The organism is Cedecea colo (assembly GCF_011808225.1).
Lineage (GTDB): Bacteria > Pseudomonadota > Gammaproteobacteria > Enterobacterales > Enterobacteriaceae > Dryocola > Dryocola colo.
The window spans coordinates 57,672-115,342 of sequence record NZ_SOYS01000010.1 but is presented as its reverse complement, the minus strand read 5'-3'; the positions used below and the strand labels follow the sequence as shown (position 1 = coordinate 115,342).

The following is a 57,671-nucleotide window of genomic DNA, read 5'->3' as shown; positions in this document are numbered from 1 at the left end:
TGCACGGCGGCGTAGTCACTCCGCAGCACGATGTCGCGAACTATGTGGATTTACTGGTAGGCGTGGTGCCCATCGTTAACCTTGAGTGGATTCAAAAACTGGTGCGCGACACAGGCGAACGCGGCCACTCCCGCGAAGCGGTCATGGATTCCGTCGTCAGATCGATGGATGACTATATCAATTACATCACACCGCAGTTCTCACGCACCCATATCAACTTCCAGCGCGTTCCGACGGTAGATACTTCGAATCCGTTTGCGGCGCGCGGCATTCCGTCTCTGGATGAAAGCTTCGTGGTGATTCACTTCCGCGGCCTGGATGACATCGATTTTCCTTATCTGCTGGCCATGTTGCAGGGCTCTTTCATTTCCCACATCAATACATTGGTAGTGCCAGGCGGGAAAATGGGGCTGGCAATGGAGTTGATTATGACGCCGCTGGTGCAACGGCTGGCGGAAGGCAGAAAAGTCGTTTAGGGCGACAATCCGCCGTCATTAGGTGGCGGCAAAGAAGGAAAAAGCGTGGTTTTTCCTTCTTTGGCATCGAGCTGCTGAAAATCAATAAATTAATTTTCCCGTTAATTTTACCAAAGATGTATTTCAGCGCTTCGCAAGCCATGAGGTTTGTCATCAGGCTAAGGGCGACAATCCGCCGCCCTTAGCCTGTTAAGCTTCGATAACTTCATAGCTGTGCGTGATATTTGCGGCTTTCTCAAGCATCAGCGCAACCGAACAATATTTCTCGGCGGACAGATCTACGGCGCGGGACACGGCATTGTCCTTCAGGTCTTTGCCGGTCACGATGAAATGCAGGTTGATATGGGTAAACAGACGCGGCGCTTCTTCGCGACGTTCAGACGTCAGTTTCACCTCGCAATCCGTCACGTCGTGGCGGCCTTTTTGCAAAATAGACACCACGTCGATGGCGCTACAACCTCCCGCAGCCATCAGTACCATCTCCATCGGGCTGGGTGCTTTATCACCTGAATTCCCGTCCATCAGAACCTGGTGACCTGAAGCCGATTCACCCAGGAACGTTAACCCCTCAACCCATTTAACTCGTGCCTGCATTTTGCTTACTCCTATTGAAGAAATTTCCTTTCAGAGTACGCGGATGCGGCAAAACTGGCAACGGAAGGCGACCTGCGTCATGCTGAAACGAGACAATAGGAGACACCTGTCAAAAGCTATGCTAAAACAATCCGGATGCAACATTCGATACATTGATGTGATGGATGTCTGCAGAGGACATCACTAATTACAGGCGGCAAGCTTGACTTGCAGGCCATTTCCCCCGAGTGGGATATATTCTAACGATTGCAACGCCGGGCAGGAGGTTTTGCATCCCGCCTTTGGTAGCCAGTTTATAACAGAGGATAACCGCGCATGGTGCTTGGCAAACCGCAAACAGACCCGACCCTCGAATGGTTCTTGTCCCATTGCCACATTCATAAGTATCCATCGAAAAGCACGCTGATCCACCAGGGTGAAAAAGCAGAGACGCTGTATTACATCGTCAAAGGCTCTGTGGCAGTGCTGATCAAAGATGAAGAGGGCAAGGAAATGATCCTCTCCTATCTGAATCAGGGCGATTTTATCGGTGAATTAGGCCTGTTTGAAGAAGGTCAGGAGCGCAGCGCCTGGGTTCGTGCGAAAACGGCGTGCGAAGTGGCTGAAATTTCTTATAAAAAATTCCGCCAGCTTATCCAGGTCAACCCGGACATTCTGATGCGTCTGTCTTCCCAGATGGCGCGTCGCCTGCAGGTCACGTCAGAAAAAGTAGGTAACCTTGCCTTCCTCGACGTCACCGGCCGCATTGCTCAGACGCTGCTGAATCTGGCAAAACAGCCTGACGCCATGACCCACCCGGATGGTATGCAGATTAAAATTACCCGCCAGGAAATCGGTCAGATTGTTGGCTGCTCCCGCGAAACAGTAGGCCGTATCCTGAAAATGCTGGAAGATCAAAACTTGATTTCAGCTCACGGTAAAACGATCGTCGTTTACGGCACTCGTTAATCTCCGTCCACAAAATGGCGTGTCGCTTCGGTAACACGCCTTTTTTATCTCTACACTTCCTTCGCCAGCGCTAAATAATTTGCGTTGCAGCCAGGCGGCAAGGGAGTGACAAAATCTGCGTAAGCCGTTTCGAACGCTGCACACAGCGGCCCCTGGAAGGGGGAATAATCCCCAGCAGCTTACTTAAATAAGTGTCCGGGATAAGTAAACGCAGCCAACATCCCTTGCAGCTTGAAGTATGATGAATCTATGTGGCGCCGACTGATTTATCACCCTGAGGTTAACTATGCACTGCGGCAAACGCTGGTGCTGTGTCTTCCCGTGGCGGTAGGTCTGATGCTGGGCAGCCTGCAAAATGGCCTGCTTTTCTCATTAGTGCCTGCATGCTGCAATATTGCCGGTCTGGATACACCCCATAAACGCTTCTTCCGGCGGTTGATTATCGGCGGTAGCCTGTTTGCACTCAGCAGCCTGATTATGCAGCTTTTGCTGCTTTATACTTCGGTTCCCCTTCCCGTCATTTTACTGGCGATGGCGCTGCTGCTGGGCGTCACCGCGGAGATTAGCGCGCTTCATGCCCGGCTGCTGCCCGCCTCGCTAATTGCAGCAATTTTCACGCTCAGCATGGCCGGGAATATGCCCATCTGGAAACCAATGCTGCTGTATGTTTGCGGCACCATCTGGTACGGAGGGTTTAACTGGTTCTGGTACTGGCTATGGCGCGAACAGCCGCTGCGTGAGTCGTTAAGCCTGCTCTACCGCCAGCTTGCAGACTATTGCGAAGCCAAATATGGCTTATTAACCCAGCACACGGATCCGGAAAAAGCGCTGCCGCCCCTGCTCGCCCGGCAGCAAAAAGCCGTCGACCTGATCACCGTTTGTTATCAACAGCTGCACATGCTGGCGGCTAACCAGCAGAACGGTTATAAACGCCTGCTGCGCGTCTTCCAGATTGCCCTCGATCTTCAGGAGCACATCTCGGTTAGCCTGCACCAGCCGGAAGAGGTGCAAAAGCTCGTGGAACAGAGCCATGCCGAAGCCGTCATTCGCTGGAATGCGCAAACTATCGCAGCACGGTTACGCGTGCTGGCCGACGACATTCTGTATCACCGCTACCCGCGGCGTTTTGTGATGGATAAGCAAATCGAAGCGCTGGAGAAAATTGCGCGCCAGCACCCCGACAATCCCGTCGGACAATTCTGCCACTATCACTTCAGCCGCATCGCGCGCGTCCTGCGAACCCAGCGTCCTCTCTATGTGCGCGACCTGATGGAAGATCGCCAGCGCCGTCTGCCGCTGTGGGATGCGCTTAAAAGCTATCTGTCATTTAAATCTGCCGCGCTGCGTAACTCAGCCCGGCTCGGCGTTATGCTGACCATTGCCAGCCTGCTCGGCGCCTCTTTGCATCTGCCTAAGCCCTACTGGATCCTGATGACCGTCATGTTTGTGACGCAAAACGGCTACGGTGCGACACGGGTGCGTATCCTGCACCGTTCGGCTGGCACCATGGCCGGGCTGGCGATCGCCGGTTTCACCCTGCACTTCCATTTTCCACAATATATCGCCTTAACCGCGATGCTTATCATCACGCTGGTGAGCTATCTCTTTATTCGCAAAAGCTACGGCTGGGCAACCATTGGTTTTACCGTCACCGCTGTTTATACCCTGCAATTGATTACGCTGAGCGCCGAGCAATATATCGTGCCCCGCCTGATAGATACCCTGCTCGGCTGTCTGATTGCCTTTGGCGGCATGGTCTGGCTATGGCCGCAGTGGCAAAGCGGCCTGCTGCGCCAGAATGCCCACGACGCGCTGGAAAACGACCAGAATGCTATCCGCTTGATATTGAGCTCTAACCCTGAACCCACGCCGCTGGCTTATCAGCGCATGAAGGTAAATCAGGCCCACAATGCGCTGTTTAACTCTCTCAATCAGGCGATGCTGGAGCCGGGATTTAATTCGCATTATCTGGAAGACATGAAACTGTGGGTGACCCATAGCCAGTTTATCGTTGAACATATCAATGCGATGACCACGCTGGCGCGAGAGCACAACATGCTCACGCCGGATCTGGCGCAGCGTTATTTGCAGGCCTGTGAAATCGCCCTGCAACGATGCCAGCAGAGACTTGAATATGACGGGGCCGGGGAGACGAAAAACGCAACCATTCTGGATGCTGAAGCGCTGCCCACCGGGCCATTAAGCACCATGGAGCAGCATTTACAGCGGGTACTTGGGCACCTCAACATCCTGCATACCATTTCGTCAGTAGCATGGCGTCAGCGCCCGCATCATGGCATCTGGCTGAACCGCCGTCTGGGACGGCCGTAGGGTGCATAAACGAAGCGCTATCCAGCAAAAAACGTTGGATGGCGCCGGCTTAGCCGTCTATAAAACCCCGGCTATCTTGCTGACGGCTTTCGCAAAGCGCTGCATACCCTCTTCGATGTCAGCATCGTCCACAATCAGCGAGGGCGCAAAGCGCATCACGTCCGGACCAGCGTTCAGCACCATCACCCCTTCATGCGCGGCGGCATACAGGAATTCACGCGCGCGTCCTTTATACTGTGGCTTCAATTCTGCGCCAATCAGCAAACCCATGCCGCGAATATCACTGAATACGTCAAACTGCTCACCGATCTGCTGCAAATGCTTCACAAGCAGCTGACGCTTCCTCGTTACGCCCTTCAGAACTTCCGGCGTATTGATGATATCGAACGCGGCGCCTGCTACAGCGCAGGCCAAAGGATTGCCGCCGTAGGTTGAGCCATGGGCGCCCACGTGGAACGCTGAAGCGATTTCCTGCGTTGTCAGCATCACGCTCACCGGGAAACCGCCGCCGAGCGCCTTGGCGCTGGTCAGAATATCCGGCGTCACGCCATAGTGCATATAGGCAAACAGCTCGCCGGTACGGCCCATGCCGGTCTGTACTTCATCGAACACCAATAGCGCATTATGCTCATCGCACAGTTCGCGCAGCCCTTGCAGGAATTCAGGCGTTGCGGCGGTAACTCCGCCCTCGCCCTGAATCGGCTCAACGACAATCGCGCAGGTGTGGTCATCAATGACGGCTTTGACCGCATGCAGATCGTTAAACGGCACATGAATAATATCGGCAGGCTTCGGGCCAAAGCCGTCAGAATACTTTGGCTGCCCGCCAACCGAAACGGTAAACAGCGAACGGCCGTGGAAAGCGTTATGGAAGGCGATAATTTTGGATTTGTACGGGCTATGGCGAGTGGAAGCGTAGTAGCGCGCCAGTTTGAACGCGGTTTCGTTCGCCTCGGTGCCGGAATTCATAAACAGCACGCGCTCGGCAAAAGTTGCATCAATCAGCTTGCGACCCAGACGCAGAGCGGGTTCGTTGGTAAATACGTTACTGGTATGCCACAGCGTTTCGCCCTGGGTTTTTAACGCTTCCACCAGCGCCGGATGGCAGTGGCCCAGCGCCGTCACCGCGATACCGCCGGCGAAATCAACGTACTCTTTGCCCTGCTGATCCCACACCCGGCTTCCCTTTCCCTTTACCGGAATAAACTCCGCTGGTGCATAAACCGGCAGAATAACTTCATCAAAAGTCGCGCGGGTAATTGCTGATTGTTCAGTTGTCATTGATTTCCCATCCAGTTTTATACAGAAGAGATTTGTGAAAATATAATCACAAAATATGCATAAAAAATCATTAACTGGCAATAAAAAATCAACGATTAAGGAAATTGGCCAGCAGCCGGTGTCCCTGCTCACTGAGAATACTTTCAGGATGGAACTGCACGCCTTCCAGTTCCAGCTCGCGGTGGCGGATGCCCATAATCTCGCGTTTACCGCTCCAGGCGGTGACGACAAAACTGTCCGGCAACGTCGCGGGGTCGATAATCAATGAATGGTAACGCGTTACGGTAAGGGGATTATTCAGGCCGCTGAATACGCCGCTGTTATCGTGGGAAACGGCTGAGGTTTTGCCGTGCATAACCTTTTGGGCACGGATAATCGTGGCACCAAACGCCTGCGCAATAGCCTGATGGCCCAGGCAAACCCCGAGGATGGGCAGTTGACCTGCAAAATGTTCAATGGCCGCAAGCGAGATCCCGGCCTCTGTTGGCGTACAGGGGCCGGGAGAAATCACGAGCTTCGCGGGTGCGAGGGCGGCAATTTCCGCAAGCGTGAGCTCATCGTTACGCTTTACCACCACTTCAGCGCCAAGCTCGCAAAAATACTGATACAGATTCCAGGTGAAAGAATCGTAATTGTCGATAAGCAGTAACATGGCGGCTCCGGTAGAATAAAGAACCGCGCTATTCTATTCGCTTTCTCGCGCCTCGCTCACCACTTTAGTAAAAATCGCCGTGAGCGGCTTAAGGTCGCCCAGGGCTCCCGCCTGGTTGGCGGCCTGCCAGACATCCTGTTCTGTTTTGCTCCAGTCCAGCGTATAGCCCGCATGGATGGCCAGCTGTTCGAAGAACACACGCTGCGCCCGGCCACTGCCGATACGGAACGGATGAAGCACGTTTATTTCACAGTAGTAGTATGCCAGCCGCTCGATAAATTCCGGCTTCTCAAGATCGGTCAGGTAGCGTTCATCCTCCAGCTCCTGCATCAAATCGTTGCCTTCGTTTTCGATATACTCAAAATGACAGAAACGCGTATCACCCTGATAGATATCTACTTTCCTCAGCTCACCGGCCCAGTCGAAAACGTCCTGGAAAAGCTGCTGATGAATAGAACACAGCCACGGCAGGCCCATGCGCATCGGGCCGAGTTCGATGGTGGCCGCCCGTAACGCGGTAAGTTCAGCCTCAGCTTCTTGCAGCCGTTGCGCCTCATGTATGTTAAGCCGGTTACGCAGGACATGAATACCAGACCAGAAATAGGGATCGCGCCCTTCGCCAAATTTATCGCTCATAGTGACCCCGCACTTCGCTAATGCGAGTCAGGGCTTCATCACGCGTGAGCGTAATCAGCGCAACTTCAACGCCTTCCAGCCGATTGCTGGCCTGAAATGAGCGGCTGCGCTGCTGCTGCCACAGACGGGATTTTTGCTTTTCGGTGAGTTTCTTGCCCATATCGCCTCCCTTAATGCATTGCTGTTTTGCCACAAGTATAAGCAGCATTCTGCACTGTTGCCGGGGAGTGGGCAGAGCGCGAGCCAAAACGACCCGCGCGCAGGGGTTTAAGGCAGGACCTTAGCAGAGAGGATAACTATCGGTTTTGAGGGAACATTCTGGTAAGGACCGACGTCATGCGACTGAACCTGCGAAATCTTGTCAGCCACGTCCATCCCTTTCACAACTTTACCAAATACCGCATAGCCGAAGTCGCGCTGGCCGTGATCGAGGAAAGCGTTGTCCGCAACGTTTATGAAGAACTGGCTGGTTGCGCTGTCTTTATCTGCGGTACGTGCCATAGAGATGGTGCCGCGAGCGTTACGCAGGCCGTTATCCGCTTCGTTTTTAATCGGCGGGTTCGGCTGCTTCTGATTCATATCCTCAGTAAAACCGCCGCCCTGAATCATAAAGCCCGGGATTACCCGATGAAAAGTGGTGTTGTTATAGAAACCGCTGTTGACGTAATCAACAAAGTTCTTCACCGATACGGGGGCTTTTTGGCTATTTAATTCAAGCTCAATATTACCGGCGGAAGTCGTCAGTAAAACGTGGGGATCGCCGCTTGCCGCCAGCGCAGCAGGAGAAATAGCCGAGATGGCGAATACAGCTGCAACAGCCGCCAGAGTCGATTTGAACATCAGGAATTCCTTACGAAGGCAGTGAATGAAGCAAGTTGCTAGAGTGTAAAGAGGCGGGGCACCGGGCGCCAGCCCTTTACGGTTTTTTACTTTCCCGCAAATCAATAGCTTGCATAAATGAATCGATTTTACAGATTTAAATATGTGAGCCAATTCATGAAATGAGCGGCAATTTACAAACATAATTACATTGAATGTTTAAATAGATCACGTTCATGGATAAAATTCACCCGCTCTCAGCGCCGTCAATGCGCTTTACACTTCTATTCACAGGCAAGATATGACTAACAGCAACCGTACCAAGCTGCTATGGATCAGCTTTTTCTCCTACGCCCTGACCGGTGCGTTGGTGATTGTCACCGGGATGGTGATGGGAAACATCGCAGAATACTTCCAGTTGCCCGTTTCCAGCATGAGTAATACCTTCACCTTCCTGAACGCCGGCATTCTGATCTCAATCTTCCTGAACGCCTGGCTGATGGAAATCGTGCCGCTGAAAACCCAGTTACGCTTTGGCTTCGGGCTAATGATCCTGGCCGTAGCCGGGCTGATTCTGGGCCATAATCTGACTATCTTCTCCGCTTCGATGTTTGTTCTGGGTCTGGTCAGCGGGATCACCATGTCGATTGGTACTTTCCTCATCACCCATATGTATGAAGGCCGTCAGCGCGGTTCACGCCTGCTGTTTACCGACTCTTTCTTCAGCATGGCGGGGATGATCTTCCCGATGATTGCCGCGATTCTTCTGGCGCGCAGCATCAACTGGTACTGGGTCTACGTCTGCATCGGTCTGGTGTACGTTGCTATTTTCCTGCTGACTCTGGGCTGTGAATTCCCGGCGCTGGGCAAACACGCGAAAAAAGATGACGCTCAACCGGTCGCGAAAGAAAAATGGGGCATCGGCGTGCTGTTTCTGTCTGTCGCGGCGCTGTGCTACATCCTCGGCCAGCTGGGCTTCATCTCGTGGGTTCCTGAATACGCCAAAAGCCTGGGCATGAACATTAACGACGCAGGCACGCTGGTGAGCGATTTCTGGATGTCGTACATGGTCGGCATGTGGATTTTCAGCTTCGTTCTGCGCTTCTTCGATCTGCAGCGCATACTGATGGTGCTGGCGGGTGCAGCAACGGTGCTGATGTACCTGTTCAACACCGGCGAACCCGCGCACCTGGCGTGGTTTATCCTGGCTCTGGGCTTCTTCTCCAGCGCGATTTATACCACCATCATTACGCTTGGTTCGCTGCAAACTAAAATCGCTTCGCCGAAGCTGGTTAACTTCGTCCTGACCTGCGGTACCATCGGCACCATGTTGACCTTCGTGGTTACCGGCCCGATTGTTGCCCACAGCGGCCCACATGCGGCGCTGCAAACCGCAAACGGACTGTACGCCGTGGTCTTTGTGATGTGTGTGATGCTCGGTCTGGTGACCAAACACCGCCAGCATAACGCAGCGGCTGCTACTCACTAAGTTTGCCGCCCTCTCTCCTGCCGGGGAGAGGGTTCTTCTTCGGTAACCCTTTACCGCATTTCAGCCGCAGGCGCTGAACCAATTCGAGTTTCATCTCCGTTGTAACGCTATTATTTTTACCTCACGCCCCGATCCGCCCAACGCCACCTTCTGGCGAAAAAGCAACCAATTCCACAACTTAGAAAAACATCCTCAAATCAACCACATACCCCTTAAGAGGTATACAAAGGCGTATTTGATTTATATCAATAATCGCCTTTGCTGAATCGTTAAGGTAGGCGGTAATAGAAAAGAAATTGAGGCAATTATGAGCAAAGTCAAAATCGCAATTATCGGTAATGGCATGGTCGGCCATCGCTTTATTGAGGACTTACTCGATAAAGCTCAGCCCGGCCAGTTCGACATTACCGTCTTCTGTGAAGAGCCGCGCAAAGCCTATGACCGCGTGCATCTCTCTTCCTATTTTTCTCACCATACCGCTGAAGAACTATCTTTGGTTCGCGAAGGCTTCTATGAGAAGCACGGCATTAATGTGCTGGTGGGCGAACGCGCCATCACTATTAACCGCCAGGAGAAAGTGATCCACTCTAATACCGGCCGTACCCTGTATTACGACAAACTGGTTATGGCGACAGGCTCCTACCCGTGGATCCCGCCGATTAAAGGTTCCGAAACGCAGGACTGCTTCGTCTACCGCACCATCGAAGATTTGAACGCCATCGAAGCCTGCGCACGTCGCAGCAAACGCGGCGCCGTTGTCGGCGGCGGCCTGCTGGGTCTGGAAGCGGCAGGCGCCCTGAAAAACCTTGGCGTGGAAACCCACGTTATCGAATTCGCGCCAATGCTGATGGCAGAACAGCTTGACCAGATGGGTGGCGAGCAGTTACGCAACAAAATCGAAAGCATGGGCGTGCGCGTGCACACCAGCAAAAATACCCTGGAGATTCTCCAGGAAGGGAAAGAAGCGCGTAAGACTATGCGTTTTGCTGACGGTAGCGAGCTTGAAATCGACTTTATCGTCTTCTCAACCGGTATCCGTCCACGCGATAAGCTGGCTACCCAGTGTGGGCTGGCCACAGCGCAGCGCGGCGGTATCGCCATCAACGACAGTTGCCAGACCTCTGACCCGGACATCTACGCAATCGGCGAATGCGCAAGCTGGCACAACCGCGTGTACGGCCTGGTTGCTCCGGGTTACAAAATGGCGCAGGTCACAGCCGATCATCTGCTGGGCAGCGAAAACGCCTTTGAAGGCGCGGACATGAGCGCCAAGCTAAAACTGCTGGGCGTGGACGTTGGCGGCATTGGCGATGCGCACGCCCGCACACCGAACGCCCGTAGCTACGTCTATCTGGATGAAAGCAAAGAAGTTTATAAACGCCTGGTGGTCAGCGAAGACAACAAAACCCTGCTGGGCGCGGTGCTGGTTGGCGACACCAGCGATTATGGCAACCTGCTGCAACTTGTGCTGAACGCCATTGAACTGCCGGAAAACCCTGATGCCCTGATCCTGCCCTCTCACGCGGGTAGCGGTAAACCATCCATTGGGGTAGACAAGCTGCCGGATACCGCGCAGATCTGTTCATGCTTTGATGTCACTAAAGGCGATCTGATTAGCGCCATCAACAAAGGTTGCCACACCGTTGCGGCGCTGAAAGCAGAAACCAAAGCCGGCACCGGCTGCGGCGGCTGTATTCCGCTGGTAACGCAGGTGCTGAACGCTGAACTGGCCAAACAGGGCATTGAAGTAAACAACAACCTGTGCGAGCACTTCGCTTTCTCCCGCCAGGAGCTGTATCACCTGATCCGCGTGGAAGGCATTAAAACCTTCGACGAACTGTTGACCAAATACGGTAAAGGCTACGGCTGCGAAGTCTGTAAGCCAACCGTAGGTTCTCTGCTGGCCTCCTGCTGGAACGATTACGTGCTCGAACCTCAGCACACCCCGCTCCAGGAAACCAACGATAATTTCCTTGGCAATATCCAGAAAGACGGCACCTACTCGGTAATCCCACGTTCTGCCGGCGGCGAAATTACGCCGGAGGGACTGATGGTCGTTGGTCGTATCGCACGTGAATATAACCTTTACACCAAAATTACCGGCTCTCAGCGTATCGGCCTGTTCGGCGCGCAGAAAGACGATTTGCCGGAAATCTGGCGTCAGTTGATTGAAGCAGGATTTGAAACCGGTCATGCCTATGCCAAGGCGTTGCGCATGGCGAAAACCTGCGTGGGTAGCACCTGGTGCCGTTACGGCGTGGGCGATAGCGTGGGCTTCGGCGTTGAGCTGGAAAATCGTTATAAAGGCATCCGTACCCCGCACAAAATGAAGTTTGGCGTTTCTGGCTGCACCCGTGAATGTGCAGAAGCGCAGGGCAAAGACGTGGGTATTATCGCCACCGAAAAAGGCTGGAACCTGTACGTATGCGGGAACGGCGGCATGAAACCACGTCATGCGGATCTGCTGGCTGCGGACCTGGACCACGACACCGTTATTAAATATCTCGACCGCTTCATGATGTTCTATATCCGTACCGCGGACAAACTGACCCGTACCGCGTCCTGGCTGGAAAACCTGGAAGGCGGTATCGATTATCTCAAAAAAGTCATCATCGAAGACAAACTGGGCCTGAATGCTCAGCTTGAAGCCGAGCTGACGCGTCTGCGCGAGAAAGTAATCTGCGAGTGGACCGAAACGGTGAACACGCCGGAAGCCCAGGTTCGCTTCAAACACTTTATCAACAGCCCGCAGCGTGACCCGAACGTGCAGGTGGTGCCGGAACGTCAGCAGCACCGTCCGGCCACGCCGTATGAGCGTATTCCAGTCACTATGGTAGAAGCGGAGGAAATCGTATGAGCCAGTGGACTACCGTTTGTCAGTTAAATGACATTCTGCCAGCAACCGGCGTTTGCGCCCTGCTGGGCGATCGGCAGATTGCGATTTTCCGCCCGCGTAACGACGAGCAGGTTTTCGCCATCAGCAACATCGATCCCTTTTTCCAGGCGAGCGTTCTGTCTCGCGGACTCATTGCCGAGCACCAGAACGAGCTGTGGGTTGCCAGCCCGCTGAAAAAACAGCGTTTCCGCCTGCGTGACGGGCTGTGCATGGAAGACGAAAGCCACTCCGTTGCACATTTTGCAGCACGCGTTCAGGACGGCATGGTTCAGATAAAAGCTTAATAAAAATCATTCTGACCGAAGCGTAGGGTGAACAAGCGTAGCGCCTTCCACCGCATCTTTTAAATGGCGGAGGCGCGCCGCTTATCCGCCCTACGACATTCAGGATCGGAAAGCACAGCTACCTGATTTACCTTTTCTTTATTATTTTTAATTCATTGGGATAACAAAAATGTTCACCGATACCATTAATAAGTGTGCGGCGAATGCCGCTCGTATTGCCCGGCTGTCGAAAAACAATCCGTTCGGTTTTTGGGTCAGCTCGGCGATGGCAGGGGCTTATGTCGGCCTTGGCATCATCCTTATCTTCACTCTCGGCAACCTGCTCGATCCTTCCGTTCGTCCATTGGTTATGGGTGCCACCTTTGGTATCGCCCTGACGCTGGTTATCATCGCTGGTTCCGAGCTGTTCACCGGCCACACTATGTTTCTGACCCTTGGCGTAAAAGCGGGGACTATCTCTCAGGGCCAAATGTGGGCTATTTTGCCGCAGACCTGGGCTGGCAACCTGCTGGGTTCCGTGTTTGTCGCGCTGCTGTATAGCTGGGGCGGCGGTAGCCTGCTGCCGGTTGATACCAGCATCGTCCACACCGTGGCGCTGGCTAAAACCACCGCGCCGGCAATGACGCTGTTCTTCAAGGGCGCGCTGTGTAACTGGCTGGTTTGCCTGGCGATCTGGATGGCGATTCGTACCGAAGGCGCGGCTAAATTCATCGCTATCTGGTGGTGTCTGCTGGCGTTTATCGCCTCCGGCTATGAACACTCCATTGCTAATATGACGCTGTTTGCGCTCTCCTGGTTTGGCCACCATAGCGATGCCTATACGCTGGCTGGAATTGGTCACAACCTGCTTTGGGTAACGCTCGGGAATACCCTCTCCGGCGTAGTATTCATGGGTCTGGGTTATTGGTATGCTACGCCAAAAGCCGAACGCCCACAGCCAGAGCGAATCGCTGCGCCTGAGACTGTACGCCAATAATTGAGGACTACCCGTGGATCACCTGCCCATATTTTGTCAATTACGAGATCGCGCCTGCCTGCTGGTTGGCGGCGGCGATGTCGCAGAGCGTAAAGCACGTTTATTAATGGAGGCAGGTGCCCGCATTACCGTGAATGCCCTGGACTTCACGCCGCAATTCAACGTGTGGGCGGAACAGGGCATGCTGACGCTTGAGCAGGGTGAGTTCTCTCCTTCACTGCTTGATGCCTGTTGGTTAGCCATTGCCGCGACCGATAACGACGAGGTGAATCAGCAGGTCAGCGATACGTGCGAATCACGCCGTATCTTCTGCAACGTGGTCGATGCCCCGAAGCAAGCCAGCTTTATCATGCCGTCAATTATCGACCGATCGCCGCTAATGGTTGCCGTCTCTTCCGGCGGTACTTCTCCGGTACTTGCGCGTCTGCTGCGGGAAAAACTTGAATCTATTCTGCCGCTGCATCTTGGCAAAATCGCCGGCTACGCAGGTACGCTGCGTGGGCGAGTAAAATCAAAGTTTGCCACTATGGGCGAACGCCGCCGCTTCTGGGAAAAGTTCTTCACCAACGACCGGCTGGCGCAGTATCTGGCAAACGAAGATCAAAAAGCTATCGACCAGGAAACCGAATCCATGTTTGCCACATCGCTGGATCACCGTGGTGAGGTGGTATTAGTAGGCGCGGGACCTGGGGATGCAGGATTGTTAACGCTCAAAGGGCTGCAACAGATCCAACAGGCTGACGTTGTGGTTTATGACCGTCTGGTCTCCGATGACATTATGAATCTCGTCCGGCGCGACGCGGACCGTGTATTTGTCGGTAAACGGGCAGGTTTCCACTGCGTGCCGCAGGAAGAGATTAACCAAATCCTGCTGCGCGAAGCTCAGAAAGGTAAGCGCGTGGTGCGTCTGAAAGGCGGCGATCCGTTTATTTTTGGCCGCGGCGGCGAAGAGCTGGAAACGCTATGTAACGGCGGCATCCCCTTCTCCGTGGTGCCAGGCATAACGGCTGCATCCGGCTGCTCCGCTTATTCGGGTATTCCGTTAACCCATCGCGATTACGCGCAAAGCGTGCGCCTGGTAACCGGACACCTGAAAACGGGAGGCGAGCTGGACTGGCATAATCTGGCCGCAGAAAAGCAGACGCTGGTATTTTATATGGGCCTGAATCAGGCCGTCGCCATTCAGGAAAATTTGATTAAGCACGGCATGCCGGCAGATATGCCGGTCGCGCTGGTGGAAAACGGCACCTCCGTAAAACAGCGGGTGGTCAGCGGCGAGCTGAGCAAACTTGGCGAGCTGGCAACGCAGGTAGAAAGCCCGGCGCTGATTATTGTCGGGCGCGTCGTGGCGCTGCGCGACAAGCTGAACTGGTTCTCCAACTACTAATAAAAAGGCCTGCGTGTAAATACACGCAGGTTTTAATCCTTCCCCGTCTTTTTAATTATGGTTTAATAATTATATTTATATCTACCGAAATATGTTTTGCAAATATAATATTCCTCACAGCGCCGTTATTTGCAAGTATAACTCCTATATATTTATCGCATGAATGAAAAACGCCAAAATACGCCCTCAAACTTATATATACTAAACTTGTCAAGGTCAGTGACATATTTTACAATCCCCTGGCTATAACTGCGAGGCAATGTAATTAATTTTAAGCATTTATTCACGGTTATATTTTATATCACAGCCATTAATTATGTCAGGGAATGTCATATGAAAAACCTCGTAAAAATCACCATGTTGTTTGCTGTAGTTGCCACGCTGTCTGCCTGCACTGGCCGTATTGAAAATCGCGACAAAACTTGCAGCTACGATTATTTGCTTCACCCTGCAATCTCTATCTCTAAAGTTATTGGCGGCTGCGGCCCTGCTGCTCCGCAAAAATAATTCGTCATAAAATGCAAAAATCGCCCTCTTTTACAGGGCGATTTTTATTTCGCTTAACGCTTCCGCCAGCTTCAATACCTGAAATTCACGTCCCGCGCTCATTTCCCCTTTCGCTTCACAAGCAATTAACCCTGGCGCAGGTTATTTTCTGGAAACATAAGGGAAATAGAACTATAAAAAAACCGCCAGGTTGAACTCACGCCGCAACGGGCAGTCGTTCCTGACGGCTTACAGGCATGGAGCAATTAAGGCTGGGCTACAAACCCAATCACTTCGTACACTTTCTTAAGCGTAGCGCCGGCATGAGCGCGGGCCTTTTCAGCGCCGTCCTTCATAATCTGGTGCAGGAAGGCTTCGTCATTGCGATAGCGGTTATAACGCTCCTGCAGTTCGGTCAGCATACCTGAAACGGCATCCGCTACGTCACCTTTCAGATGACCATACATTTTGCCTTCAAAGTGCTGCTCAAGCTCCGGGATAGTCTTGCCTGTTACGCCAGCCATGATATCCAGCAGGTTGGAAACCCCGGCTTTGTTTACCACGTCATAGCGCACAACAGGTGGCTCGTCGGAATCTGTTACCGCACGTTTAAGTTTCTTCACGACGGATTTCGGGTCTTCCAGCAGGCCGATAACGTTATTGCGGTTATCGTCAGATTTGGACATTTTCCGGGTCGGTTCCAGCAGGGACATTACGCGCGCGCCGGACGCAGGAATAAATGGCTCCGGCACTTTGAATACTTCTCCATACAGCGCGTTAAAGCGCGCAGCGATATCACGGCTCAGCTCCAGGTGCTGCTTCTGGTCTTCACCTACCGGCACCAGATTGGTCTGGTAGAGCAGAATATCGGCGGCCATCAATACCGGATAGTCGAACAAACCGGCGTTGATATTTTCAGCGTAGCGCGATGATTTGTCCTTGAACTGCGTCATGCGGCTCAGCTCACCAAAGTAGGTGTAGCAGTTCAGCACCCAGCTTAGCTGGGCATGTTCAGGTACATGGGACTGAACGAAAATAGTGCTTTTTTCCGGATCGATGCCGCAGGCAAGATAGAGCGCCAGCGTATCGAGCGTCGCTTTGCGCAGCGCGTTCGCATCCTGACGCACGGTGATGGCGTGCTGGTCAACGATGCAGTAAATGCAGTGGTAATCGTCTTGCATATGAACCCACTGACGCAGCGCACCCATGTAGTTACCGATGGTTAATTCACCTGAAGGCTGTGCGCCGCTAAAAACGATGGGTTTACTCATGTTCTGATTCCTGATTTTCTTTGCAAGGGAGCCCAAGAGCGGGCAATAAATCGCTGAATTTATCAAACACGACGTCCGGTTTGCTCAGTGCAATGGCTTCACCGTAGTTATAACCGTAGGTCATGCCCACGCAAGGGCAGCCCGCAGCCTGTGCGGCAAGAATATCATTGCGGGAATCTCCCACAAACAGCAACGCTTCTGCGCTCAGGTTCAGCTTTTCCATAACTTTGAATAGCGGCTCCGGATGCGGTTTTTTATTTTCCACATCATCGCCGCCGATAACCACCTGGAAATAGGCCGCGATGCCCAGTTTCTCAAGCAACGGCATTACAAACGGCGTTGGCTTATTGGTTACCAGACCCATTGGCAGACCGTTTTCTGCCAGTACTGCCAGCGTGCTGGTGACGCCCGGGAACAGGAAGCTGCCTTCGTCGACCGTCTGCGCATAGAAATTATCAAACAGTTTACGCGCCATCAGACGCCGTTCGAACTGCGGCTCCTGGCCTTTTAACGCCCACGTCAGCGCGCGCTGAACCAGCACATCGGCACCGTTGCCAATCCATTTTTCAACGTTCTCTTCACCGGCTGCCGGCAGCTCAAGCGCGTACAGCGTCCGATCCATCGCCTGACTTAAGCCCAGCGCCGTATCCACCAGCGTGCCGTCCAGATCAAAGGCGACACCGCGAATTTTTTGTAATTTATTCATGATTTACCTTTGCCAGCTCGTCGCGCATGCGATCGATGACCACTTTATAATCTGGTTGACTGAAGATGGCCGAGCCGGCAACAAACATGTCCGCGCCCGCCGCCGCAACCTGAGCAATATTATCGACTTTCACGCCGCCATCGACTTCAAGACGAATATCGTAACCGGAGGCATCAATGCGCTCGCGCACCTGACGCAGTTTTTCCAGCGTATGCGGGATGAAAGACTGCCCGCCGAAGCCCGGGTTTACAGACATCAGCAAAATTACGTCCAGTTTATCCATCACGTGATCCAGCCAGCTAAGCGATGTTGCCGGGTTAAACACCAGGCCTGCTTTACAGCCGTGCTCTTTAATCAGCTGCAGGGAACGATCAACGTGCTCAGAGGCTTCCGGATGGAAGGTGATGATACTGGCGCCCGCTTCGGCGAAGTCCGGAATAATGCGATCGACAGGTTTGACCATCAGATGCACGTCAATCGGTGCGGTGATGCCATAATCACGCAGCGATTTCAGCACCATCGGTCCAATGGTTAAATTTGGAACATAGTGGTTATCCATAACATCGAAATGGACGACGTCGCTACCTGCAGCTAACACCCTGGCCGTGTCTTCGCCCAGGCGGGCAAAATCGGCAGACAGGATTGAGGGGGCAATCAAATACTGTTTCATCCGCTTCTCCAATACAGACTGATGACAAACCTCATGCGCTTGCGAGACGAAAATTTCTCACCAGAAGAATAAAATGGAAAATCAACGCCGTGATTTTCAGCTACTCACCATAAAGAAGAAAAATCACATTTTTTGCTTCTTTATCAGCAAGTTCAACTGCACTTCATGTTTGCGACGAACGACATGCCTCAGGCACGCCGTAGAGCGCCAGCAGCTCGTCCACCTTGTTACGCGTTCCGCCATTACTGCTGATGCTGCGTCTTACCTGCAGCTTATGCAGCTTCGCCTGCTGATACCACAGCTTGGTCAGCTCCGTATCATGATTAGAAATCAGCACCGGAACGCCATTTCTTTGCAGGTTTTCGGCCAGTTCTGCCAGATGCTGCTGCTGTATCATACTAAAGCTATCGGTATGGTAAGCCGTGAAATTTGCCGTGGCGGATAACGGGGCATACGGCGGGTCGCAATATACCACCGAGCCTGTAGCAACATCCGTCATGCTGACATCATACGACTGACAGATAAAAGTAGCCTGTTGTGCCCGCTCGGCAAAATGGTGCAGTTCCTCTTCGGGGAAGTAGGGTTTGCTGTAGCGGCCAAACGGCACGTTGAATTCACCACGCAGGTTATAACGGCACAGGCCGTTGTAACAATGGCGGTTAAGGTACAAAAACAGCACCGCACGACGAAACGCATCGCTGCACTGATTAAATTCGGCACGAAAACGATAGAAGGCCTCACTGTCGTTAAGCTCAGGCGTAAACAGGCTGCGGGCTTCCTGAACATACTCGTCAGTACGCGCTTTGACAATGTTGTACAGGTTAATCAGGTCGCTGTTGATATCCGCGAGGATATAGCGTGAATAGTCAGTGTTCAGAAAGACGGAGCCTGCGCCAACGAACGGCTCAATCAGACAGTCGCCTTCCGGCAGATGCTTCTTTATATCGTCAAGCAGGGGGTATTTTCCCCCTGCCCATTTCAGAAAAGCGCGATTTTTTTTCATGCTGTCTAACTATTTACACCTTCTCCAGCTGTGGAAAGGTTCCGACAGCGACTGCGCTTGCTCATCACTTCAGATCGGACTGAACCTGATGAATTGGTTTTGCCCACGGGTTCTTCGCCTGCACGTCAGCCGGCAGCGTTGCAACGGCACGTTTCGCCTCGTCTTTGCTGGCATAAACGCCGCTTACCAGCACATACCACGGCTGACCGTTACGCACAGTCTGATACACCATGTAATGTTGCAGCTTCTCTTTCTTCGCCCATGCGTTCAGGTTTGTGGAGTTAGACGAAGAGCTGAGCTGCAGCGTGTAATGGCTTCCCGGCGCGCCTTTAATGGCACTTGCATCGCCGCTTACCGTGGCGCCACTTGCCGCAGGCGCGCTGGCTGTCGCTTTCGGTGCCGCTGTTGCCGCTGGCGCTTTAACAGGTTCTTTAACCGGAGCCGTTACTACAGGTTCACTACGTTTCGCGGTCACAACCGGTTTTGGCTCCGCTACGGTAGTTTTCGCCGTTGCCTGAGGTTTAGCTTGTGCTGGCTGAGTTTTATGCGGCTCAATCACCACCTTTTTACGCTCCGGGCGTGTGGCTGGCTGACGGACCGGCTCGTTATTTGAAGCCTGAGTCGGCACAGACGCGGTATTACCGCCCGCAACACGCGCAACCGTAGCTGGCTGTGTCGGCAGAGTAGAACCGCTTGCTGCGTTATCGATCTGGCCCTGCTGCGCAGTCAGCGCGTTGTTCAGATCGCCCGGGACTTCCACACGCTGCTGCCCTTCCGGGATTGGCTGCGTTTGCGCTTCGGTTGGGGTAGAAGAAATAGGGGGTAAATTTACTTCCTGCGGCTGTTGATCTTTGTTCGCAGTCTGATCAGCTACGGTGGCATCACCGGGCTGTGGCTGAGAACCATTCGCCTGATTGGCAACGGAATCATTGCTGCCAGAAAGATCGATACTCTTTTCCGCATTGGGATTTTTATTGGCGGTTTCCGTGTCGGTTGAAGGCGATTTAAGCGCGGAACCAATACCAATGATGAGCAGCAGCAGAACCAGAATGCCAATCCCCATCATCAGATGCTGACGAGAGACGGGCGCTTTTTGTTGCGGTGCTTTTTTACGACCGCGCGCGGGACGACGTTCGACGGCTTCAACTTTCAGGCCATCGTCACCCTCATATTCCTCTTCTTCGTCGCGAGGGCGACGCGATCGTGAGGAACGAGGCTCATCAGCATCAATGTCGATATCATCGACGTTGATCTGCGGTTCGTTATCGAACTCGTCAGAATTGCGTGAACGATCCCGACGACGATCGCTGGGATCGGGTTTCAGCTCGTCTTCCGGTTTGAATTCATCCATTTAACACCCCACTCAAAGGCTTATGCCAGCGATACGTACTTTGCACGTCACCCGAAGTTAAAAATCGCCCGGTTACTGCGACCAATCATTTCTAATAGTTAAGCCTGCTGACAATCAGCGATGGCTGACAGAACGACATCGTGTGGCACTCCGCCACGCACTTCACTCTTCCCTAAAGCCTGCGGCAGCACAAGGCGCAGCTCGCCCCCCAGGACTTTCTTATCACGCATCATGTGGGGCATATATGCGTCTGCTGACATTTCCCGCGGCCCGGTGACGGGCAACCCGGCACGTTGTAGCAACGTAACAACACGTTGAACATCGGTTTCACTGAATTGTCCCAGGCGAAACGCCGTGCGTGCGGCCATGACCATACCGGCTGCAACGGCTTCGCCATGTAGCCAGTTGCCATAACCCATTTCGGCTTCAATCGCATGACCAAAGGTATGGCCCAGATTGAGTAAAGCACGTAAGCCGCTTTCGCGCTCATCGGCTGCCACAACTTCCGCTTTCAGTTCGCAACAGCGGCGAATGCAATACGCCATCGCTTTGCCATCCAGCGCTAATAAAGCATCGAGATTATTCTCAAGCCAGCTAAAGAACGCCGCATCAAGGATAATGCCGTATTTGATAACTTCTGCCAGGCCCGACGCCAGCTCCCGTTTCGGTAAGGTGTTGAGACAGTCGAGATCCACCACCACTGAAGCAGGCTGGTAGAACGCGCCAATCATATTTTTACCGAGGGGATGGTTAACGGCTGTTTTGCCGCCAACGGAGGAGTCCACCTGCGAAAGCAAAGTGGTGGGAACCTGAATAAAGCGCACGCCGCGCTGATAGCTCGCTGCTGCAAAACCGGTCAGATCGCCTACAACGCCGCCGCCAAGAGCGATTAGCGTTGTGTCTCGACCGTGCGGTTTTTCCAGCAGTGCCGTAAACACGGTATCGAGTACAGCAAGACTTTTGAATTTTTCGCCATCCGGTAGGATGACGGTATCGACTTTGACGCCCGCCTGCTCAAGCAAACCACGAACCTTATCCAGGTAAAGTGGCGCAAGGGTTTTGTTGGTCACCAGCATCGTTTGATCGCCAGCCTTCAGCGGCCAAAAGGACGCCGAGTCATTAAATAACCCGGCAGCGATGGTGATAGGGTAACTACGTTCCCCGAGAGTAACCGTTAACCTCTCCATAACGCGAAGTCCACCTTAAGAAGCTTTGCCCGCAGGCGTGTCTCGATTAAGCCAGAATCAATTGCTTTCCAACATATGAATAATCTGGTTAGCAACCACTTTGGCACTTTGGTCGTCAGTGCGAATCGTCACATCTGCAATCTCTTCGTATAGAGGATTGCGTTCTTGTGCCAGGGCCTCAAGAACTTCACGAGGTGGCGTCTCAACCTGCAGTAACGGACGCTTTTTATCGCGCTGAGTGCGAGCAAGCTGCTTCTCAATTGTGGTTTCAAGGTAAACCACAACGCCACGGGCCGAGAGGCGGTTACGGGTTTCGCGAGACTTCACAGAGCCGCCACCAGTCGCCAGCACAATGCCCTGTTTTTCAGTGAGTTCGTTGATAATTTTTTCTTCGCGATCGCGGAAGCCTTCTTCGCCTTCAACGTCGAATACCCAGCCCACATCAGCTCCGGTACGTTTCTCAATCTCTTGATCAGAATCGAAAAATTCCATATTGAGTTGCTGAGCTAACTGACGCCCAATAGTGCTTTTGCCGGCACCCATAGGCCCAACCAGAAAGATATTGCGTTTCTCTGCCATTTTTTCGGTACTACTAAGACAATTCGTTGATGATAAACCCACCCGTTAACAACTTGCTGCGGCGGGACATGAACTGAAACCTCATAAGCGTGAGTTCGAGAATCAGACTAAAAATTATCTCAACACTCAAGGTAGTTTGGCAACCGATTAAATCACTCAACGCCTCAGGTGAGGGATGAAAAGTATAAATCAGGTTTATCGGTCGCAGGAAATCACTACCCTGCTTCTCGAAACGGTACACCTTGTAAGCTAATTCCTCTCTGCCGTCAAACACCTGAGCTACGATTACGAGAAAAATCCCTCGACAGCTTTAGAAAAAACTACGGAATCGGGATAAGTCGGGGCGTAATAAAAACCACCAGCTCACGACGCTGGCTGTCTTTTGCATCGTGGCGAAACAGGCCGCCAAGCAGCGGGATAGCGCTCAGTAGAGGAACGTTATCACGGCTATTTTTACTATGCTGCTGAAAAATACCCCCTAACGCGAGCGTTTCACCGTTTTTCACTGACACGACGGTCTCAATCTCCTGCTTATCTATTGCCAGCGCCTCGCCATTGGCCTGCTCAATGCTACGCCCCGGCATATTCTGGCTAATTCGCAATTTTAAACGGATGTTACCCCGCGGCTGGATGGTCGGCGTCACTTCCATACCTAGTACCGCTTCTTTAAATTCCACGGAATTTACTCCGCTCTCTGTGTTGGAAACCTGATAGGGGATCTCCGTACCCTGTTTGATACTGGCTGGTTGCTGGTGGGCAGCCATCAGCCGGGGGCTGGCGATAATTTCAAGCTGCTGCTGTTGCTCAAGGGCGGATAATTCCATCTCAAGCATTCGCCCATCGATACGCGCAATGTTAAAGCCAACGCGCGCTGTCGCGGCGCCCGCAGAAACATCCGCACCCAGGCCTGCAAAACGAGGAGCCGCGCTACCCTTGTCGCTTTGCGCCAGATTCCACTTCACGCCTAGTTCATGCAGCTTGTTCTGGTTAATCGTGACAATATGCGCCGCGATTTCCACCTGCCCCATGGGGAGATCCATCTCCTTCATCCAGCCGGCTATCTGTTTCAGCGCAGGCTTATTATCCCGTACGATGAGACGATTAGTACGTTTATCCACGGTGATACTTCCGCGCGGGCTTAAAAGTTTTTCCCCCGCAGCTTTAAGCGATGCGGCTAACTCGCCAGCATCGGCATAAGCCGGAGAGAAAACCTGACTAAGCAAAGGCTGTTTTAGCGCCTGCTGTTTCCGCTGCTCCTCCTGTACAGCCTGCTGTTGCTGAAGCCTTACTTTCGGTACGATCTGTAAGACATTTCCTTCGCGAAGCTGCGTTAACTCCGCCGTTTTTAGCACCAGTTGGAAAGCCTGCTTCAGGGGAATGTTTTGCAGATGGAGCGACACAACGCCCTCCACGCCCGGGGCTATTAGCAGATTAACGTTCTGATTTTCTGCCAGCGCCTGTAAAACCTGGGCCACGGGCGCGTTATCCAGCACCAGCGATACGCCTCTATCCGCGAGGCTTGCTGAGGACCAGGCTATTAGCAGAGCGAACGTACGCATCCATGCCATATTTTTTTCCTTCCATTTTCCATGAATAAAAAGACTGCCCACATTCTGAAGGCACCGTTACGGATAAACGCTGTTGGCTGATATCAAGGACCCGCACGCCGGGCGCTATCTCCATCCCGCTAGTGATACGACGCCATTTTTTCTGCGCATCGCGCATTACGCCGATCGCGCCTTTATCAGAGCTAATCACGCCATGAAGCGTCCACTGTGCCAGCTGTTTAAGCAGGACATCACAGGGTGAAAGCAGCGGTTGAAAGGGATTGCGGGGCATGGAAAAAGCCGTCTGAACCACCAACAGCAGAACCAGGAGAAAATTAGGGCTCATCGGTGAAGCCCACCGTCATAACCAGCCTGAGCAGTTCACCTTTTGGTTCGACGTTAAAGCCCTGTAGCACCACGGCACGGCAGGCAGAAAAATGGGCAAACAAGGAAGGGAGTTTTTCCCATGGCAGCAGCATTACCAGCATTGCGGGTTTGCTCTCGGGCTGCCATTTTTCAAGCTTTCCACCGCTATGATGGACAAGCTCTATCGCTGAAAACGCCGTCAGTGGCGCGGCGTCAATATGTTGAGCCGCTTCGCGGGTTGACAAAACCAAAGACATAATGCCGCGGCGCAGCAGAGAGATTTTTTTGCTTTCCCGCTGATTAATAAGTAAAGATTCCACTGACTGCGCCTGCTGAGGCCGAATAAAAAAGCACACAATAAGTACAATCGCTGCGCCATTAACAGCGGCAAGGCTCGCGTACCTCACCCAGCGGGGGATGGCTAACCAGCGTTCAGTCAGCATGGCCCGCCTCCGCAGATACAAATGTAAAGGTGAAGACCAGCGAGCCGTTGGCGTTACGTTGAATTCCCTTCGCCGCCACCTCAGCAATGCCTGCAAGCCGCCGTAGATTTTGCTCCATCAGTCGAACCTCCTCTGGCTTTTCCGCATTGCCGTGAACGACTACCTGCCCGCTTTTCATGGAAAGAGAGGTAAGCCAGACACCCGCGGGCAGCAGGCTGGCCAGCCGGGTAAGCCGTTGCTCCCACTCGCTTACCGATAGCCGTTGTGCTTTGCGCGCCTCCTGTAATTTTTGCCGTTTTTCCAGCAGTTGTACCTGCTGAAGTTTGCGCTGCAATAAGACACGAAGCTGTGAGAGATATTCGGCCTGTATGCGTTGCCGCTCCCCCTGCCACGCAAGCAAAGCAGGCCCGGCGATACCCGTCAGAGTCACCGAAAGCGTGCACCCGGCGGCCAACAAACTCCAGTAGCGTAACTGCCGCTGGCGATATTGTTTCCTCCACGGCAGCAGATTGATAAAAGGGATCATCGGCTGACCCGCCCAATTGCCAGCCCAATCGCCACGGTAAAGCTTCCTCCGCGTTGCGGTAACGGCGGCTGCAGCCGAACCAGCGCACGCCAGGCATCTAATGGCAGCGCACCCTGCGGTAGGGGTTCCGCCGCCGCGCTGCTGAAAGCCACTTCCTGTGGCTCGACTGCCAGTTGCCGGCACACATCAGCAAACGTCTGCGCCTGCCGGGCATCTACCCATCCCCACTCCGGCTCTTCGCTGGAGGTTGCCCAAAGCCAGTGATCGCATTCCCGATGCACCAAAAAACGCGGCTTAGATGGGCTGCATAAGCTGCCAAAGATGGGAAGCACGCTCGCACCGGGGGTAAGCGTTGCGGGGAACAGACGTTGTTTTGCAAGGCATGCAAGCAGTTCCTGAACCTCGCTGTGCCGGGCGGCGATCACCCTTAATTGAGCCGGAGCCTGCGGCATCACCGTATAGTCCCAGTTCAGTTGAGCAGGCGACATTTGTAGCTGTCTTGCGGCGGAGGCGGCAAGATAGCTTTCACGAGCCGATTCCTGCAGGCGATTGTCCGGCGCTGGCACCGGGCGTTGTAAGGTACGCTGGGTTGGAAACGCGACGCGAAGCTGATGACGTAGCGGCAGCTCCCGCCGCCACTGCGCCAGCACTTTTACCAGGCATTCCGGCGACCGCACAACGCCCTCCAGAAGGGTGTTTTCCGGCAGGGGCAGAAGCCACCAGCGGCGTAGCTGCCATCCCTGACGCTGCCGCTGTATGGCCACCGCACGCAGCGTTTGATGTTGAATTTCCAGGCCTATTTGCCAGGTGCTGATAAACATAGTGACGATCTCCGTATCGTTTGCTTGCGAATTTGGCATATCAAAGCTTCTGGCTTGCCTTTATACTACCGCGCGTTTGTTTATAAACTGCCCAGTGGAAACCTAATGGGAAATTTAAGGTGAAGTTCGTAAAGTATTTATTAATCCTTGCAGTCTGTTGCATTCTGCTGGGAGCCGGCTCGATTTACGGGTTATACAAATTTATAGAACCGCAGCTACCTGACGTCGCCACGCTAAAAGATGTGCGGCTGCAGATTCCAATGCAGGTCTACAGCGCTGACGGGGAACTGATTGCCCAGTACGGCGAAAAACGTCGTATCCCCTTGACGTTGAACCAGATTCCACCCGAAATGGTGAAAGCATTCATCGCCACCGAGGATAGCCGCTTCTACGAGCATCACGGCGTTGATCCGGTGGGGATTTTCCGTGCGGTAAGCGTTGCGCTGTTCTCAGGCCATGCTTCGCAGGGCGCAAGTACCATTACTCAGCAGCTGGCGCGTAATTTCTTCCTGAGTCCGGAACGCACCATGATGCGTAAGATTAAGGAAGCGTTCCTGGCGATACGTATTGAGCAGATGCTGAGCAAAGATGAAATTCTTGAACTCTATCTGAACAAAATTTACCTCGGCTATCGCGCATACGGCGTTGGCGCAGCGGCACAGGTTTATTTTGGCAAAACAGTCGATCGGCTTACGCTCAGCGAAATGGCGGTTATTGCCGGTTTGCCAAAAGCGCCGTCAACCTTTAACCCGCTGTATTCCTTAACAAGATCGACTTCCCGTCGTAATGTCGTGCTCTCGCGCATGCTGAGTGAAAACTACATTACTCAGGCGCAGTACAACGAAGCCAGCAGCCAGCCCATCGTCGCGAATTATCACGCGCCGGAAATCGCCTTCTCAGCGCCCTATCTGTCAGAACTGGTGCGTCAGGATCTGGTAAGCCGCTACGGCGATAAAGCTTATGAAGAAGGGTATAAGGTTTACACCACCATAACCCGCAGGATTCAGCAGGGTGCGCAACAGGCCGTCCGTAACAACGTGATGGCTTACGATATGCGCCACGGCTACCGCGGCCCGTCAAACGTGCTGTGGAAGGTGGGTGAAAGCGCCTGGAATGAGAAAAAAATCATCGATTCCCTGAAGAACCTGCCGGTTTATGGCCCGCTGTTCCCGGCAGTTGTCACCGGTGCGAATCCAACCGAAGCAACCGCTCTGCTGGCGGACGGTACTTCAGTGTCGCTGGGCATGAGCGGCGTGCGCTGGGCACGTCCGTATCGCTCTGACACCTCGCAAGGCCCGACCCCGCGCAAAGTCACCGATGTGGTGCAGACAGGACAGCAGATTTGGGTGCGTAAAGTTGATGACGCGTGGTGGCTGGGCCAGGTTCCGGATGTGAACTCCGCGCTGGTTTCTATCAATCCACGTGACGGTGCAGTGCTGGCTCTGGTCGGCGGGTTCGACTTTAACCAAAGCAAATTTAACCGGGCCACTCAGGCGCTGCGTCAGGTCGGCTCGAATATTAAGCCGTTCCTCTATACCGCGGCGATGGATAAAGGTTTAACCCTGGCAAGTATCCTGAACGATGTGCCCATCTCGCGTTGGGATGCCGGTGCCGGTTCCGACTGGCGTCCTAAAAATTCACCGCCTGAATATGCCGGGCCGATTCGCCTGCGTCAGGGCCTGGGCCAGTCGAAAAACGTGGTGATGGTGCGTGCGATGCGCGCCATGGGCGTGGATTACGCCGCGGAGTATTTACAGCGTTTCGGCTTCCCGGCTCAGAATATCGTGCATACCGAATCTTTAGCGCTGGGCTCCGCGTCATTCACGCCGATGCAGGTCGCGCGTGGCTACTCGGTGATGGCAAACGGCGGCTTCCTGGTGGATCCGTATTTCATTACCAAAATCGTTGATGACGGCGGCCAGACTATTTTCGAAGCGAAGCCAAAAGTAGCCTGCGCCGAGTGCGATTTACCGGTGATTTACGGCGAAACGCAGAAATCTAACGTGCTGGAAAATCAGAACGTCGAAGACGTGGCTGTTTCTCAGGAACAGCAAAACGCCAGCGTGCCAATGCCGAAACTGGAACAGGCAAACAGCGATCTGGTCGCCCAAACGACCGCACCGGAATACGCGCCACATGTGATTAACACACCGCTGTCGTTCCTGATTAAAAGCGCGCTTACCTCCAATATCTATGGGGAACCGGGCTGGCAGGGCACAGGCTGGCGCGCCGGACGCGACTTGAAACGTCGCGACATCGGCGGCAAAACCGGCACAACCAACAGTTCAAAAGATGCGTGGTTCTCAGGTTACGGTCCCGGTGTTGTAACCTCCGTGTGGATAGGCTTTGACGATCATCGCCGCAATCTTGGCCGCACTTCTGCAAGCGGCGCGATTAAGGATCAGATTTCAGGTTATGAAGGCGGTGCCAAAAGCGCCCAGCCCGCATGGGATGATTTTATGAAAGTGGCGCTGGACGGCGTACCTGAAGAGCCAGCCACGCCGCCGCCGGGCATCGTGACGGTGAATATCGACCGCAGCACCGGTCAGCTGGCCAACGGCGGCAACAGTCGTGAAGAGTATTTCATTGAGGGCACGCAGCCAACGCAACAGGCGGTGCATGAGGTGGGCACAACGATTATTGATAACGGCGAAGTGCACGAGCTGTTCTGATGAAAAAACCCTTCGAAAGAAGGGTTTTAGATTGCTGACAAAGAAGGAAAAGCGTGGTTTTTCCTTCTTTGTGTTTATCAGCCGAAAACCAATCCGTTGATTTTGCTTATTTTTTATTCGGCGGTATAGGTTCAACCTGTGTTGGTTGAGAGTTTGCCATCAGTCTGAAACCCTTCGAAAGAAGGTTTTTTATGATGCTATAAACGTCCCTGCTCTTTTAGCCATTCCCTGACCAGGAACAGCGCGCTGACGTTACGCGCCTCGCTGAAATCTTCCTCATCCAGCAAATCCATTAGCGACGCCAGCGGCCAGCGAACCTGCGGCAGCTCTTCCGGCTCGTCACCTTCCAGAGACTCAGGATAGAGGTTTTCAGCAACCACGATGTTCATTTTGCTGGAGAAATAAGACGGTGCCATGGTGAGCTTTTTAAGGAACGTCAATTCATGCGCGCCGAAACCAACCTCTTCTTTAAGCTCGCGGTTTGCCGCTTCAAACACGGTTTCACCCGGATCGATTAGCCCTTTAGAAAAGCCAAGCTCATAAGATTCTGTACCAACCGCGTATTCACGGATCAGGATCACATGATCGTCCACAATCGGAACGATCATTACCGCTTCCCGGGAAGAGGGACGCATACGTTCGTACACGCGTCGAACGCCATTGCTAAACTCCAGGTCCACCGTTTCGACATTAAACAGACGTGAACGGGCCACGGTTTCAACATGTAAAATAGTCGGTTTTTGTAAGGATTTGCTCATTGTGGCTGGATTTAACAGTGAATACAGAAAGCTATTGTGCGGTATGCCGCACATCTCGCGCAATGCACATTGGTTATTATTTACATTTTTGTAACTTCCCGATTGCGCCTGACGTATATGTCAATAGATGGCTTTGAAATAGGAATTTGCTGATATTTACCAGGAAGTCGCTTTGCTAACATCAGTTTACCGCAGGATGTGCCCTTAAAATATGTCTCAAGTTCTTGTTCATACCTGCCGATAACAATTCTTACACCCATAACTTTTTTGCAGGGGTGCAACTTGCTGCGCTTGAATAAGAAAACGATTATTTGATGGGGAAAGCATGAGCACCTTATTACTTCTTTTAGCTGCTATGCTGGCCTGCGTATTGATTGCCGGATGGTTGGTCTGGCGCAGCCTGAGGCTGCGTGCCGATTTGCCGCACGCGCAATCCTTTACCGGAGCAACCTCGCGCAAATTAACTGCCGAAGAACGCGCTGCTATTGAAAACTACATTGAGACGCTAACCCGTACGCAGGATATCGTCGGGCCTTCTGGTGCCAGTACCGCGCCGGTAAAACTGGTCCTCAATGCGCAGAGTAATACGGTTCTTTCTCTAACCCGCTCCATCACCCGCTATGGCCTGTCGACCGATGACGCCAATAAATGGCGCTATTACCTTGATTCTGTTGAAGTCCATCTGCCTCCTTTCTGGGAGCAGTACATCACTAACGATAATAACGTTGAGCTGATTCGTACTGAAACCGTCCCGCTGGTGATTTCGCTTAATGGCCACACGCTAAATGAAGATAACAGCGAAAGCCGGGGCTTCGCGCTGGAACGCACCCCCGGTAGCCAGGCGTCTATTCGCGGTGAAGAAAGCGAGCAAATCGAACTGCTGAATATCCGCCAGGAAACGCCTGAAGAAGCCGCCCTGAGCCGGCCGGACGGGCTGCGCGAAGCCATTCTTATGTGCGTCGCCTTCGTGATGCTGTTTCTTTGCCTGGTCAGCCCTTCCGTGGTGCTGCCGTGGCTGTTGGGCGGCGCAATTATGCTGCTGGCGGCAAGCCTGTGGGGGCTATTCGCTCCGCCGGCAAAAAATACGCTACGCGAAATACACTGTCTGCGAGGCACGCCAAAGCGCTGGGGATTATTTGGCGAGTCCAATCAGGAGCAGATCAACAACATCTCGCTGGGCATTATCGATCTGGTTTATCCCCCGCACTGGCAACCCTATGTAGCCCAGGATCTGGGGCAGGAAACCGACATCGATATCTATCTGGACCGCAACGTTGTGCGTCAGGGACGCTTCCTGTCGCTGCATGATGAGGTCAAAAATTTCCCCATTCAGCACTGGGTGCGCAACCTGGTGATCGCCGCCGGTGCGCTGGTGGTACTGTTGATGCTGACTATTTGGGTTCCGCTTGAGATGCCGCTTAAGTTAAGCATCTCCTGGCTGAAAGGCGCCCAGTCCATCGAAGCCACAAGCGTTGCCGATTTGGATAAAACCACGCTGCGCGTCGGCGACACGCTGCGCGTCAAAGGTACCGGCATGTGCAATATTCATTTGCCAGGCGCCTACACTGCCAAAGAGAACTCCACTTTTACGCCGTTTGACTGTTCGCAGATTATCTGGAATACCGCACGCCCGTTACCGCTGCCGGAATCGGATATCATGGACAAAGCCACCGCCCTGATTCAGGCCGTAAGCGGCCAAATCCATCCGCAAACGGAAGCCGATTCAAAGGTTAACCCGCAGTTAAGAACCGCTATCCAGAAATCGGGGATGGTGCTGCTGGATGATTTTGCCGGCATCGTGCAAAAAACTCAGGCGCTGTGTACGTCCGATGACGAATGCGTGCGGCTAAAAAACGCGCTGATTAACCTGGGCAATACCAAGGACTGGGATTCACTGATCAAACGAGCCGATGCGGGCAAACTCGACGGCGTAAACGTCCTGCTACGGCCGGTCAGCGCCGAATCGCTCGACAATCTGGTGATGACCTCAACCGCCCCGTTCTTCATCCGTGAAACCAACCGCGCGGCGCAGAAGCTCAACAGCCCGGCACCCGGCGGGTTTGTTATTATCAGCGATGAAGTCAGCGATCTGGTCGATCAACCGCTGCCACCGGTTTCTCTGTATGACTATCCGGCCCAGCAGCAATGGGGCGAGTTCCAGCGTCTTGCCGAAATGCTGCTCCAGACGCCATTCAGCGCCGAGGGTATTATCACCGGCCTGAGAACCGATGCGAACGGCACCCAGCATGTCACATTGCACCGCATCCCGGACAGCAGCAGCCTTTGGCGCTATATCGCCACAACGCTGCTGCTCTTCAGCATGCTGGTAAGCCTTGCGGTAAACGGTATGCTTGCGCTGCGCCGCTATCGCCGCAGCCGCCATCGCCTGGCGCAGATTCAGCAGTACTATGAAAGCTGTATGAATCCGTCGTTAGCGCCACTCCCCGCGATACGCTCGCTGTTCTAAACTTCACGCGACAGTATGCTAACCTGTCGCGTAGCTCTCTCCCAATCAGGTTTAACCCATGCATATTGATATTGCCTGGCAGGATGTCGACACCGTTTTGCTCGATATGGACGGCACGCTGCTGGATCTCGCGTTTGATACCCACTTCTGGCAGAAGCTGGTTCCGGAAACCGTAAGCCTTGAGCGCAACATCCCGCTGGATGAAGCTCACCGGTTGATTGCCAGTGAATATCATGCCGTGCAACATACGCTAAACTGGTACTGTCTGGATTACTGGAGCGAACGGCTTGGGCTGGATATCCGCGCCATGACCACCGCTCAGGGACCAAATGCCGTACTGCGTGAAGATACCGCCCCGTTCCTCGATGCGTTAAAAGCCTGTGGTAAGCGGCGAATACTGCTGACAAATGCGCATCCTTATAACCTGGCGGTGAAACTTGAACACACCGGTTTAGCACAGCACCTTGATTTATTGCTTTCCACCCACACATTTGGTTATCCAAAAGAGGATCAACGGTTGTGGCAAGCTGTGGCAGCGCATACGGGGCTGGACGAAGCAAGAACCGTATTTATCGATGATAGCGAGCCAATTCTGGACGCAGCGGCAAAGTTTGGTATTCGCTACTGCCTGGGCGTCACCAATCCGGATTCCGGAATGGCAGACAAAATCTGGCAGCGTCATCCCGCGTTGAATGACTATCGTCACCTGATCCCCTCGCTTCGGGTTAAGGAGTCGCGATGAAAGAGAAATCGTCCGAAGACGTACGCCTCGACAAATGGCTTTGGGCCGCACGCTTTTACAAAACTCGCGCCGTGGCCCGGGAAATGATTGAAGGCGGCAAAGTGCATTACAACGGGCAGCGCAGCAAGCCCAGCAAAATCGTTGAACTGAACGCCATGCTAACGCTGCGCCAGGGCAACGATGAACGCACGGTTAAAGTACTTGGCATAACCGAGCAGCGTCGTCCGGCAACGGAGGCGGTGCAGCTTTATGAAGAGACGGCGGAAAGCCTCGAAAAACGGGAAAAAATGGCGCTGGCACGCAAGACGAATTCGCTGACCATGCCGCACCCGGACCGTCGCCCGGACAAAAAAGAACGCCGGGATCTGATGAAATTTAAACACGGTGGCAACGACTAGCTGCCGCCTGACTGAGAGAAAACTATGGCTCAACACGACCAACTCCATCGTTACCTGTTTGAAAACTATGCCGTGCGCGGCGAACTGGTAACGGTATCCGAAACCTGGCAGCAGATCATGGAGAACCATGACTACCCGCAGCCGGTGAAAAAAATTCTCGGCGAACTGCTGGTCGCGACTAGCCTGCTGACGGCGACGCTGAAGTTTGACGGCGATATCACCGTCCAGCTACAGGGCGATGGCCCAATGACTCTCGCGGTGATCAACGGCAACAATAAACAGCAAATGCGCGGCGTGGCTCGCGTTCAGGCCGATATTCCTGCTGATGCTGATTTGAAAACGCTGGTTGGCAACGGTTATCTGGTCATCACTATCACGCCGAGCGAAGGCGAGCGCTATCAGGGCGTTGTGGGCCTGGAAGGCGATACGCTGGCCGACTGCCTGGAAGATTACTTCCTGCGTTCCGAACAGCTGCCTACGCGTCTGTTCATCCGTACCGGCGATGTACAAGGCCAGGCGGCTGCGGGCGGCATGCTGCTGCAAGTTTTACCTGCGCAAAACGCCCAGGCAGATGACTTCACGCACCTGGCCGCGCTGACGGAAACCATTACTGCGGAAGAGATGCTTACGCTGCCGGCCAATGACGTGCTGTGGCGCCTGTATCACGAAGAAGAAGTGACGCTCTACGATCCGCAGGCCGTTGAGTTCAAGTGCACCTGTTCCCGTGAACGCTGCGCCGACGCGCTGAAAACCCTGCCGGACGAAGAAGTGGACAGCATCATCGCAGATGACGGCGAAATCGACATGAACTGTGATTACTGCGGCAGCCACTACGTGTTCGATGCCATGGACATCGCCGCAATCCGTAACAACGCCTCCCCGGCGGATCCCCAGCTTCACTGATTTCCCTGGGGTGGACGGCGTTCGCGCTTATCCGCCCCGGTTTTTCATTCCCTTTCTTACGAACGCGCTCTCGATCACATCGCTTCCGTTTATTGCACTGTGTTTTAACATATTCGGAATATTTTACCCGACGTATTGCCAATCCCTGCCATACTCTCACCCCATTGTGACTAGCTTCACAGCGTTTTCCGCTGCCCTGATGTGAGTTGGATGCTCAAATCTATGAGTTTGGTCGCGGTTAACAAGCAATAAACAACCCTACAATCTGAGGTAGTACAAATTGGCTAAGGAGCAGTGACATGCGAGTTAAAGGTATAACCCCGCAGGATCTCAAGGCTTATGGTATTAACGATGTGAGTGAAGTGCTTTATAACCCCGATTACGACACTCTGTATCGCGAAGAGCTTGATCCCAGTCTGGAAGGCTTTGAACGAGGCGTAGAAACTCATCTCGGCGCCGTCGCCGTAGATACCGGCATCTTTACCGGCCGCTCGCCAAAAGATAAGTATATCGTTCGTGACGACACCACCCGTGACACGCTCTGGTGGGCGGATAACGGCAAAGGCAAGAACGACAACAAACCCCTCACCGTCGAGACCTGGCAAAGCCTGAAAGGTCTCGTTACCCGACAGCTCTCCGGCAAGCGCCTGTTCATTATCGACGCGTTCTGCGGCGCCAACGCCGATACCCGCCTTTCGGTACGTTTTATTACCGAAGTGGCCTGGCAGGCCCATTTCGTTAAGAACATGTTTATCCGCCCAACCAGTGAAGAGCTTGAATCTTTCACTCCCGACTTTGTGGTGATGAACGGCGCCAAATGCACCAACCCGCACTGGCAGGAGCAGGGAATGAACTCCGAAAACTTCGTCGCCTTTAACCTTACCGAAAGGATGCAGCTGATTGGCGGCACCTGGTACGGCGGCGAAATGAAGAAGGGAATGTTCTCTATTATGAATTACCTGCTGCCGTTAAAAGGTATTGCTTCTATGCACTGCTCGGCTAACGTCGGTGAAGCGGGCGATGTCGCCGTGTTCTTTGGTTTATCCGGCACGGGTAAAACCACTCTTTCCACCGATCCGAAACGCCGCCTGATCGGCGATGACGAGCACGGCTGGGACGACGACGGGGTGTTTAACTTCGAAGGCGGCTGTTACGCGAAGACCATTCGCCTGTCCGAAGAAGCCGAGCCGGATATTTTCCATGCCATCCGTCGTGATGCGCTGCTGGAAAACGTCACCGTACGCGCAGACGGCTCTATCGACTTCGACGACAGTTCAAAAACTGAAAACACCCGCGTGTCGTACCCGATTTACCATATCGACAATATCGTCAAACCAGTCTCCAAAGCGGGTCACGCCACCAAAGTTATCTTCCTGACCGCTGATGCATTTGGCGTTTTGCCGCCGGTTTCCCGCCTGACGGCGAACCAGACTCAGTACCACTTTCTGTCCGGCTTCACCGCCAAACTGGCAGGAACCGAGCGCGGCGTAACCGAACCGACGCCAACTTTCTCAGCCTGCTTTGGCGCAGCGTTCCTTTCGCTGCACCCGACTCAGTATGCCGAAGTGCTGGTGAAGCGTATGCAGACCGCAGGCGCGCAGGCTTATCTGGTTAACACGGGCTGGAACGGCACGGGCAAACGTATCTCGATCAAAGACACTCGTGCAATTATCGATGCGATTCTGGACGGCTCGCTTGACGACGCGGAAACCTTCACCCTGCCGATGTTTGATCTTGCTATCCCGACGGAGCTGGCCGGGGTTGATCCCCGCATCCTGGATCCGCGCAACACCTATGCGTCGCCAGAACAGTGGCAGGAAAAAGCCGGGCAGCTGGCTAAGCTGTTCGTGTCTAACTTTGAGAAGTACACCGATACTCCGGCAGGCGCGGCCCTGGTGAGCGCAGGACCGAAGATTTAATCTTCTCATTGCCCATAAAAAAACGAACCTCCTGAGGTTCGTTTTTTATTTTACGCCGGTTTATTGTCTTTACTCTGATGGACGACTTTGCTTATCGGCAAAGGCAGCCAGGCCCTGATGCGTAAACCGCCCCGCTCGCTCACGTCGATATCCAGCATCCCGTTATGGTTGTCGATAATACGCTGCACTATTGCCAGCCCAAGCCCGGTACCGCTGGTGCTACGCGCGCTGTCGCCGCGCACAAACGGCTGGAGAAGATGCTTAAGCTGCTCCGGTTTAATACCCGGGCCGTCATCTTCCACCTGGAACCAGGCGCGGTTAAGCTCGCCGCCGCTGCTGACTTTGATCCAGCCATTGCCGTAACGAGCCGCGTTCACCACCAGATTGGCTACGGCGCGTTTAATCGACAGCGGATGAATATTCACCGGCAGCTCGCCTGCCTGCAACGCGGTTTCAATCTCGCGCTCATAGCCGCTTTCGGCCGCGATCACTTCGCCCAGCACGCTGTTAAGATCGGCGGTTTCCAGCGGCATTTCCTGGCCGGTGCGCAGGTAGTCGATAAACTGTTCGATAATCGCGTTACATTCCTCGATATCTTTATTAATCGACTCGGCAAGATAGCCGTCTTCCTGACCCATCATTTCCGTTGCCAGACGAATACGCGTCAGCGGCGTGCGCAGGTCGTGGCTTACGCCCGCCATCAGTAGCGTGCGGTCATCCGCCAGTTGCTTAACGCCTGCCGCCATATGGTTAAAGGCTCGCGTAACCGAACGCACCTCCGAAGCACCGTATTCGCGCAGCGGCGGAGGGATTATCCCTTTGCCCACCTGCAAAGCGGCATGCTCCAGATCCACCAGCGGTCGGTTCTGGATGCGGATAAACAGCCATGCCCCTCCTATCGCCAGCAGCATAATCGCCAGCGTATAGCGGAACAGCGGCGAGAAATCGCCCTGATGAATTTCCGTCAGCGGCACCCGCACCCAGATATTCGGCGACAGCCAGGTTTTTAGCCACACAACGGGCGAGCTTTTGTTAACCTCAACGCGTACTTCCGTCGGACCGCCCAGTTGCTGCGCCATTTGATGGCTCAAAAACTCATAATGCTGCGCCCAGCGCAGGCCTGCGTCTTCCGCCGCTTCGTTGGAATACAGGGAAATCCCCAGCTCGCGGTAAATTTCACGACGAAAAGCCGGCGGCACCACCAGCTGCGTGCCGTCTTCAAGCTGCAGTTTATCGGTCATCAGCATACGCACTTCGTAGGCGAGGACTTTATTAAACTGTTGCAGGCTCGGCAAAATCGCGAAATTGAGCACCACGAGGTAGGTCGTCACCAGGCTGACGAACAGCAGGGTGACGATCAGGAGCAGCGTACGGGCAAACGAGCTTCTGGGTGAGAAGCGGACTCGCCTCATGCTTTAGAACCGTCCGGCACGAATACGTAGCCCAGACCCCAGACGGTCTGGATATAACGCGGGTGCGCCGGATCTTCTTCCACCATGCGACGCAGGCGGGAGATTTGCACATCAATCGAACGTTCCATGGCGCTGTATTCACGGCCGCGGGCGAGGTTCATTAACTTATCGCGGGAAAGCGGCTCACGCGGATGGCTGACCAGCGCTTTAAGCACGGCAAACTCACCGCTGGTCAGCGGCATAGGCTCATCTTCACGGAACATCTCACGGGTGCCGAGATTCAGTTTGAATTTGCCAAAGGCAATAACCGCTTCCTCCTGAGAAGGCGCGCCCGGCAGTTCGTTCGCCTGGCGACGCAGCACCGCACGGATGCGGGCCAGCAGCTCACGCGGGTTAAAAGGTTTTGGAATGTAGTCATCGGCACCGATTTCCAGGCCAACAATACGGTCAACCTCTTCGCCTTTTGCGGTAACCATGATTATCGGCATCGGGTTGCTCTGGCTGCGCAGACGGCGGCAAATAGACAGGCCGTCTTCGCCGGGCAGCATAAGGTCCAGCACCATCAGGTGGAAGGACTCACGGGTTAACAGGCGATCCATCTGTTCTGCGTTTGCCACACTACGGACCTGGAAGCCCTGCTCTGTGAGATAACGCTCTAACAGCGCGCGCAGACGCATGTCGTCATCCACAACCAGAATTTTATAATTCTCTTGCATTCTTATTACTCCCAAAGGCTCGAACAGTTGAGGGCGTATTCTTAAAAAACTGCGTCAATACGACCAGACAAATCTGGTATATATTCTAGTCGAAATTGTTACAAAGCATATTAAACAGTCGGTTATAGCGATTTTTTTACTAAAACGATGAGCGGCTTCGCACATTGTCGGGATTGCCATCACCCTGATTTATCGGTTTAAATCACCTTATTGTTATCCACGTTGCAGGCCCAACGATGAAAACGCCATTGATTACCCGCGAGGGCTACGAAAAGCTCAGGCAAGAAAAGGACTATTTGTGGCGCGAGGAGCGTCCGGAAGTGACCAAAAAGGTTACCTGGGCGGCAAGCCTTGGCGACCGCAGTGAAAATGCCGATTACCAGTACAACAAAAAACGGCTGCGCGAGATAGACCGCCGGGTACGTTATCTGACGAAATGCCTTGAGAACCTTAAAATCGTCGATTATTCGCCCCAGCAGGAAGGCAAAGTGTTTTTTGGCGCCTGGGTGGAAATCGAAAACGACGACGGCAACCTGCTGAAATTCCGCATTGTGGGCTACGATGAGATTTTCGGCCGCAAGGATTACATCTCTATCGACTCGCCCATGGCCCGCGCGCTGCTGAAAAAAGAAGTGGGCGATTTAGCCGTGGTGCAAACTCCCGGCGGAGAAGCCCAGTGGTACGTCAATGAAATCGAGTATGTGAAATAGCTCCCGTGTCAGCAACAGAACCGTCCGATTCCTCGTCGGGAAGGCGCTGTGGCTGGCATTTTTGCCCTCCAGTCCGTATAACTGTCCTCTGAAATTTCCGCACTAAACGCACTACACAGATGATAAAGCCATGATGAATGATTCACTCTGCCGCATTATTGCCGGTGAGCTAAAGGCCAGAAATGAACAGGTTGAAGCAGCCGTTCGCCTGCTCGACGAAGGGAATACCGTGCCGTTTATCGCACGTTATCGTAAGGAAGTCACCGGAGGTCTGGATGACACGCAGCTGCGCCAGCTGGAGACACGCCTGAGCTACCTGCGCGAGCTGTCCGATCGCCGCCAGGCCATTCTGAAATCTATCGCCGAACAGGGCAAACTGAGCGACGAGCTGGCAGCCGCCATTAACGGCACGCTGAGCAAAACCGAGCTTGAGGATTTGTACCTGCCGTATAAGCCAAAACGCCGCACGCGCGGGCAGATTGCAATCGAAGCAGGCCTTGAGCCGCTGGCGGAAATCCTGTGGAACGAACCGGCTCACGAACCTGAACAGGAAGCCGTTCGCTACATTGACGCGGACAAAGGCGTTGCCGATACCAAAGCCGCGCTGGATGGGGCTCGCTACATCCTGATGGAGCGCTTCGCCGAAGACGCAACGCTTCTGGCAAAAGTACGTAACTACCTGTGGAAGAACGCATATCTGGTTGCCACCGTGGTTAGCGGCAAAGAAGAGGAAGGCGCAAAGTTCCGCGACTACTTCGATCATCACGAACCCATCGCCACCGTCCCTTCTCACCGCGCGCTCGCCATGTTCCGCGGCCGCAACGAAGGCGTTTTGCAGCTTGCGCTGAATGCCGATCCGCAGCACGACGAGCCGCCGCGTGAAAGCTACTGCGAACAGCTCATTATCGACCATCTCGCTCTGCGCCTGAACAATGCCCCGGCAGACGCCTGGCGTCGCGGCGTCGTGAGCTGGACCTGGCGCATCAAAGTGCTGATGCATCTGGAAACCGAACTGATGGGCACCGTGCGCGAACGCGCCGAAGAAGAAGCGATCAACGTCTTCGCCCGCAACCTGCATGATTTATTGATGGCCGCGCCTGCTGGCCTGCGTGCCACCATGGGCCTCGATCCAGGTCTGCGTACCGGCGTCAAAGTAGCGGTTGTTGATTCAACCGGTAAACTGGTCGCCACCGATACCATTTATCCGCATACCGGCCAGGCCGCAAAAGCCGCGGTTGCCGTTGCGGCGCTGTGTGAGAAACACAACGTCGAACTGGTGGCTATCGGCAACGGGACGGCGTCTCGTGAAACCGAGCGTTTCTTCCTTGATGTACAGCAGCAGTTCCCGAAAGTGACCGCGCAAAAAGTGATTGTCAGCGAAGCGGGCGCTTCCGTTTATTCAGCTTCGGAACTGGCGGCGCTGGAATTCCCGGATCTGGACGTCTCGATTCGTGGCGCGGTGTCTATCGCCCGCCGCCTGCAGGACCCGCTTGCCGAGCTGGTGAAAATCGATCCGAAGTCTATCGGCGTCGGCCAGTATCAACATGACGTCAGCCAGTCGCAGTTAGCGAAGAAGCTGGATGCGGTTGTGGAAGACTGCGTAAACGCCGTGGGCGTGGATCTGAACAGCGCATCGGTGCCGCTGTTAACTCGCGTTGCGGGCTTAACGCGCATGATGGCGCAGAATATCGTTAACTGGCGCGACGAAAATGGCCGTTTCCAGGATCGCCAGCAGCTGCTGAAAGTCAGCCGTCTGGGGCCAAAAGCCTTTGAGCAGTGCGCGGGCTTCCTGCGTATCAATCACGGCAATAACCCGCTGGATGCCTCCACCGTGCACCCGGAAGCCTATCCCGTTGTTGAACGTATTCTTGCCGCGACAAAGCAGGCGCTTGCCGAACTTATGGGCAACGGCGACGCGCTGCGCGGCCTGAAGGCGAGCGAGTTTACCGACGAGCGCTTCGGTGTCCCGACGGTGACCGACATCATCAAAGAACTGGAAAAACCAGGCCGCGACCCGCGTCCGGAATTCAAAACCGCGAAGTTTGCCGACGGCGTGGAAACCATGAACGATCTGACGCCGGGCATGGTACTGGAAGGCGCGGTTACCAACGTCACCAACTTCGGCGCGTTTGTGGATATCGGCGTTCATCAGGACGGTCTGGTGCACATCTCTTCTCTTTCCGATAAATTCATCGACGATCCGCATAAGGTGGTGAAAGCCGGTGATATCGTCAAAGTGAAGGTGATGGAAGTGGATCTTGCCCGCAAGCGTATTGCGCTGACCATGCGCCTTGATGAACAGCCGGGTGAAACCAGTAACCATCGTAGCAGCGCGCCGCGTGAGCAAAACAACGCCCGCCGACCAGCGCAACAGCAGGCCAAACCGCGCGCACGGGATAACGCCAGCAACGGCAACAGCGCGATGAGCGATGCGCTGGCCGCCGCGTTTGGTAAGAAGAGCTAATCTACCGGCGGATGACGCAACGTATATCCGCCCTGTTGAAAGCCAGGGCAGGGCGGATATAACGCATAATTAACCTGTATTGTTCCTGACGCTTCCTGCCCACTCATTAATAACAGTTAATTATCCGCCCCTATTATTCCGCAGCTAATAAAACTATTTCCGCTGAATGTTTAAATAAGAAACCAACAAGCATCATTTACGTAACACATGAAATATCAACGTAACATTAGTCCAGGAATAAATTAAATAAGCATACGCCTTGTTGCATTTAATACTGAAAAATGCGCGCTCATTCATAAATAGTTATTGCAGATAAAAATTATTCTCATTATCATTGTTTTGCTTATTATTTCTCCTTTACCCCAAAAGACCGTTGGCTTTCACCGCGCTTCAGACGTGCCGGTGAATACAGCAGCTCCGCCAGTAACAAATTAGCGTCTTGCTCTAAGAAGGTCCTATGAATTTTTTACCGAACAGCGCGTGGAAAATTACCGGCTTCGCCCGTGAAATAAGCCCGGCCTATCGACAAAAATTATTGTCCCTCGGCATGTTGCCCGGTTCTTCTTTTAATGTCATACGCGTAGCGCCGCTTGGCGATCCGGTTCATATCGAAACACGCCGCGTCAATTTGGTTTTACGTAAAAAAGATCTCGAATTATTAAACGTCGAAGCCCTGGCCTGACAAACGGGACGGGCATTCGTGCCCCGGTTTTTATTCTCCTTAGTCGGTGAAAAATGAAAAACTTAACCATAGGTTTAATCGGTAATCCTAATTCGGGAAAAACCACGCTGTTTAACCAGCTTACTGGTTCGCGTCAGCGTGTCGGCAACTGGGCAGGCGTCACTGTCGAACGAAAAGAAGGACAGTTTTCAACCCTGACCCATCAGGTCACGCTGGTTGATTTACCGGGCACGTATTCCCTGACCACCATCTCCTCACAAACCTCGCTCGATGAGCAAATTGCCTGTCACTATATTTTGAGCGGCGATGCCGACCTGCTGATAAACGTCGTGGATGCCGCCAATCTTGAGCGCAACCTCTACCTGACGCTACAGCTGCTGGAGCTGGGTATGCCCTGCGTCGTGGCGCTCAATATGCTCGATATCGCTGAGAAACAAAATATTCGCATTGATATCGATGCCCTCGCCGCTCGTCTGGGTTGCCCGGTGGTTCCGCTGGTTTCCACACGCGGACGCGGCATAGAGGGGTTGAAATTAGCCATCGACCGACGCCAGCCAAATACCCGCGCAGAGCTGGTGCTCTATCCGCAGGCGCTGCTCGTTGAAGTGGATAACCTGGCGGCGGACATGGCAGAAGAGATACCCGAGCAGCAACGCCGCTGGCTGGCGCTGCAAATGCTGGAAGGAGATATCTACAGCCAGGCCTTTGCCAGCAGCGCGGCGGATAAGCTGGAAAGCGTGCGCGCCAGTCTCGCAAAAACCATTGAAGACCCGGCGTTGCTGATTGCCGATGCGCGCTACCAGTGCATCGCCGCCATCTGCGATACGGTGAGCAACAGCCTGACTGCCGAGCCGCACCGCCTTACCGCCATGATGGATAAAATTATCCTCAACCGCTTCCTCGGCCTGCCGGTGTTTATGCTGGTGATGTACCTGATGTTCCTGCTGGCGATTAACATCGGCGGCGCGCTACAGCCAATTTTCGACGGCGGCTCCGCCGCTATCTTTATCCACGGCATTCAATGGATTGGCTATACGCTGCGCTTCCCGGACTGGCTGACCATCTTCCTCGCCCAGGGGATCGGTGGCGGCATCAACACCGTGCTGCCGCTGGTTCCGCAAATCGGCATGATGTACCTGTTTCTCTCTTTCCTTGAAGATTCCGGCTATATGGCACGCGCGGCGTTTGTCATGGATCGGCTAATGCAGTCTCTCGGCCTGCCGGGGAAATCATTTGTTCCGCTGATTGTGGGCTTCGGTTGTAACGTGCCGTCGGTGATGGGCGCACGTACTCTGGACGCGCCGCGTGAACGCCTGATGACCATCATGATGGCGCCGTTTATGTCCTGCGGCGCGCGTCTGGCGATCTTTGCGGTGTTCGCGGCAGCGTTCTTCGGCCAGCAGGGTGCGTTAGTCGTCTTCTCGCTCTACATGCTCGGCATCGTAATGGCTATTCTCACGGGCCTGATGCTTAAGCACACCATCATGCGCGGCGAAGCATCACCTTTCGTGATGGAGCTGCCCGTTTATCACGTGCCGCATCTGAAAAGCCTGCTGTTGCAAACCTGGCAGCGCCTGAAGGCTTTTGTGCTGCGCGCGGGCAAAGTGATTGTTATCGTCAGTATTTTTATCGGCGCGCTCAACAGCTTCTCGTTTAGCGGCAAACCCGTGGATAACATCAACGACTCAGCGCTCGCGTCCGTCAGCCAGGTGCTAACCCCGCTGCTTAAGCCTATTGGCGTACACGAAGATAACTGGCAGGCAACCGTAGGCCTGTTTACCGGGGCGATGGCAAAAGAAGTGGTGGTCGGCACGCTGAATACCCTCTACACCGCAGAAGACATGCACAACGAGGAGTTTGACGCGGCTGGCTTTAGCCTGCTCGATGAGCTCGGCGACGCCGCAGATGAAACCTGGCAAAGTCTGAAAGACACCTTCAGCCTGAGCGTGCTCGCTAACCCAATAGAAGCCAGCAAAGGCGACGGCGAGATGGCAACGGGTGCCATGGGCGTGATGAGCAGCAAATTTGGCAGCGCGGCGGCGGCTTACAGCTACCTGATTTTCGTGCTGCTTTATATTCCGTGCATTTCGGTGATGGGCGCAGTGGCCCGCGAATCAAGCCGCGGCTGGATGGCGTTTTCCGTGTTGTGGGGGCTGGACATCGCTTACTCGCTATCAACGCTCTATTACCAGAGCGTGTCGTTCAGGGCGCATCCGCAATACAGCCTGGTCTGCATCCTTGCGGTGGTGCTGTTTAACCTGGTGCTGATTGGCGGATTGCGCCGCGCGCGCAGCCGTGTGGACGTCAGCCTGCTGGCAGCCCGTAAAACTGCTGCCGCAGCCTGCTGTGAAACCAGCGCTGGCGACTGCCACTAAGGAGAAATCATGGCGAGCTTAATCGACGTCCGTAACGCACTGGCGCTGCAGGGCCGCCTGGATGCAGCACAGATAAGCCAACGGCTTGCCGTCCCGCTTCCGCTGGTAAACGCCATGCTCGGGCGTTTAGAAGCCATGGGTAAAGCGATGCGAATGAAGGAAGACCCAGGCGACTGTCTGACCGGCAGCTGCAAAAGCTGTCCGCAAGGAAAGAAATGTATCCGCGAAGTGTGGACGCTGGCGGGCTAATAACAAAGGCGGTATTTCTCCGCCTGAGACTAGTGACAAAACTCCCGGCGTCACAAAAATAAAGTGTGCCGCCATTTAAAGAACAAGGAAAATCAATCCATTGATTTTCGGCTGGTAACCATAAAGAAGGAAAAACCACGCTTTTCCTTCTTTATCAGCAACCTGAGGCGGAGTTCCTCCGCCTCTCTTTTATCAAAACTTACCCGTAAATGCCTGCCGTAATCTCCACAGAGGCCTTCTTATTCCTCCAGAAGATTTTTCAGCTTCACTAACGCCGAACAAAATTCTTCAGGATGGGAGATAAACGGCGCATGGGCAGCTTTTGGGAAAATAACCGATTCGCTTTGCGGGTAACGCTCATCGAGCAAAGCCGCGATTTTGCGAGGCACCAGGCCGTCAAGATAGCCGTACAGACGCAGCAAAGGCACCCGCAGCGCCGTAAGCTGCTCGCGTAAGTCGGCGGTTTTCAGGATCTCCAGACCACCATTGAGCACCCCAACCTCCGGCATCGGCTGCTCAAGCACCACCGCTTTTAACGCACGGGCGTCCTGACGAGCGGTTTGCGTTCCCAGCGTTTGCAAAGCAAGGAAGCGCTCAACGGTACGCTGAAAATCTTCGCTCAACTGCTGCTGAAAACCAGCCAGCACTTCAGGTTTAATTCCCGGCCAGTCTCCCTGAGCGGTGAAACAGGGTGATGAGGCGACGGTTACTAACGCGCGTACGCGTTCAGGATGGGTCAGTGCAATCTGGCTTGCCACCAGCCCGCCTAAACTCCAGCCAAGAAAGACAGCCTGCTCCGGCGCCTGTGCCAGCACGATTTCGGCCATCTCCGGCAACGTCAAGGCGCCAAAACTTTGGCTGCGGCCATAGCCTGGCAGGTCGACCAGGTGTAAACGAAAATGCGAGCTTAATTCCGCGCTGATGCAATGCCATACTTCGGCGTTCAGCCCCCATCCGTGCAGCAGCACAAGACTGATTTTTCCCTCACCTTTTGTCTGCCACCAAAGTTCGCTCATCGGTTACTGTCTCGTTTTCAAATGTATGGAGCGAATATGCTAACAATCCCGGGGCTGTGTTGGCTATGCCGTCTGCCGCTTGCCTGTCCGGCATGGGGCATCTGTTCACGCTGTAGCGCGGCCTTGTCCAGCCCGTCCTGCTGTGAACGCTGCGGGCTACCCGCCGCGCGAGGCGTGACGCAGTGTGGCCGCTGCCTGCAAAATCCACCGCCGTGGGATAAGCTGATTTTTGTCACCGATTATCAACCGCCGCTTAATTCCCTCATTCACCGGCTGAAATTTACTGCCACCACTGCCCTCGCTCCGGCGCTGGCGCGGCTGATACTGCTAAAAGTTATTGCTGCGATACGCGCTGGTTCTGTCCCAAAACCCGAGGCGATCGTCAGCGTACCCTTACATTCCCGTCGCGCCTGGCGCAGAGGCTTTAACCAGTCCGCCCTGCTCGCGGCCCCGCTGGCGCGCTGGCTGCAATGCGCTTATCAGCATGCGTCAGTCAGGCGCATCCGCGCCACGGCAACGCAGCACAAGCTAAGCGCGAGGCGACGTCGCGGCAATCTCAAAGGGGCATTCAGGATTGAATTCCCGGTGGCGGGTCGCCATATAGTTATTGTGGATGATGTCGTCACGACGGGCAGTACCGTGGCGGAAATTGCGCGGCTGCTAAAAAAGCAGGGCGCGGCGACTATCCAGGTATGGTGCCTGTGTCGAACCTTGTAGACCCTCGATGATGGGCGTATTATAACCGACTAAAATAGTCAACTATTGAGCAATCGTTATGATCCGTATTTCCGATACTGCACAATCTCACTTTGCCAAACTGCTGGCAGGTCAGGAAGAAGGGACGCAAATCCGCGTCTTCGTTATCAATCCTGGTACTCCTAATGCGGAGTGCGGCGTCTCCTATTGTCCGCCGGATGCGGTTGAAGCAAGTGACACGGCGTTAAAATTCGAGCAGCTGACCGCTTATGTCGATGAACTGAGCGCGCCATACCTTGAAGACGCAGAAATTGATTTTGTTACCGACCAGCTCGGTTCTCAGCTAACGCTGAAAGCCCCTAACGCCAAAATGCGTAAGGTTGCCGACGATGCCCCGCTGATGGAGCGCGTGGAATACATGCTGCAGGCAACCGTTAACCCGCAGCTGGCAGGCCACGGCGGCCGCGTTACGCTGATGGAAATTACCGATGACGGACTGGCTATTCTGCAGTTCGGCGGCGGTTGTAACGGCTGTTCAATGGTCGATGTGACCCTGAAAGAAGGTATTGAGAAACAGCTGCTGGCTGAGTTCCCGGAGCTGAAAGGCGTTCGCGATCTGACCGAACACCAGCGCGGCGAGCACTCTTACTACTAATTCGCATTCCCCCCGCCAGGCGGGGGGAAGCTTTTTTAGCGTTTCTTACGCCGCTTATCCAAATCCTTCAGCAGCTTATTCACGCTCTCGTCGGCAAACATATCCTCAAGCGAAGTGGATAGCTTGCGACGCCAGTTTTTATACTGGTAGCTGGTACCCGGAATATTCACCGGCTCCGCCATGCCCAGCCAGTCTTCCGGTTGCAGGCCCAGCAGCGCGCTGTTGCTGTCGGCGATATAACGCTGCATACCGCGGTTAAGCGTGGCCGTCATCGCCATCAGTGAGGCTTTGTGCCCTGCCCGTTTTGGCAAACAGCCATATTCATGCAAACCATCCAGCAGGCCCTGTTTGGCGCGTTCGCGATCCAGATACAGCCCGGTCAGTACCTTTTCGTCAGGATACAGCCCCAGCGTTTTACCCAGCGTTAAATCACCGCTTTCCCAGTAGCCGCGTAACGTAGGCAGATCGTGAGTGGTAGCCACGGCCATCGACTGCTTCGGCCACGCTTTGGGCGCGCGGAACTGCTTTTCGTTGTCGTGTTCGAAATAGAGCACTTTGTAGGAATAAACGCCGCTGTCGCGCAGCCTGGCTACGATTTCAACCGGCACCGTACCCAGATCTTCACCGATCACCATGCAATTATGACGCTTGCTTTCCAGCGCCAGGATCGACAGCAGATCGTCCACCGGATAATGCACATACGCGCCTTTATCCGCCGTTTCACCGTATGGGATCCACCACAGACGCAGCATCGACATAACATGGTCGATACGCAGCGCGCCGCAGTTAGTCATATTGGCGCGTAACATCTCAATGTAAGGCTCATAGGCCCGCGCGGTAATAACGTGCGGATCCATTGGCGGCAGGCCCCAGTTCTGGCCGAGAGGACCAAGAATATCCGGCGGCGCGCCAACCGACGCTTTCAGGCAGTACAGTTCACGATCGCACCAGGTTTCCGACCCGCCTTCCGCCACGCCAACCGCCAAATCGCGGTACAGGCCGATAGGCATTTTGAAGCCCCGACAGGTTTGCCAGCACGCTTCAAACTGGGTGTGGGCCAGGTACTGTAGCCACAGGAAGAAGTTAACTTCGTCGCTGTACTTGCTGCAGAAAGCTTTTACTTCCGGAGTATGCGCGTCGCGGAAACCTTCCGGCCATACCGGCCAGCCCCAGCGCATTTCATCTTCTTTAACCTGATAAGCGTGCAGCGCATCAAAGGCCGCCTGGAAATAGAGGCTATCGCCGCCGTTTGCCACAAACGTCTGGAACGCCTGAACCTGCTCATCGCGCGCGGTACGTTTTGAGAACTGTTTCCACGCCATGCGTAGCGCCGCCATTTTCAGCGCGGTGACGGTGGCATAATCGACCCACCGGGCATCACGCACGGCTTTCAGCGACTGCTGCGTGGCCGGCATCTTCCACCATGTCTGGGCTTCATCGCTTAAGAGAAAATCATCTACGGCATTAACGTCGATATAGATAACGTTCAGCCAGCGGCGCGAAGAGGGACTGTACGGGCTTGCGCTCTCCGGGTTTGCCGGATAGAGCGCATGGATCGGGTTCAGGCCGATAAACGAACCGCCGCGCTTCGCAACGTCCACCAGCATACGCTGTAAATCGCCAAAGTCGCCGATGCCCCAGTTATGCGCGGAACGCAAAGTGTAAAGCTGCACGCAGGCACCCCACAGCTTCTTGTCCTGCAACAGCGCATCGGGCTCATAGCAGCGCTTCGGCGCGACAATCACGCGGCACTGCCAGGAGCGTTCGTTCTGGCTGACGGTAAGTTCGTGGTAGCCTTCCGGCAGTCGGGCGGGCAATGCCAGCTTGCTTCCTGCCAGTGCGTGTCCGCGATGCGTTTTACCTGCCTCCGTTGCCAGCTGCCACGTAAATTCACCGTGACCCTCCAGCGGCAGCGCCATCTTCGTTCCGGCGGTAAATACCTGCACGTTTGGCACGGGAGTGACCGCCACCTTTTGAGGAGTAGCGGTGCGGCTCATGGCTTCCAGCAAGCGCAGCTTGGTATCCGCCGGAATGGCCTGCGGCAAACCGTGCGCGTTAATGTAATTAGCTGCAATTCCTGCCGCCAGCGCGGCGTTATCAAGGCGTTTGCTTTCCATGTCCTTCCCTTAGCGTTTAGCCTGCCAGATGCGTTGCTGATAATCACGAATCGAGCGATCCGAGCTGAACATGCCGCAGCGCGCGGTGTTCAGAATAGCAGCGCGAGTCCAGGCTTCCTGGTCGAGGTACAGCGCATCAGCCTGCTTTTGTGCAGCAGCGTAAGCCGTGAAGTCAGCCATTACTAAATACGGGTCGCCGCCTTGTTTACCGATGCTATGCAGCATCTGATCGAAGGCGTGTTTATCGCCATCGGTGTAAACGCCTTTCTCCAGCTCCTTCAGTACCGCATCAAGCGCTTTATCTTTCTTACGCCATTTCACCGGGTCGTAGCCTTTGGCTTTCAGGGCTTTCACTTCTTCCACGGTATGTCCAAAGATAAAGATGTTCTCGTCACCCACTTTCTCGGCGATTTCGACGTTTGCGCCGTCCAGCGTGCCCACGGTCAGCGCGCCGTTCAGAGCCAGCTTCATGTTGCCGGTGCCGGAGGCTTCTTTGCCCGCGGTGGAGATTTGCTCGGAGATATCCGCCGCAGGGATCATGATTTCCGCTGCGGAAACGCAGTAATCCGGCAGGAATACGACTTTCAACTGGTCGCCAACGACCGGATCGTTATTAATCGCCTGCGCTACTTTGTTGATGGCAAAAATAATGTTTTTCGCCAGGTAATAACCCGGCGCCGCCTTCGCACCAAACAGATACACACGCGGCACGCGGTCGGCCTCAGGGTTTTCGCGGATCTCTTTATATTGCGCCAGGATATGCAGCAGATTCAGATGCTGACGTTTATATTCATGCAGGCGTTTTATCTGCACGTCGAACAGCGCATCAGGGCTGATAATGATGCCGGTACGCGCTTTCACAAACGCCGCCAGCTTCACTTTATTCTGGTACTTGATATCACGATATTCTTGACGGAATTTCGCGTCGTCAGCGTATTTTTCCAGCCCTTCCAGCACGTCCAGATCGTTGGCCCACTCTTTCTTTAACTTCTTATCGATGAGGGCGGAAAGCGCCGGGTTACACTGCTTGATCCAGCGGCGCGGCGTGATGCCGTTGGTAACGTTATGGAATTTGTTCGGCCATAGCTGGTGGTATTCCGGGAACAGATCTTTTACCACCAGATCGGAGTGCAGCGCAGCAACGCCGTTTACCGCAAAACCGCTCACCACGCACATGTTTGCCATGCGCACCTGTTTGTCGTACACCACCGCCAGTTTTGCCCATACCGCTTCGTCACCCGGCCAGGTTTTATCGACCAGCTTTTTAAAGCGAGCGTTAATCTCGTTGATGATTTGCATATGGCGCGGCAGCAGCGCTTTCACCAGTTTTTCGTCCCAGCACTCCAGCGCTTCCGGCATCAGGGTGTGGTTGGTGTAGGCGAAGGTTTTGCTGGTGATGGCCCAGGCGTCGTCCCAGCTTAGCTGGTGCTCATCAATCAGCACGCGCAGTAATTCAGGAATGGCGATAGTCGGGTGAGTGTCGTTAAGCTGAATCACTTCGTAATCAGCAAGCTCGGCAAGTTTGCGGCCCGCCAGGTGATGACGTCGTAAAATATCCGCCACCGAACAGGCGCACTGGAAGTACTGCTGCATCAGGCGCAGCTTTTTGCCGTTTAAGTGGTTATCGTTCGGGTAGAGAACTTTGGTCAGTTTTTCCGCGTCGATTCCCTGTTGTTCTGCTTTCAGGAAATCGCCATCGTTAAATTTGGTGAGGTCGAACGGATGAGCATGTTTCGCCTGCCACAGGCGCAGCGGCTGGGCGACGCCGTTACGGTAGCCAAGCACCGGCAGATCCCACGCTTCGCCCTGGAAGATAAACGCCGGTTCCCAGCGGCTATTCTTGCCTTCTTTGATAACCTTGCCGCCCACGCCAACCTGCACATCAAGCGCGGCGTTATGCTGGAACCACGGGTAGCTACCGCGCTGCCAGTCGTCCGGCGCTTCCATCTGCTGGCCGTCTTTGAAGGACTGGCGGAACAGACCGTACTGATAATTCAGGCCATAGCCAATCGCCGACTGGCCCACTGTCGCCATAGAATCCAGGAAGCACGCCGCCAGACGTCCCAGGCCGCCGTTGCCCAGCGCCGGGTCAGTCTCTTCTTCAAGCAGATCGGTCAGGTTGATATCAAACGCTTGCAGCTCATTCGCCACGTCCTGATACCAGCCGAGGTTCAGCAGGTTGTTGCCGGTCAGGCGGCCAATCAGAAACTCCATCGAGATGTAGTTAACGTGGCGCTGCTTCGCTTTTGGTCTGGCGACCGGCTGCGCTGCCAACAGTTCCGCCAGCGCGCCGCTTACGGCATGCCACCACTGGTGCTGGGTCATTTCGCTGGCGGCCTGGAGGCCATAACGCTGCCACTGACGGGTCAGCGCAGCCTGAAATTGTTCTTTTTTGAAGCTCGGCTGTGACATTGGGAATCGATCCTTTGATGTGCTAAATGCATTGCCCGTTAGTGTGCCGGGCGGCTTGGGCTTATTCCTCATCCTGTGGGGGAAAAGGCCAGGATGAGCGTTGGGGATGAGCTAAAAGTGTGATCGTGGCCACTTAACTTTCGGCCAGCAGAGGCAAAATCTCACCAGAATTTGGACAATATAGAAGCCGTTACGTTCGCATTTACCCGCCGTCTGTAACCGTTTTCTTTTCAGGCCAGGCGCGGAAAACGAGCAATTAAACTTCATGAAAAATGTATGATTAATTAGAAACCCATGCGATAAAACTATGGAACTGTGACAAGGTGCAACTTAACACCCTCGGAAAGTTCAACAATCTTGCAATAAGATCGAATCTGGCCGACCTTAACAGTAAGCATTAATTACGAAGCGTAAAAAAATTCATTTCTGTATAAAATTTATACACACAGTGAAGTGACACTATGTTGATCCCATCCAAATTGAGTCGCCCGGTGCGTCTGGAAAATACCGTGGTTCGCGACCGCCTGTTGATGAAGTTGTCAACCGCCGCAAATTATCGTCTGGCGTTGATAACCAGTCCCGCAGGCTATGGCAAAACCACACTGGTCTCCCAGTGGGCAGCAGGGAAAAATGAGTTAGGCTGGTATTCCCTTGATGAGGGCGATAACCAACAAGAACGCTTTGCCAGTTATCTGGTTACCGCCATTCAACAGGCAACCGGCGGCCATTGTGTCAGCAGTGAAGTAATGGCGCAAAAGCGCCAGTATGCGAGCCTCTCATCGCTGTTTGCGCAGCTGTTTATTGAGCTGGCGGAATGGCATCGCCCGCTATTCCTCGTGATTGATGATTACCACTTGATCAATAACCCGGTTATTCACGAAGCGATGCGCTTTTTTATTCGCCATCAGCCAGAAAACCTGACGCTGGTGGTGTTATCGCGCAACCTGCCGCAGCTTGGTATTGCCAACCTGCGCGTGCGCGATCAGCTTCTGGAAATTGGCAGCCAGCAGCTTGCCTTTACCCACCAGGAAGCGAAACAGTTCTTTGACTGCCGTCTGAACACGCCGATTGAGCCAGCCGACAGTAGCCGCCTGTGTGACGACGTCGCCGGCTGGGCTACCGCATTGCAGCTCATCGCGCTTTCCGCACGTCAAAATAACTCCTCGGCGCATCACTCCGCACGGCGCCTTTCCGGTATCAACGCCAGCCACCTTTCTGACTATCTGGTGGATGAAGTGCTCGATAACGTGGATGCGGATACGCGTAACTTCCTGCTGCGCAGCTCAATTCTGCGCTCGATGAACGATGCCCTGATTGTCCGCATCACCGGTGAAGAAAACGGCCAGATGCGCCTGGAAGAGACCGAGCGTCAGGGGCTTTTCATGCAGCGCATGGACGACTCCGGCGAATGGTTCTGTTTCCATCCGCTGTTTGGCAGCTTCCTGCGCCAGCGCTGTCAGTGGGAGCTTGCCGCTGAACTGCCGGATATCCACCGTGCCGCCGCCGAAAGCTGGATGGCGCAGGGTTTCCCGAGCGAAGCCATTCATCACGCGTTAGCCGCGGGCGACGCCAGCATGCTGCGCGATATTCTGCTGCATCATGCCTGGGCGCTGTTTAACCACAGCGAGCTGACCCTGCTGGAAGAGTCGCTGAAAGCGCTGCCGTGGGAAAGCCTGCTGGAGAATCCGAAGCTGGTGCTATTGCAGGCCTGGCTGATGCAAAGCCAGCACCGCTACAGTGAAGTTAACCTGCTGCTGGCGCGGGCCGAGCAGGAAATGAATCTGGAAATGGACGATACGCTGCACGGCGAATTCAACGCCCTGCGCGCTCAGGTCGCCATTAATGACGGCGATCCGGTCGAGGCTGAAAGGCTGGCGATGATCGCGCTCGATATGCTGCCGCTGGCAAACTACTACAGCCGAATCGTTGCCACCTCCGTCCACGGCGAAGTGCTGCACTGCAAAGGCGATCTGACGAAATCCCTGTCGGTGATGCAGCAAACCGAGCAGATGTCGCGCCGCCACGACGTGTGGCATTACGCGCTGTGGAGCCTTATCCAGCAAAGCGAAATTCTGCTGGCCCAGGGCTTCCTGCAGGCCGCATGGGAGATGCAGGAAAAAGCCTTCGTCCTGATTCGCGAGCAGCATCTTGAACAGTTGCCGCTGCACGAATTCCTGTTACGTATTCGCGCGCAGCTGCTGTGGGCCTGGTCACGTCTGGATGAAGCCGAGGCTTCGGCTCGTTACGGCGTGGAGGTGCTTTCCGGCTACCAGCCGCAGCAGCAGCTGCAATGCCTGGCGCTGCTGGTGCAGTGCTCGCTGGCACGCGGCGATCTGGATAACGCCCGTAGCCACCTGAATCGCCTGGAGAACCTGCTCGGTAACGGGCCTTATCACAGCGACTGGGTGTCAAACGCCGATAAAGTACGGGTTATTTACTGGCAAATGACCGACGATAAAAAGTCTGCCGCCAACTGGTTACGCCAGACGCCAAAACCGGAATTTGCCAATAATCACTTCCTGCAAAGCCAGTGGCGCAATATTGCCCGCGTACAGATCCTGCTGGGCGAGTTCGATCCGGCGGAAATGGTGCTGGAAGAATTAAATGAAAACGCGCGTAGCCTGCGCCTGATGAGCGATCTCAACCGCAACCTGCTGCTGTTAAACCAGCTCTACTGGCAGTCCGGTCGTAAAAGCGATGCGCAACGCGTGCTGCTTGAAGCGCTGGCGCTGGCCAACCGTACCGGGTTTATCAGCCACTTTGTGATTGAGGGCGAAGCCATGGCGCAGCAGCTGCGCCAGCTAATCCAGCTCAATACGCTGCCGGAGCTGGATCAGCATCGCGCCCAGCGTATTCTGCGTGAGATTAACCAGCACCACCGCCACAAGTTCGCGCACTTCGATGAGAACTTTGTTAATCGTCTGCTAACCCATCCGGAAGTGCCGGAGCTGATCCGCACCAGCCCGCTAACCCAGCGTGAATGGCAGGTGCTGGGGCTGATTTATTCAGGTTACAGCAACGAGCAAATCGCGGGCGAGCTGGACGTGGCGGCAACCACTATCAAAACGCATATTCGTAATCTGTATCAGAAGCTGGGCGTGGCGCACCGTCAGGACGCCGTGCAGCATGCGCAGAAGCTACTGAAGATGATGGGATACGGGGTTTAAACAATGTCGGATGGCGCAGGCTTATCCGACCTACAAATTCCGTGCCTTTGATTGTGTAGGGTGGAGGAGCGTAAGCGCCATCCACCGCTTGTTTACGATGCCAACGACAACGTCGGTTTACCGTTCCGCTTTACCAGCCACTGCGCCACCCGCGCCTGCTGCTCTTCCGTCAGCCACATGCCTAACTTGGTACGACGCCAGATGGCGTCATCGACACGCTTAACCCATTCGTGCTCGACCAGATAACGCAGTTCGGCTTCGTAAAACTCATATCCGAAGTTCTCGCCTAAATCTTCAAGGGATGTCGCCTCCTGAAGAATCAGGTCGCTGTTACTGCCGTAGGTGCGGGCAAAGCGACGGGCCAGGCTTTCGCTCAGGAAGGTATAGCGACGGCGCAGCTGGGCCGCAAAATCATCGCGGTCGCCGGTGATATCTCCCCCTGGCAATTTACTGCCTTTAGTCCAGGCCGGGCCGATTTTCGGATAATAAGCCTGCAGTTTGTCCAGCGCGTGCTCCGCAAGTTTGCGATAGGTTGTCAGCTTGCCGCCAAAAACGGACAGCAGCGGCGCTTTACCGTTTTCGTCGTGAATATCAAGCGTGTAATCACGGGTAATGGCCTGCGGTGAATCGGATTCATCATCACACAGCGGACGCACGCCGGAATAAGTCCACACCACATCTTCACGCGAAAGCGTCTTTTTAAAATGCTCGTTGTAGACATCCAGCAGATATTTTACTTCGCTCTCGTCGATGTGAACCGCTTTCGGATCGCCTTTGTACTCGACGTCGGTGGTGCCGATAATCGAAAACTCGTCCATCCACGGAATGACAAACACGATGCGCTTATCTTCGTTTTGCAGAATATAAGCCTGCTTCTGGTTGTGCACGCGCGGCACAACGATATGGCTGCCTTTGATCAGGCGGATACCGTACGGCGACGGAAGCTGCAAACCATCATCGAAGAAATCTTTCACCCACGGGCCGGTAGCGTTTACCAGGCCGCGCGCGCGCCAGCTATGGGTTTCACCGGTATCGATATCCTGCGCCTCAACAACCCAGAGTCCGTTTTCGCGACGGGCGCTGGTTGCGCGGGTACGGGTTTTTACCTCGCCACCTTTACGCGTAACCATCTGCGCGTTCGCCAGCACCAGACGCGCATCGTCTACCCAGCAGTCGGAATATTCGAAACCGCGCACGATTTCTGGCTTAAGGACCGAATCTGCGCCAAAACGCAAACCGGCTGACGCAGGCAGGCTGGTGCGTTTACCAAGGTGGTCGTACATAAACAGACCGATGCGGATCATCCAGGCCGGGCGTAAATGCGGGCGATGAGGCAGACGGAAGCGCATCGGGAAGGCGATGTGCGGGGCCATATTCAACAGCACTTCACGTTCGGCCAGCGCCTCGCTCACTAGGCGGAATTCGTAATGTTCCAGATAGCGCAGGCCGCCGTGGATCAGTTTTGAACTGGCGGAGGACGTTGCGCAGGCCAGGTCTTGCCCCTCCAGCATTAGCACAGACAGGCCGCGGCCTGCCGCGTCTGCCGCGATACCGGCGCCGTTAATGCCGCCGCCAATGACAATCAGATCTTTGGTTTCCATGCTGCCCTCACACACTTTCGTTAAAGCTCATAAATGTTCGTTATCGCTCATAATAGCAAGCGACCGGCGTTTTGCTAACGAAAAAAAAACATTTCTGCGTGATATGGATAACATAATGGCGTTAATATCAGCGGCCGGACGCAGGTTTCGCTTAGTATGACGGCGAGTCTGCCCCTTTCCTTTATATGTACATGAGCAAGCTATGGATCAATTTGAATGTATTGGTGTGGAAGAAGCGCACCAGAAGCTGCACCAGAAACTGGCGGTATTAGTGGATATCCGCGATCCGCAGAGCTTTGCGATGGGCCACACGCCGGGCGCTTTTCATCTGACGAATGACCGCCTGGTCGCTTTTATGCAGCAGACCGATTTCGATACGCCGGTCATGGTGATGTGCTATCACGGCAACAGCAGCAAAGGCGCGGCCCAGTACCTGCTGCAACAGGGCTATGACAACGTTTACAGCGTAGATGGCGGCTTTGATGCCTGGCATCGTCATTTCCCGGCGGAAGTCGATCGCGGCGCTGCATAAGGTGCAGGTATACTGCTTCCTTTTGTAAGGATTTGATTAAAACCCTATGATCATGATCACCTCGTTTGCCAATCCGCGAGTTGCGCAGGCGTTTGTCGACTATATGGCGACGCAGGGCGTCGTCCTCACTATCCAACAGCACCAGCTGAGCGATATCTGGCTTGCAGATGATGGCCAGGAATCCAGAGTGCGCCACGAGCTGGAACAGTTTCTCGCCAATCCCGGCGACGCACGATATCTGGCGGCAAGCTGGGCTGCAGGTAATACCGATAGCGGCCTGCGCTACCAGCGTTATCCCTTCCTTGCGACAATCCAGCAAAAGGCCGGGCCGTTTACGCTTGCGGTAATTGCCGCTTGCGTGCTGGTCTGGCTGACTATGCAGGTTCTGGGCGATCGCACCGTGATGGTATGGCTGGCCTGGCCTTATGATGACAGCCTGCGCTACGAATTCTGGCGCTATTTCAGCCATGCCTTTATGCATTTTTCGCTGCTGCATATCACTTTCAACCTGCTATGGTGGTGGTATCTCGGCGGCCCGCTGGAGAAGCGGCTTGGCAGCGGAAAACTCATCACCCTGACGATTATCTCGGCGCTGCTCAGCGGCTACGTACAGGCAAAATTCAGCGGCCCGTTGTTCGGTGGATTATCCGGAACGGTTTATGCGCTGATGGGCTATATGTGGCTCAGGGGCGAGCGCGATCCTGAAAGCGGGATCTATATGCAGCGCGGCCTGATGGCCTTTGCGGTGCTGTGGATAGTGCTGGGCTACTTCAATATTTTAGGATTGTCGATCGCTAACGCCGCACACGTTACCGGTCTGCTGGTGGGTCTCGCGATGGCGCTGGTCGATACTCTGCATGCGCGAAAACGAACATAAGAATCTGGAGTAGAGCATGAAGCAAACGCAACGACACGACGCGATTGTCGAGCTGGTTAAAAAGCAGGGGTATGTCAGCACTGAAGAGCTGGTGGAGCAATTTTCGGTCAGCCCGCAGACCATTCGCCGCGATCTGAACGATCTTGCCGATCGGAACATGATTATGCGTCACCACGGCGGCGCGGCGCTGCCGTCCAGCTCGGTGAATACCCCGTGGCACGATCGCAAGGAGACCCAGACGGCAGAGAAAGAGCGTATTGCGCGTAAAGTTGTCAGCCAAATCCCGGACGGCGCCACGCTGTTTATCGATATTGGCACCACGCCGGAAGCCGTCGCCCATGCGCTTTTAGACCACAGTAATTTACGCGTGGTCACCAACAATCTGAACGTCGCTAACACGCTGAAG

At 54.3% G+C, this 57,671-nt stretch carries 51 protein-coding genes (2 of these 51 cut by a window edge); 26 read left to right on the top strand and 25 right to left on the bottom strand.

The window, feature by feature from the left end; genetic code table 11:
• Positions 1 to 476, top strand: the 3' portion of a protein-coding gene (locus E2L00_RS18360; protein ID WP_167614270.1) for a phosphoribulokinase. Its footprint begins 394 nt before the window's first position; only the last 476 of its 870 coding nucleotides appear in the window; its start codon lies off the left edge, out of view; the stop codon is at positions 474 to 476.
• A 189-nt stretch (positions 477 to 665) separates the two neighbouring features.
• Here the strand turns inward: E2L00_RS18360 and E2L00_RS18355 are convergent, their stop codons facing one another.
• The gene (locus tag E2L00_RS18355; RefSeq protein WP_167614268.1) at positions 666 to 1,070 is read right to left on the bottom strand and encodes an OsmC family protein; all 405 of its coding nucleotides are present in this window, start codon (positions 1,068 to 1,070) and stop codon (positions 666 to 668) included.
• A 315-nt stretch (positions 1,071 to 1,385) separates the two neighbouring features.
• Here E2L00_RS18355 and crp point away from each other — a divergent pair, with 315 nt between their 5' ends.
• Both crp and E2L00_RS18345 read left to right on the top strand, forming a co-directional pair.
• Complete coding sequence (crp, locus tag E2L00_RS18350; RefSeq protein ID WP_000242758.1) at positions 1,386 to 2,018, top strand: cAMP-activated global transcriptional regulator CRP; 633 nt, start codon at positions 1,386 to 1,388, stop codon at positions 2,016 to 2,018.
• Between the two features lie 249 nt (positions 2,019 to 2,267).
• Positions 2,268 to 4,349 (top strand): YccS/YhfK family putative transporter, encoded by a 2,082-nt coding sequence (locus E2L00_RS18345; RefSeq protein WP_167614266.1) that lies wholly within the window; start codon positions 2,268 to 2,270, stop codon positions 4,347 to 4,349.
• A 57-nt stretch (positions 4,350 to 4,406) separates the two neighbouring features.
• On the opposite strand, the gene argD is transcribed toward E2L00_RS18345, so the two are convergent.
• The 5 genes from argD to ppiA all read right to left on the bottom strand — a co-directional run bounded on the left by argD (position 4,407) and on the right by ppiA (position 7,758).
• Positions 4,407 to 5,630, bottom strand: a complete 1,224-nt coding sequence (argD, locus tag E2L00_RS18340; protein WP_167614264.1) for a bifunctional acetylornithine/succinyldiaminopimelate transaminase — start codon at positions 5,628 to 5,630, stop codon at positions 4,407 to 4,409.
• Positions 5,631 to 5,718: 88 nt separating this feature from the next.
• On the bottom strand, positions 5,719 to 6,282 hold the full coding sequence (gene pabA / locus E2L00_RS18335) for an aminodeoxychorismate synthase component 2 (RefSeq protein WP_167614262.1): 564 nt from the start codon (positions 6,280 to 6,282) through the stop codon (positions 5,719 to 5,721).
• Positions 6,283 to 6,315: 33 nt separating this feature from the next.
• Positions 6,316 to 6,918: a putative adenosine monophosphate-protein transferase Fic gene (locus E2L00_RS18330; RefSeq protein ID WP_167614260.1), complete on the bottom strand. Its 603-nt coding sequence runs from the start codon at positions 6,916 to 6,918 to the stop codon at positions 6,316 to 6,318.
• Positions 6,908 to 7,078, bottom strand: coding sequence for a YhfG family protein (locus E2L00_RS18325; protein WP_167614258.1), 171 nt, complete (start codon positions 7,076 to 7,078; stop codon positions 6,908 to 6,910). The genes E2L00_RS18330 and E2L00_RS18325 overlap by 11 nt, the downstream gene beginning before the upstream one ends.
• 107 nt (positions 7,079 to 7,185) lie before the next feature.
• Positions 7,186 to 7,758 (bottom strand): peptidylprolyl isomerase A, encoded by a 573-nt coding sequence (ppiA, locus tag E2L00_RS18320; protein WP_167614256.1) that lies wholly within the window; start codon positions 7,756 to 7,758, stop codon positions 7,186 to 7,188.
• Positions 7,759 to 8,038: 280 nt separating this feature from the next.
• On the opposite strand from ppiA, the gene tsgA reads away from it, so the two are divergent.
• From tsgA to E2L00_RS18290, 6 genes are all read left to right on the top strand, one after another.
• A complete protein-coding gene (gene tsgA, locus E2L00_RS18315) occupies positions 8,039 to 9,226 on the top strand; it encodes an MFS transporter TsgA (protein ID WP_167614254.1) in 1,188 nt (395 codons plus the stop codon).
• A 307-nt stretch (positions 9,227 to 9,533) separates the two neighbouring features.
• Positions 9,534 to 12,083, top strand: a complete 2,550-nt coding sequence (gene nirB, locus E2L00_RS18310) for a nitrite reductase large subunit NirB (RefSeq protein WP_167614252.1) — start codon at positions 9,534 to 9,536, stop codon at positions 12,081 to 12,083.
• Positions 12,080 to 12,406, top strand: a complete 327-nt coding sequence (gene nirD, locus E2L00_RS18305; RefSeq protein WP_167614250.1) for a nitrite reductase small subunit NirD — start codon at positions 12,080 to 12,082, stop codon at positions 12,404 to 12,406. The genes nirB and nirD overlap by 4 nt, the downstream gene beginning before the upstream one ends.
• A gap of 169 nt (positions 12,407 to 12,575) precedes the next feature.
• On the top strand, positions 12,576 to 13,382 hold the full coding sequence (gene nirC / locus E2L00_RS18300; RefSeq protein ID WP_167614248.1) for a nitrite transporter NirC: 807 nt from the start codon (positions 12,576 to 12,578) through the stop codon (positions 13,380 to 13,382).
• A gap of 13 nt (positions 13,383 to 13,395) precedes the next feature.
• On the top strand, positions 13,396 to 14,769 hold the full coding sequence (cysG, locus tag E2L00_RS18295; protein ID WP_167614246.1) for a siroheme synthase CysG: 1,374 nt from the start codon (positions 13,396 to 13,398) through the stop codon (positions 14,767 to 14,769).
• 333 nt (positions 14,770 to 15,102) lie between these two features.
• On the top strand, positions 15,103 to 15,276 hold the full coding sequence (locus tag E2L00_RS18290; protein WP_167614245.1) for a YhfL family protein: 174 nt from the start codon (positions 15,103 to 15,105) through the stop codon (positions 15,274 to 15,276).
• Between the two features lie 245 nt (positions 15,277 to 15,521).
• Here the strand turns inward: E2L00_RS18290 and trpS are convergent, their stop codons facing one another.
• The 12 genes from trpS to E2L00_RS18230 all read right to left on the bottom strand — a co-directional run bounded on the left by trpS (position 15,522) and on the right by E2L00_RS18230 (position 25,764).
• Positions 15,522 to 16,526: a tryptophan--tRNA ligase gene (gene trpS, locus E2L00_RS18285; RefSeq protein WP_167614244.1), complete on the bottom strand. Its 1,005-nt coding sequence runs from the start codon at positions 16,524 to 16,526 to the stop codon at positions 15,522 to 15,524.
• Positions 16,519 to 17,232, bottom strand: a complete 714-nt coding sequence (locus E2L00_RS18280; protein WP_167614242.1) for a phosphoglycolate phosphatase — start codon at positions 17,230 to 17,232, stop codon at positions 16,519 to 16,521. Before E2L00_RS18280 ends, trpS begins: the two co-directional genes overlap by 8 nt.
• The gene (gene rpe, locus E2L00_RS18275; protein ID WP_167614240.1) at positions 17,225 to 17,902 is read right to left on the bottom strand and encodes a ribulose-phosphate 3-epimerase; all 678 of its coding nucleotides are present in this window, start codon (positions 17,900 to 17,902) and stop codon (positions 17,225 to 17,227) included. The genes E2L00_RS18280 and rpe overlap by 8 nt, the downstream gene beginning before the upstream one ends.
• Before the next feature lie 163 nt (positions 17,903 to 18,065).
• Positions 18,066 to 18,905: an adenine-specific DNA-methyltransferase gene (dam, locus tag E2L00_RS18270; protein WP_167614238.1), complete on the bottom strand. Its 840-nt coding sequence runs from the start codon at positions 18,903 to 18,905 to the stop codon at positions 18,066 to 18,068.
• A 64-nt stretch (positions 18,906 to 18,969) separates the two neighbouring features.
• On the bottom strand, positions 18,970 to 20,256 hold the full coding sequence (gene damX / locus E2L00_RS18265; protein ID WP_167614236.1) for a cell division protein DamX: 1,287 nt from the start codon (positions 20,254 to 20,256) through the stop codon (positions 18,970 to 18,972).
• A gap of 98 nt (positions 20,257 to 20,354) precedes the next feature.
• A complete protein-coding gene (aroB, locus tag E2L00_RS18260) occupies positions 20,355 to 21,443 on the bottom strand; it encodes a 3-dehydroquinate synthase (RefSeq protein WP_167614234.1) in 1,089 nt (362 codons plus the stop codon).
• A gap of 57 nt (positions 21,444 to 21,500) precedes the next feature.
• Complete coding sequence (gene aroK / locus E2L00_RS18255; RefSeq protein WP_121267467.1) at positions 21,501 to 22,022, bottom strand: shikimate kinase AroK; 522 nt, start codon at positions 22,020 to 22,022, stop codon at positions 21,501 to 21,503.
• A 320-nt stretch (positions 22,023 to 22,342) separates the two neighbouring features.
• Positions 22,343 to 23,590 carry a type IV pilus secretin PilQ gene (pilQ, locus tag E2L00_RS18250; RefSeq protein ID WP_236127779.1) on the bottom strand — a complete coding sequence of 416 codons (1,248 nt, stop codon included), beginning with the start codon at positions 23,588 to 23,590 and terminating at the stop codon, positions 22,343 to 22,345.
• Positions 23,529 to 23,915, bottom strand: coding sequence for a HofP DNA utilization family protein (locus E2L00_RS18245; RefSeq protein WP_167614232.1), 387 nt, complete (start codon positions 23,913 to 23,915; stop codon positions 23,529 to 23,531). The genes pilQ and E2L00_RS18245 overlap by 62 nt, the downstream gene beginning before the upstream one ends.
• Positions 23,905 to 24,255 carry a HofO family protein gene (locus tag E2L00_RS18240; RefSeq protein WP_167614230.1) on the bottom strand — a complete coding sequence of 117 codons (351 nt, stop codon included), beginning with the start codon at positions 24,253 to 24,255 and terminating at the stop codon, positions 23,905 to 23,907. The genes E2L00_RS18245 and E2L00_RS18240 overlap by 11 nt, the downstream gene beginning before the upstream one ends.
• Before the next feature lie 112 nt (positions 24,256 to 24,367).
• Positions 24,368 to 24,904, bottom strand: a complete 537-nt coding sequence (locus tag E2L00_RS18235; protein WP_167614228.1) for a PilN domain-containing protein — start codon at positions 24,902 to 24,904, stop codon at positions 24,368 to 24,370.
• Complete coding sequence (locus E2L00_RS18230; protein WP_236127778.1) at positions 24,901 to 25,764, bottom strand: type IV pilus biogenesis protein PilM; 864 nt, start codon at positions 25,762 to 25,764, stop codon at positions 24,901 to 24,903. Before E2L00_RS18230 ends, E2L00_RS18235 begins: the two co-directional genes overlap by 4 nt.
• 80 nt (positions 25,765 to 25,844) lie before the next feature.
• Here E2L00_RS18230 and mrcA point away from each other — a divergent pair, with 80 nt between their 5' ends.
• On the top strand, positions 25,845 to 28,397 hold the full coding sequence (mrcA, locus tag E2L00_RS18225) for a peptidoglycan glycosyltransferase/peptidoglycan DD-transpeptidase MrcA (protein ID WP_167614226.1): 2,553 nt from the start codon (positions 25,845 to 25,847) through the stop codon (positions 28,395 to 28,397).
• A 197-nt stretch (positions 28,398 to 28,594) separates the two neighbouring features.
• Here mrcA and nudE read toward each other — a convergent pair whose 3' ends face one another.
• Positions 28,595 to 29,155, bottom strand: a complete 561-nt coding sequence (gene nudE, locus E2L00_RS18220; protein ID WP_167614224.1) for an ADP compounds hydrolase NudE — start codon at positions 29,153 to 29,155, stop codon at positions 28,595 to 28,597.
• Between the two features lie 325 nt (positions 29,156 to 29,480).
• On the opposite strand from nudE, the gene E2L00_RS18215 reads away from it, so the two are divergent.
• The 5 genes from E2L00_RS18215 (at position 29,481) to pckA (ending at position 35,584) form a co-directional block, all read left to right on the top strand.
• Complete coding sequence (locus E2L00_RS18215; RefSeq protein WP_167614222.1) at positions 29,481 to 31,622, top strand: intracellular growth attenuator family protein; 2,142 nt, start codon at positions 29,481 to 29,483, stop codon at positions 31,620 to 31,622.
• Positions 31,623 to 31,680: 58 nt separating this feature from the next.
• Positions 31,681 to 32,364, top strand: a complete 684-nt coding sequence (yrfG, locus tag E2L00_RS18210) for a GMP/IMP nucleotidase (protein ID WP_167614220.1) — start codon at positions 31,681 to 31,683, stop codon at positions 32,362 to 32,364.
• Positions 32,361 to 32,762, top strand: a complete 402-nt coding sequence (gene hslR / locus E2L00_RS18205; RefSeq protein WP_167614218.1) for a ribosome-associated heat shock protein Hsp15 — start codon at positions 32,361 to 32,363, stop codon at positions 32,760 to 32,762. Before yrfG ends, hslR begins: the two co-directional genes overlap by 4 nt.
• A gap of 24 nt (positions 32,763 to 32,786) precedes the next feature.
• The gene (gene hslO / locus E2L00_RS18200; protein WP_167614216.1) at positions 32,787 to 33,665 is read left to right on the top strand and encodes an Hsp33 family molecular chaperone HslO; all 879 of its coding nucleotides are present in this window, start codon (positions 32,787 to 32,789) and stop codon (positions 33,663 to 33,665) included.
• A 299-nt stretch (positions 33,666 to 33,964) separates the two neighbouring features.
• The gene (gene pckA, locus E2L00_RS18195) at positions 33,965 to 35,584 is read left to right on the top strand and encodes a phosphoenolpyruvate carboxykinase (ATP) (protein WP_167614214.1); all 1,620 of its coding nucleotides are present in this window, start codon (positions 33,965 to 33,967) and stop codon (positions 35,582 to 35,584) included.
• 50 nt (positions 35,585 to 35,634) lie between these two features.
• On the opposite strand, the gene envZ is transcribed toward pckA, so the two are convergent.
• Together envZ and ompR are read right to left on the bottom strand one after the other, a co-directional pair.
• Positions 35,635 to 36,996 (bottom strand): two-component system sensor histidine kinase EnvZ, encoded by a 1,362-nt coding sequence (gene envZ / locus E2L00_RS18190; RefSeq protein ID WP_167614212.1) that lies wholly within the window; start codon positions 36,994 to 36,996, stop codon positions 35,635 to 35,637.
• Positions 36,993 to 37,712, bottom strand: a complete 720-nt coding sequence (gene ompR / locus E2L00_RS18185; RefSeq protein WP_001157751.1) for an osmolarity response regulator transcription factor OmpR — start codon at positions 37,710 to 37,712, stop codon at positions 36,993 to 36,995. The genes envZ and ompR overlap by 4 nt, the downstream gene beginning before the upstream one ends.
• A 236-nt stretch (positions 37,713 to 37,948) precedes the next feature.
• Between ompR and greB the strand changes: the two genes are divergently transcribed.
• The 5 genes from greB (at position 37,949) to feoC (ending at position 44,192) form a co-directional block, all read left to right on the top strand.
• The gene (greB, locus tag E2L00_RS18180) at positions 37,949 to 38,422 is read left to right on the top strand and encodes a transcription elongation factor GreB (protein WP_167614207.1); all 474 of its coding nucleotides are present in this window, start codon (positions 37,949 to 37,951) and stop codon (positions 38,420 to 38,422) included.
• Between the two features lie 130 nt (positions 38,423 to 38,552).
• Entirely contained in the window at positions 38,553 to 40,886 is a 2,334-nt protein-coding gene (locus E2L00_RS18175) for a Tex family protein (RefSeq protein WP_167614205.1), read from the top strand.
• A 457-nt stretch (positions 40,887 to 41,343) separates the two neighbouring features.
• A complete protein-coding gene (gene feoA / locus E2L00_RS18170; RefSeq protein ID WP_167614203.1) occupies positions 41,344 to 41,568 on the top strand; it encodes a ferrous iron transporter A in 225 nt (74 codons plus the stop codon).
• A gap of 53 nt (positions 41,569 to 41,621) precedes the next feature.
• On the top strand, positions 41,622 to 43,943 hold the full coding sequence (feoB, locus tag E2L00_RS18165) for a Fe(2+) transporter permease subunit FeoB (protein ID WP_167614201.1): 2,322 nt from the start codon (positions 41,622 to 41,624) through the stop codon (positions 43,941 to 43,943).
• Between the two features lie 9 nt (positions 43,944 to 43,952).
• Positions 43,953 to 44,192 (top strand): [Fe-S]-dependent transcriptional repressor FeoC, encoded by a 240-nt coding sequence (gene feoC / locus E2L00_RS18160; RefSeq protein ID WP_167614199.1) that lies wholly within the window; start codon positions 43,953 to 43,955, stop codon positions 44,190 to 44,192.
• A gap of 239 nt (positions 44,193 to 44,431) precedes the next feature.
• Here feoC and bioH read toward each other — a convergent pair whose 3' ends face one another.
• Positions 44,432 to 45,208 (bottom strand): pimeloyl-ACP methyl ester esterase BioH, encoded by a 777-nt coding sequence (bioH, locus tag E2L00_RS18155; protein WP_167614197.1) that lies wholly within the window; start codon positions 45,206 to 45,208, stop codon positions 44,432 to 44,434.
• A 36-nt stretch (positions 45,209 to 45,244) separates the two neighbouring features.
• Between bioH and gntX the strand changes: the two genes are divergently transcribed.
• Both gntX and nfuA read left to right on the top strand, forming a co-directional pair.
• A complete protein-coding gene (gene gntX / locus E2L00_RS18150) occupies positions 45,245 to 45,925 on the top strand; it encodes a DNA utilization protein GntX (protein ID WP_167614196.1) in 681 nt (226 codons plus the stop codon).
• Between the two features lie 58 nt (positions 45,926 to 45,983).
• Positions 45,984 to 46,559 (top strand): Fe-S biogenesis protein NfuA, encoded by a 576-nt coding sequence (nfuA, locus tag E2L00_RS18145; protein WP_121267488.1) that lies wholly within the window; start codon positions 45,984 to 45,986, stop codon positions 46,557 to 46,559.
• A gap of 35 nt (positions 46,560 to 46,594) precedes the next feature.
• On the opposite strand, the gene malQ is transcribed toward nfuA, so the two are convergent.
• Positions 46,595 to 48,676 (bottom strand): 4-alpha-glucanotransferase, encoded by a 2,082-nt coding sequence (gene malQ / locus E2L00_RS18140; RefSeq protein WP_167614195.1) that lies wholly within the window; start codon positions 48,674 to 48,676, stop codon positions 46,595 to 46,597.
• A gap of 9 nt (positions 48,677 to 48,685) precedes the next feature.
• On the bottom strand, positions 48,686 to 51,088 hold the full coding sequence (gene malP, locus E2L00_RS18135; protein ID WP_167614194.1) for a maltodextrin phosphorylase: 2,403 nt from the start codon (positions 51,086 to 51,088) through the stop codon (positions 48,686 to 48,688).
• Positions 51,089 to 51,549: 461 nt separating this feature from the next.
• Here malP and malT point away from each other — a divergent pair, with 461 nt between their 5' ends.
• Entirely contained in the window at positions 51,550 to 54,255 is a 2,706-nt protein-coding gene (malT, locus tag E2L00_RS18130) for an HTH-type transcriptional regulator MalT (protein ID WP_167614193.1), read from the top strand.
• Positions 54,256 to 54,347: 92 nt separating this feature from the next.
• Here the strand turns inward: malT and glpD are convergent, their stop codons facing one another.
• A complete protein-coding gene (glpD, locus tag E2L00_RS18125; protein WP_167614191.1) occupies positions 54,348 to 55,856 on the bottom strand; it encodes a glycerol-3-phosphate dehydrogenase in 1,509 nt (502 codons plus the stop codon).
• A gap of 202 nt (positions 55,857 to 56,058) precedes the next feature.
• Here glpD and glpE point away from each other — a divergent pair, with 202 nt between their 5' ends.
• The 3 genes in view from glpE to E2L00_RS18110 are tightly spaced (at most 46 nt apart) and all read left to right on the top strand, a layout consistent with a single transcriptional unit that may run on beyond the window.
• Positions 56,059 to 56,388: a thiosulfate sulfurtransferase GlpE gene (gene glpE, locus E2L00_RS18120; RefSeq protein ID WP_167614189.1), complete on the top strand. Its 330-nt coding sequence runs from the start codon at positions 56,059 to 56,061 to the stop codon at positions 56,386 to 56,388.
• 46 nt (positions 56,389 to 56,434) lie between these two features.
• Positions 56,435 to 57,265, top strand: a complete 831-nt coding sequence (gene glpG, locus E2L00_RS18115) for a rhomboid family intramembrane serine protease GlpG (protein ID WP_167614187.1) — start codon at positions 56,435 to 56,437, stop codon at positions 57,263 to 57,265.
• Positions 57,266 to 57,281: 16 nt separating this feature from the next.
• On the top strand, positions 57,282 to 57,671 hold the 5' portion of the coding sequence (locus E2L00_RS18110) for a DeoR/GlpR family transcriptional regulator (protein WP_167614185.1). It continues 369 nt past the right edge of the window; only the first 390 of its 759 coding nucleotides appear in the window; the start codon lies at positions 57,282 to 57,284; its stop codon lies beyond the right edge, outside the window.

What these genes read in the sequence shown, in the direction of transcription:
- E2L00_RS18230 (WP_236127778.1), bottom strand. Translation starts at nt 25,764, where the DNA reads ATGCCAAATTCGCAAGCAAACGATACGGAGATCGTCACTATGTTTATC.
- nirB (WP_167614252.1), top strand. Translation starts at nt 9,534, where the DNA reads ATGAGCAAAGTCAAAATCGCAATTATCGGTAATGGCATGGTCGGCCAT.
- nirD (WP_167614250.1), top strand. Translation starts at nt 12,080, where the DNA reads ATGAGCCAGTGGACTACCGTTTGTCAGTTAAATGACATTCTGCCAGCA.
- greB (WP_167614207.1), top strand. Translation starts at nt 37,949, where the DNA reads ATGAAAACGCCATTGATTACCCGCGAGGGCTACGAAAAGCTCAGGCAA.
- E2L00_RS18330 (WP_167614260.1), bottom strand. Translation starts at nt 6,918, where the DNA reads ATGAGCGATAAATTTGGCGAAGGGCGCGATCCCTATTTCTGGTCTGGT.
- E2L00_RS18245 (WP_167614232.1), bottom strand. Translation starts at nt 23,915, where the DNA reads ATGAGCCCTAATTTTCTCCTGGTTCTGCTGTTGGTGGTTCAGACGGCT.
- hslR (WP_167614218.1), top strand. Translation starts at nt 32,361, where the DNA reads ATGAAAGAGAAATCGTCCGAAGACGTACGCCTCGACAAATGGCTTTGG.
- E2L00_RS18235 (WP_167614228.1), bottom strand. Translation starts at nt 24,904, where the DNA reads ATGATCCCTTTTATCAATCTGCTGCCGTGGAGGAAACAATATCGCCAG.
- nfuA (WP_121267488.1), top strand. Translation starts at nt 45,984, where the DNA reads ATGATCCGTATTTCCGATACTGCACAATCTCACTTTGCCAAACTGCTG.
- dam (WP_167614238.1), bottom strand. Translation starts at nt 18,905, where the DNA reads ATGAAAAAAAATCGCGCTTTTCTGAAATGGGCAGGGGGAAAATACCCC.
- yrfG (WP_167614220.1), top strand. Translation starts at nt 31,681, where the DNA reads ATGCATATTGATATTGCCTGGCAGGATGTCGACACCGTTTTGCTCGAT.
- hslO (WP_167614216.1), top strand. Translation starts at nt 32,787, where the DNA reads ATGGCTCAACACGACCAACTCCATCGTTACCTGTTTGAAAACTATGCC.
- feoC (WP_167614199.1), top strand. Translation starts at nt 43,953, where the DNA reads ATGGCGAGCTTAATCGACGTCCGTAACGCACTGGCGCTGCAGGGCCGC.
- nudE (WP_167614224.1), bottom strand. Translation starts at nt 29,155, where the DNA reads ATGAGCAAATCCTTACAAAAACCGACTATTTTACATGTTGAAACCGTG.
- E2L00_RS18280 (WP_167614242.1), bottom strand. Translation starts at nt 17,232, where the DNA reads ATGAATAAATTACAAAAAATTCGCGGTGTCGCCTTTGATCTGGACGGC.
- envZ (WP_167614212.1), bottom strand. Translation starts at nt 36,996, where the DNA reads ATGAGGCGAGTCCGCTTCTCACCCAGAAGCTCGTTTGCCCGTACGCTG.
- pckA (WP_167614214.1), top strand. Translation starts at nt 33,965, where the DNA reads ATGCGAGTTAAAGGTATAACCCCGCAGGATCTCAAGGCTTATGGTATT.
- ompR (WP_001157751.1), bottom strand. Translation starts at nt 37,712, where the DNA reads ATGCAAGAGAATTATAAAATTCTGGTTGTGGATGACGACATGCGTCTG.
- glpE (WP_167614189.1), top strand. Translation starts at nt 56,059, where the DNA reads ATGGATCAATTTGAATGTATTGGTGTGGAAGAAGCGCACCAGAAGCTG.
- malT (WP_167614193.1), top strand. Translation starts at nt 51,550, where the DNA reads ATGTTGATCCCATCCAAATTGAGTCGCCCGGTGCGTCTGGAAAATACC.
- E2L00_RS18355 (WP_167614268.1), bottom strand. Translation starts at nt 1,070, where the DNA reads ATGCAGGCACGAGTTAAATGGGTTGAGGGGTTAACGTTCCTGGGTGAA.
- argD (WP_167614264.1), bottom strand. Translation starts at nt 5,630, where the DNA reads ATGACAACTGAACAATCAGCAATTACCCGCGCGACTTTTGATGAAGTT.
- malQ (WP_167614195.1), bottom strand. Translation starts at nt 48,676, where the DNA reads ATGGAAAGCAAACGCCTTGATAACGCCGCGCTGGCGGCAGGAATTGCA.
- crp (WP_000242758.1), top strand. Translation starts at nt 1,386, where the DNA reads ATGGTGCTTGGCAAACCGCAAACAGACCCGACCCTCGAATGGTTCTTG.
- feoB (WP_167614201.1), top strand. Translation starts at nt 41,622, where the DNA reads ATGAAAAACTTAACCATAGGTTTAATCGGTAATCCTAATTCGGGAAAA.
- malP (WP_167614194.1), bottom strand. Translation starts at nt 51,088, where the DNA reads ATGTCACAGCCGAGCTTCAAAAAAGAACAATTTCAGGCTGCGCTGACC.
- E2L00_RS18345 (WP_167614266.1), top strand. Translation starts at nt 2,268, where the DNA reads ATGTGGCGCCGACTGATTTATCACCCTGAGGTTAACTATGCACTGCGG.
- trpS (WP_167614244.1), bottom strand. Translation starts at nt 16,526, where the DNA reads ATGAGTAAACCCATCGTTTTTAGCGGCGCACAGCCTTCAGGTGAATTA.
- feoA (WP_167614203.1), top strand. Translation starts at nt 41,344, where the DNA reads ATGAATTTTTTACCGAACAGCGCGTGGAAAATTACCGGCTTCGCCCGT.
- nirC (WP_167614248.1), top strand. Translation starts at nt 12,576, where the DNA reads ATGTTCACCGATACCATTAATAAGTGTGCGGCGAATGCCGCTCGTATT.
- glpD (WP_167614191.1), bottom strand. Translation starts at nt 55,856, where the DNA reads ATGGAAACCAAAGATCTGATTGTCATTGGCGGCGGCATTAACGGCGCC.
- pilQ (WP_236127779.1), bottom strand. Translation starts at nt 23,590, where the DNA reads ATGGCATGGATGCGTACGTTCGCTCTGCTAATAGCCTGGTCCTCAGCA.
- ppiA (WP_167614256.1), bottom strand. Translation starts at nt 7,758, where the DNA reads ATGTTCAAATCGACTCTGGCGGCTGTTGCAGCTGTATTCGCCATCTCG.
- aroB (WP_167614234.1), bottom strand. Translation starts at nt 21,443, where the DNA reads ATGGAGAGGTTAACGGTTACTCTCGGGGAACGTAGTTACCCTATCACC.
- damX (WP_167614236.1), bottom strand. Translation starts at nt 20,256, where the DNA reads ATGGATGAATTCAAACCGGAAGACGAGCTGAAACCCGATCCCAGCGAT.
- E2L00_RS18325 (WP_167614258.1), bottom strand. Translation starts at nt 7,078, where the DNA reads ATGGGCAAGAAACTCACCGAAAAGCAAAAATCCCGTCTGTGGCAGCAG.
- bioH (WP_167614197.1), bottom strand. Translation starts at nt 45,208, where the DNA reads ATGAGCGAACTTTGGTGGCAGACAAAAGGTGAGGGAAAAATCAGTCTT.
- E2L00_RS18215 (WP_167614222.1), top strand. Translation starts at nt 29,481, where the DNA reads ATGAGCACCTTATTACTTCTTTTAGCTGCTATGCTGGCCTGCGTATTG.
- glpG (WP_167614187.1), top strand. Translation starts at nt 56,435, where the DNA reads ATGATCATGATCACCTCGTTTGCCAATCCGCGAGTTGCGCAGGCGTTT.
- E2L00_RS18175 (WP_167614205.1), top strand. Translation starts at nt 38,553, where the DNA reads ATGATGAATGATTCACTCTGCCGCATTATTGCCGGTGAGCTAAAGGCC.
- aroK (WP_121267467.1), bottom strand. Translation starts at nt 22,022, where the DNA reads ATGGCAGAGAAACGCAATATCTTTCTGGTTGGGCCTATGGGTGCCGGC.
- rpe (WP_167614240.1), bottom strand. Translation starts at nt 17,902, where the DNA reads ATGAAACAGTATTTGATTGCCCCCTCAATCCTGTCTGCCGATTTTGCC.
- pabA (WP_167614262.1), bottom strand. Translation starts at nt 6,282, where the DNA reads ATGTTACTGCTTATCGACAATTACGATTCTTTCACCTGGAATCTGTAT.
- gntX (WP_167614196.1), top strand. Translation starts at nt 45,245, where the DNA reads ATGCTAACAATCCCGGGGCTGTGTTGGCTATGCCGTCTGCCGCTTGCC.
- E2L00_RS18290 (WP_167614245.1), top strand. Translation starts at nt 15,103, where the DNA reads ATGAAAAACCTCGTAAAAATCACCATGTTGTTTGCTGTAGTTGCCACG.
- tsgA (WP_167614254.1), top strand. Translation starts at nt 8,039, where the DNA reads ATGACTAACAGCAACCGTACCAAGCTGCTATGGATCAGCTTTTTCTCC.